At 56.7% G+C, this 49814-nt stretch carries 56 protein-coding genes and 1 pseudogene; 30 read left to right on the plus strand and 27 right to left on the minus strand.

What is annotated here, in order from left to right:
• Positions 1 to 165: 165 nt before the first annotated feature.
• The 4 genes from groL to AC1RQB_RS22400 all read right to left on the minus strand — a co-directional run bounded on the left by groL (position 166) and on the right by AC1RQB_RS22400 (position 3674).
• Positions 166 to 1809 carry a chaperonin GroEL gene (gene groL, locus AC1RQB_RS22385; RefSeq protein ID WP_008069524.1) on the minus strand — a complete coding sequence of 548 codons (1644 nt, stop codon included), beginning with the start codon at positions 1807 to 1809 and terminating at the stop codon, positions 166 to 168.
• A 49-nt stretch (positions 1810 to 1858) separates the two neighbouring features.
• Positions 1859 to 2152 carry a co-chaperone GroES gene (locus AC1RQB_RS22390; RefSeq protein ID WP_007898444.1) on the minus strand — a complete coding sequence of 98 codons (294 nt, stop codon included), beginning with the start codon at positions 2150 to 2152 and terminating at the stop codon, positions 1859 to 1861.
• Between the two features lie 247 nt (positions 2153 to 2399).
• Positions 2400 to 2876 carry an FxsA family protein gene (locus tag AC1RQB_RS22395; protein WP_063341368.1) on the minus strand — a complete coding sequence of 159 codons (477 nt, stop codon included), beginning with the start codon at positions 2874 to 2876 and terminating at the stop codon, positions 2400 to 2402.
• 66 nt (positions 2877 to 2942) lie between these two features.
• Positions 2943 to 3674 (minus strand): HugZ family pyridoxamine 5'-phosphate oxidase, encoded by a 732-nt coding sequence (locus AC1RQB_RS22400; protein ID WP_063341369.1) that lies wholly within the window; start codon positions 3672 to 3674, stop codon positions 2943 to 2945.
• 169 nt (positions 3675 to 3843) lie between these two features.
• Here AC1RQB_RS22400 and AC1RQB_RS22405 point away from each other — a divergent pair, with 169 nt between their 5' ends.
• Positions 3844 to 4602: an SDR family oxidoreductase gene (locus AC1RQB_RS22405; protein WP_063341370.1), complete on the plus strand. Its 759-nt coding sequence runs from the start codon at positions 3844 to 3846 to the stop codon at positions 4600 to 4602.
• Positions 4603 to 4732: 130 nt separating this feature from the next.
• Here the strand turns inward: AC1RQB_RS22405 and apbC are convergent, their stop codons facing one another.
• The gene (gene apbC / locus AC1RQB_RS22410; protein WP_063341371.1) at positions 4733 to 5827 is read right to left on the minus strand and encodes an iron-sulfur cluster carrier protein ApbC; all 1095 of its coding nucleotides are present in this window, start codon (positions 5825 to 5827) and stop codon (positions 4733 to 4735) included.
• Positions 5828 to 6194: 367 nt separating this feature from the next.
• Here apbC and metG point away from each other — a divergent pair, with 367 nt between their 5' ends.
• The 8 genes from metG to AC1RQB_RS22450 all read left to right on the plus strand — a co-directional run bounded on the left by metG (position 6195) and on the right by AC1RQB_RS22450 (position 13071).
• On the plus strand, positions 6195 to 8246 hold the full coding sequence (gene metG / locus AC1RQB_RS22415; RefSeq protein ID WP_063341372.1) for a methionine--tRNA ligase: 2052 nt from the start codon (positions 6195 to 6197) through the stop codon (positions 8244 to 8246).
• Positions 8247 to 8375: 129 nt separating this feature from the next.
• Positions 8376 to 8945: an Rnf-Nqr domain containing protein gene (locus AC1RQB_RS22420; RefSeq protein WP_063341373.1), complete on the plus strand. Its 570-nt coding sequence runs from the start codon at positions 8376 to 8378 to the stop codon at positions 8943 to 8945.
• Entirely contained in the window at positions 8942 to 9949 is a 1008-nt protein-coding gene (gene rsxB, locus AC1RQB_RS22425) for an electron transport complex subunit RsxB (RefSeq protein WP_063341374.1), read from the plus strand. The genes AC1RQB_RS22420 and rsxB overlap by 4 nt, the downstream gene beginning before the upstream one ends.
• Entirely contained in the window at positions 9936 to 10928 is a 993-nt protein-coding gene (locus AC1RQB_RS22430) for an RnfABCDGE type electron transport complex subunit D (protein WP_063341375.1), read from the plus strand. The genes rsxB and AC1RQB_RS22430 overlap by 14 nt, the downstream gene beginning before the upstream one ends.
• The gene (locus AC1RQB_RS22435; RefSeq protein ID WP_063341376.1) at positions 10925 to 11536 is read left to right on the plus strand and encodes an RnfABCDGE type electron transport complex subunit G; all 612 of its coding nucleotides are present in this window, start codon (positions 10925 to 10927) and stop codon (positions 11534 to 11536) included. The genes AC1RQB_RS22430 and AC1RQB_RS22435 overlap by 4 nt, the downstream gene beginning before the upstream one ends.
• A complete protein-coding gene (locus AC1RQB_RS22440; protein ID WP_063341377.1) occupies positions 11529 to 12119 on the plus strand; it encodes an Rnf-Nqr domain containing protein in 591 nt (196 codons plus the stop codon). The genes AC1RQB_RS22435 and AC1RQB_RS22440 overlap by 8 nt, the downstream gene beginning before the upstream one ends.
• A gap of 25 nt (positions 12120 to 12144) precedes the next feature.
• Complete coding sequence (gene nth, locus AC1RQB_RS22445; protein WP_007938911.1) at positions 12145 to 12783, plus strand: endonuclease III; 639 nt, start codon at positions 12145 to 12147, stop codon at positions 12781 to 12783.
• 108 nt (positions 12784 to 12891) lie between these two features.
• Positions 12892 to 13071, plus strand: a complete 180-nt coding sequence (locus AC1RQB_RS22450) for a PA3496 family putative envelope integrity protein (protein ID WP_007898493.1) — start codon at positions 12892 to 12894, stop codon at positions 13069 to 13071.
• 86 nt (positions 13072 to 13157) lie between these two features.
• Here the strand turns inward: AC1RQB_RS22450 and AC1RQB_RS22455 are convergent, their stop codons facing one another.
• A complete protein-coding gene (locus AC1RQB_RS22455; protein ID WP_008069501.1) occupies positions 13158 to 13784 on the minus strand; it encodes a response regulator transcription factor in 627 nt (208 codons plus the stop codon).
• A 548-nt stretch (positions 13785 to 14332) separates the two neighbouring features.
• On the opposite strand from AC1RQB_RS22455, the gene AC1RQB_RS22460 reads away from it, so the two are divergent.
• Positions 14333 to 14914, plus strand: coding sequence for a hypothetical protein (locus AC1RQB_RS22460; RefSeq protein WP_207267241.1), 582 nt, complete (start codon positions 14333 to 14335; stop codon positions 14912 to 14914).
• 174 nt (positions 14915 to 15088) lie between these two features.
• Here the strand turns inward: AC1RQB_RS22460 and AC1RQB_RS22465 are convergent, their stop codons facing one another.
• Together AC1RQB_RS22465 and AC1RQB_RS22470 are read right to left on the minus strand one after the other, a co-directional pair.
• The gene (locus AC1RQB_RS22465) at positions 15089 to 16306 is read right to left on the minus strand and encodes an argininosuccinate synthase (protein WP_008009296.1); all 1218 of its coding nucleotides are present in this window, start codon (positions 16304 to 16306) and stop codon (positions 15089 to 15091) included.
• A gap of 129 nt (positions 16307 to 16435) precedes the next feature.
• Complete coding sequence (locus AC1RQB_RS22470; RefSeq protein ID WP_063343886.1) at positions 16436 to 17344, minus strand: flagellar protein MotY; 909 nt, start codon at positions 17342 to 17344, stop codon at positions 16436 to 16438.
• Positions 17345 to 17501: 157 nt separating this feature from the next.
• Here AC1RQB_RS22470 and pyrC point away from each other — a divergent pair, with 157 nt between their 5' ends.
• A complete protein-coding gene (gene pyrC / locus AC1RQB_RS22475; protein ID WP_063341378.1) occupies positions 17502 to 18548 on the plus strand; it encodes a dihydroorotase in 1047 nt (348 codons plus the stop codon).
• Positions 18545 to 19222 carry a ribonuclease T gene (gene rnt, locus AC1RQB_RS22480; RefSeq protein ID WP_008069497.1) on the plus strand — a complete coding sequence of 226 codons (678 nt, stop codon included), beginning with the start codon at positions 18545 to 18547 and terminating at the stop codon, positions 19220 to 19222. The genes pyrC and rnt overlap by 4 nt, the downstream gene beginning before the upstream one ends.
• A gap of 116 nt (positions 19223 to 19338) precedes the next feature.
• Here rnt and AC1RQB_RS22485 read toward each other — a convergent pair whose 3' ends face one another.
• Positions 19339 to 19941 carry a peroxiredoxin gene (locus AC1RQB_RS22485; protein WP_007898510.1) on the minus strand — a complete coding sequence of 201 codons (603 nt, stop codon included), beginning with the start codon at positions 19939 to 19941 and terminating at the stop codon, positions 19339 to 19341.
• 325 nt (positions 19942 to 20266) lie between these two features.
• On the opposite strand from AC1RQB_RS22485, the gene AC1RQB_RS22490 reads away from it, so the two are divergent.
• Both AC1RQB_RS22490 and AC1RQB_RS22495 read left to right on the plus strand, forming a co-directional pair.
• A complete protein-coding gene (locus AC1RQB_RS22490; protein WP_063341379.1) occupies positions 20267 to 20485 on the plus strand; it encodes a bacterioferritin-associated ferredoxin in 219 nt (72 codons plus the stop codon).
• A gap of 234 nt (positions 20486 to 20719) precedes the next feature.
• Positions 20720 to 20920 carry a hypothetical protein gene (locus AC1RQB_RS22495; protein ID WP_063341380.1) on the plus strand — a complete coding sequence of 67 codons (201 nt, stop codon included), beginning with the start codon at positions 20720 to 20722 and terminating at the stop codon, positions 20918 to 20920.
• Positions 20921 to 20967: 47 nt separating this feature from the next.
• Here AC1RQB_RS22495 and AC1RQB_RS22500 read toward each other — a convergent pair whose 3' ends face one another.
• On the minus strand, positions 20968 to 21582 hold the full coding sequence (locus AC1RQB_RS22500) for a hypothetical protein (protein WP_063341381.1): 615 nt from the start codon (positions 21580 to 21582) through the stop codon (positions 20968 to 20970).
• Between the two features lie 183 nt (positions 21583 to 21765).
• Between AC1RQB_RS22500 and AC1RQB_RS22505 the strand changes: the two genes are divergently transcribed.
• From AC1RQB_RS22505 to AC1RQB_RS22525, 5 genes and pseudogenes are all read left to right on the plus strand, one after another.
• The gene (locus tag AC1RQB_RS22505; protein ID WP_063341382.1) at positions 21766 to 22194 is read left to right on the plus strand and encodes a HEPN family nuclease; all 429 of its coding nucleotides are present in this window, start codon (positions 21766 to 21768) and stop codon (positions 22192 to 22194) included.
• A gap of 93 nt (positions 22195 to 22287) precedes the next feature.
• The gene (locus AC1RQB_RS22510) at positions 22288 to 22554 is read left to right on the plus strand and encodes a hypothetical protein (protein WP_063341383.1); all 267 of its coding nucleotides are present in this window, start codon (positions 22288 to 22290) and stop codon (positions 22552 to 22554) included.
• Between the two features lie 296 nt (positions 22555 to 22850).
• Entirely contained in the window at positions 22851 to 23054 is a 204-nt protein-coding gene (locus AC1RQB_RS22515; RefSeq protein ID WP_063341385.1) for a hypothetical protein, read from the plus strand.
• A 33-nt stretch (positions 23055 to 23087) separates the two neighbouring features.
• Positions 23088 to 23298, plus strand: a pseudogene (locus AC1RQB_RS22520) (hypothetical protein).
• Between the two features lie 124 nt (positions 23299 to 23422).
• Complete coding sequence (locus AC1RQB_RS22525) at positions 23423 to 23605, plus strand: hypothetical protein (RefSeq protein ID WP_063341386.1); 183 nt, start codon at positions 23423 to 23425, stop codon at positions 23603 to 23605.
• Here the strand turns inward: AC1RQB_RS22525 and AC1RQB_RS22530 are convergent.
• The 12 genes from AC1RQB_RS22530 to AC1RQB_RS22585 form a co-directional block, all read right to left on the minus strand.
• Positions 23602 to 24258, minus strand: coding sequence for a hypothetical protein (locus tag AC1RQB_RS22530; RefSeq protein ID WP_063341387.1), 657 nt, complete (start codon positions 24256 to 24258; stop codon positions 23602 to 23604). The genes AC1RQB_RS22525 and AC1RQB_RS22530 overlap by 4 nt on opposite strands.
• 184 nt (positions 24259 to 24442) lie before the next feature.
• On the minus strand, positions 24443 to 25027 hold the full coding sequence (locus AC1RQB_RS22535; RefSeq protein ID WP_063341389.1) for a hypothetical protein: 585 nt from the start codon (positions 25025 to 25027) through the stop codon (positions 24443 to 24445).
• A complete protein-coding gene (locus AC1RQB_RS22540; RefSeq protein ID WP_063341390.1) occupies positions 25024 to 25212 on the minus strand; it encodes a hypothetical protein in 189 nt (62 codons plus the stop codon). Before AC1RQB_RS22540 ends, AC1RQB_RS22535 begins: the two co-directional genes overlap by 4 nt.
• A gap of 104 nt (positions 25213 to 25316) precedes the next feature.
• The gene (locus AC1RQB_RS22545; protein WP_063341391.1) at positions 25317 to 26273 is read right to left on the minus strand and encodes a hypothetical protein; all 957 of its coding nucleotides are present in this window, start codon (positions 26271 to 26273) and stop codon (positions 25317 to 25319) included.
• Positions 26270 to 26608 carry a hypothetical protein gene (locus tag AC1RQB_RS22550; protein ID WP_063341392.1) on the minus strand — a complete coding sequence of 113 codons (339 nt, stop codon included), beginning with the start codon at positions 26606 to 26608 and terminating at the stop codon, positions 26270 to 26272. Before AC1RQB_RS22550 ends, AC1RQB_RS22545 begins: the two co-directional genes overlap by 4 nt.
• The gene (locus AC1RQB_RS22555) at positions 26609 to 27082 is read right to left on the minus strand and encodes a hypothetical protein (RefSeq protein WP_063341393.1); all 474 of its coding nucleotides are present in this window, start codon (positions 27080 to 27082) and stop codon (positions 26609 to 26611) included. It lies immediately after the preceding gene.
• 4 nt (positions 27083 to 27086) lie between these two features.
• Entirely contained in the window at positions 27087 to 27554 is a 468-nt protein-coding gene (locus AC1RQB_RS22560) for a hypothetical protein (protein WP_063341394.1), read from the minus strand.
• Between the two features lie 88 nt (positions 27555 to 27642).
• Positions 27643 to 27993, minus strand: a complete 351-nt coding sequence (locus tag AC1RQB_RS22565; protein ID WP_063341395.1) for a hypothetical protein — start codon at positions 27991 to 27993, stop codon at positions 27643 to 27645.
• A 672-nt stretch (positions 27994 to 28665) separates the two neighbouring features.
• On the minus strand, positions 28666 to 28983 hold the full coding sequence (locus AC1RQB_RS22570; protein ID WP_131815981.1) for a hypothetical protein: 318 nt from the start codon (positions 28981 to 28983) through the stop codon (positions 28666 to 28668).
• A gap of 239 nt (positions 28984 to 29222) precedes the next feature.
• On the minus strand, positions 29223 to 30704 hold the full coding sequence (locus AC1RQB_RS22575) for an AAA family ATPase (protein WP_063341396.1): 1482 nt from the start codon (positions 30702 to 30704) through the stop codon (positions 29223 to 29225).
• A 175-nt stretch (positions 30705 to 30879) separates the two neighbouring features.
• A complete protein-coding gene (locus AC1RQB_RS22580; protein ID WP_063341397.1) occupies positions 30880 to 31068 on the minus strand; it encodes a helix-turn-helix domain-containing protein in 189 nt (62 codons plus the stop codon).
• A 274-nt stretch (positions 31069 to 31342) separates the two neighbouring features.
• Complete coding sequence (locus AC1RQB_RS22585) at positions 31343 to 32593, minus strand: tyrosine-type recombinase/integrase (protein WP_063341398.1); 1251 nt, start codon at positions 32591 to 32593, stop codon at positions 31343 to 31345.
• A gap of 316 nt (positions 32594 to 32909) precedes the next feature.
• Here AC1RQB_RS22585 and bfr point away from each other — a divergent pair, with 316 nt between their 5' ends.
• A complete protein-coding gene (gene bfr / locus AC1RQB_RS22590; RefSeq protein WP_063341399.1) occupies positions 32910 to 33383 on the plus strand; it encodes a bacterioferritin in 474 nt (157 codons plus the stop codon).
• 197 nt (positions 33384 to 33580) lie between these two features.
• Here the strand turns inward: bfr and grxD are convergent, their stop codons facing one another.
• The 3 genes from grxD to plzR form a co-directional block, all read right to left on the minus strand.
• Positions 33581 to 33922 (minus strand): Grx4 family monothiol glutaredoxin, encoded by a 342-nt coding sequence (gene grxD / locus AC1RQB_RS22595; RefSeq protein WP_007898513.1) that lies wholly within the window; start codon positions 33920 to 33922, stop codon positions 33581 to 33583.
• Between the two features lie 97 nt (positions 33923 to 34019).
• Positions 34020 to 36125, minus strand: coding sequence for a molybdopterin oxidoreductase family protein (locus AC1RQB_RS22600; protein WP_063341400.1), 2106 nt, complete (start codon positions 36123 to 36125; stop codon positions 34020 to 34022).
• 134 nt (positions 36126 to 36259) lie between these two features.
• Positions 36260 to 36550, minus strand: coding sequence for a PlzR type 4 pili assembly inhibitor (gene plzR / locus AC1RQB_RS22605; RefSeq protein ID WP_008069494.1), 291 nt, complete (start codon positions 36548 to 36550; stop codon positions 36260 to 36262).
• A 406-nt stretch (positions 36551 to 36956) separates the two neighbouring features.
• On the opposite strand from plzR, the gene argF reads away from it, so the two are divergent.
• Positions 36957 to 37877 carry an ornithine carbamoyltransferase gene (gene argF, locus AC1RQB_RS22610; RefSeq protein WP_032830187.1) on the plus strand — a complete coding sequence of 307 codons (921 nt, stop codon included), beginning with the start codon at positions 36957 to 36959 and terminating at the stop codon, positions 37875 to 37877.
• The gene (locus tag AC1RQB_RS22615) at positions 37874 to 38983 is read left to right on the plus strand and encodes an ABC transporter ATP-binding protein (RefSeq protein ID WP_008069492.1); all 1110 of its coding nucleotides are present in this window, start codon (positions 37874 to 37876) and stop codon (positions 38981 to 38983) included. Before argF ends, AC1RQB_RS22615 begins: the two co-directional genes overlap by 4 nt.
• 115 nt (positions 38984 to 39098) lie before the next feature.
• Here the strand turns inward: AC1RQB_RS22615 and AC1RQB_RS22620 are convergent, their stop codons facing one another.
• Positions 39099 to 39881 carry a PhzF family phenazine biosynthesis protein gene (locus tag AC1RQB_RS22620; protein ID WP_063341401.1) on the minus strand — a complete coding sequence of 261 codons (783 nt, stop codon included), beginning with the start codon at positions 39879 to 39881 and terminating at the stop codon, positions 39099 to 39101.
• 116 nt (positions 39882 to 39997) lie between these two features.
• Positions 39998 to 40468 (minus strand): Cys-tRNA(Pro) deacylase, encoded by a 471-nt coding sequence (gene ybaK, locus AC1RQB_RS22625; protein WP_007938929.1) that lies wholly within the window; start codon positions 40466 to 40468, stop codon positions 39998 to 40000.
• A gap of 371 nt (positions 40469 to 40839) precedes the next feature.
• On the opposite strand from ybaK, the gene AC1RQB_RS22630 reads away from it, so the two are divergent.
• The 8 genes from AC1RQB_RS22630 (at position 40840) to AC1RQB_RS22665 (ending at position 49647) form a co-directional block, all read left to right on the plus strand.
• Positions 40840 to 41691, plus strand: coding sequence for an MIP/aquaporin family protein (locus AC1RQB_RS22630; protein WP_063341402.1), 852 nt, complete (start codon positions 40840 to 40842; stop codon positions 41689 to 41691).
• 76 nt (positions 41692 to 41767) lie between these two features.
• Positions 41768 to 43273, plus strand: a complete 1506-nt coding sequence (gene glpK / locus AC1RQB_RS22635; RefSeq protein WP_008009318.1) for a glycerol kinase GlpK — start codon at positions 41768 to 41770, stop codon at positions 43271 to 43273.
• 83 nt (positions 43274 to 43356) lie between these two features.
• On the plus strand, positions 43357 to 44112 hold the full coding sequence (locus tag AC1RQB_RS22640) for a DeoR/GlpR family transcriptional regulator (protein WP_007898523.1): 756 nt from the start codon (positions 43357 to 43359) through the stop codon (positions 44110 to 44112).
• Positions 44113 to 44404: 292 nt separating this feature from the next.
• Positions 44405 to 45943: a glycerol-3-phosphate dehydrogenase gene (gene glpD, locus AC1RQB_RS22645; protein WP_008069481.1), complete on the plus strand. Its 1539-nt coding sequence runs from the start codon at positions 44405 to 44407 to the stop codon at positions 45941 to 45943.
• Positions 45944 to 46390: 447 nt separating this feature from the next.
• On the plus strand, positions 46391 to 47305 hold the full coding sequence (locus AC1RQB_RS22650) for a glutamate/aspartate ABC transporter substrate-binding protein (RefSeq protein ID WP_063341404.1): 915 nt from the start codon (positions 46391 to 46393) through the stop codon (positions 47303 to 47305).
• Between the two features lie 193 nt (positions 47306 to 47498).
• Positions 47499 to 48245, plus strand: coding sequence for an amino acid ABC transporter permease (locus tag AC1RQB_RS22655; RefSeq protein ID WP_008069477.1), 747 nt, complete (start codon positions 47499 to 47501; stop codon positions 48243 to 48245).
• The gene (locus AC1RQB_RS22660) at positions 48245 to 48916 is read left to right on the plus strand and encodes an amino acid ABC transporter permease (protein ID WP_063341405.1); all 672 of its coding nucleotides are present in this window, start codon (positions 48245 to 48247) and stop codon (positions 48914 to 48916) included. The genes AC1RQB_RS22655 and AC1RQB_RS22660 overlap by 1 nt, the downstream gene beginning before the upstream one ends.
• Positions 48913 to 49647: an amino acid ABC transporter ATP-binding protein gene (locus AC1RQB_RS22665; protein ID WP_008069475.1), complete on the plus strand. Its 735-nt coding sequence runs from the start codon at positions 48913 to 48915 to the stop codon at positions 49645 to 49647. The genes AC1RQB_RS22660 and AC1RQB_RS22665 overlap by 4 nt, the downstream gene beginning before the upstream one ends.
• Positions 49648 to 49814 lie beyond the last annotated feature (167 nt).

Consider the following 49814-nt stretch of genomic DNA (forward strand, 5'->3'; position numbering starts at 1 on the left):
CCCCCCCCCCCCCCCCCCCCCCCCCCCCCCCCCCCCCCCCCCCCCCCCCCCCCCCCCCCCCCCCCCGCTCCCACAATTGGACCGAGGTGACCCTCGAAATCAGGGCAATAAAAAACCCCGCCGGCTCAACGCAGGCGGGGTTTTTATGTACGGGGTAAGGCTGGCTTACATCATGCCGCCCATGCCGCCCATACCGCCCATGTCTGGCATGCCGCCGCCAGCTGGTGCGTCGTCCTTGATCTCAGCGATCATGGCTTCGGTGGTGATCATCAGGCTGGCAATCGACGAAGCCGCTTGCAGAGCCGAACGAGTCACTTTAGCCGGGTCCAGGATACCCATTTCGATCATGTCGCCGTATTCGCCGGTAGCAGCGTTGTAACCGAAGTTACCCGAACCCTGCTTGACCTTGTCGACGACTACGCTTGGCTCGTCGCCGGAGTTGGCAACGATCTGACGCAGTGGCGCTTCAACAGCGCGACGCAGCAACTGGATGCCAACGTTCTGGTCATCGTTGTCGCCTTTCAGCTCGGAGATAGCCTGCAGAGCGCGAACCAGTGCCACGCCGCCGCCAGGTACCACGCCTTCTTCAACGGCTGCACGGGTAGCGTGCAGGGCGTCTTCAACGCGGGCTTTCTTCTCTTTCATTTCAACTTCGGAACCGGCGCCAACCTTGATCACTGCAACGCCGCCGGACAGCTTGGCCAGACGCTCTTGCAGTTTTTCACGGTCGTAGTCGGACGAAGTATCAGCCACTTGCTGACGGATCTGCAGAACGCGGGCCTGGATGTCAGCCTCAACGCCGGCACCGTCGATCACGGTGGTGTTTTCTTTGGACAGGATCACGCGCTTGGCATTACCCAGGTGTTCCAGGGTAGTGCTTTCCAGGCTCAGGCCGATCTCTTCGGAGATAACGGTACCGCCAGTCAGAACAGCGATGTCCTGCAGCATGGCCTTGCGACGGTCGCCGAAGCCTGGAGCCTTGACGGCTGCGACTTTAACGATGCCACGCATGTTGTTCACAACCAGAGTCGCCAGGGCTTCGCCTTCAACGTCTTCGGCAACGATCAGCAGTGGACGGCCGGCTTTGGCAACGGCTTCCAGTACTGGCAGCATTTCGCGGATGTTGGAGATCTTTTTGTCGACCAGCAGGATCAGCGGACCGTCCAGCTCGGCAGTCATGGTCTCTGGCTTGTTGACGAAGTACGGGGACAGGTAGCCACGGTCGAACTGCATGCCTTCAACAACCGACAGTTCGTTTTCCAGGCCCGAGCCTTCTTCAACGGTGATCACGCCTTCTTTGCCGACTTTTTCCATGGCTTCGGCAATGATGTCGCCGATGGAGCTGTCGGAGTTGGCCGAGATGGTGCCGACCTGAGCGATGGCCTTGGTGTCAGCGCAAGGCTTGGACAGGGCTTTGAGCTCTTTGACGATAGCGATGGTCGCTTTGTCGATACCGCGCTTCAGGTCCATCGGGTTCATGCCGGCAGCGACGGCTTTCAGGCCTTCGTTGACGATCGACTGAGCCAGAACGGTAGCGGTGGTGGTGCCGTCGCCTGCGTCATCGTTGGCACGGGAGGCAACGTCTTTGACCAGCTGCGCGCCCATGTTTTCGAAGCGATCTTTCAGCTCGATTTCTTTGGCAACGGAAACGCCGTCCTTGGTGATGGTCGGAGCGCCGAAGCTCTTCTCGATGATCACGTTACGGCCTTTAGGGCCCAGGGTCGCTTTTACTGCGTCAGCCAGGACGTTGACACCGGCGAGCATTTTCTTGCGGGCGGAATCGCCGAATTTAACTTCTTTAGCAGCCATGATCGATATTCCTTAAATACTTTGTAGTAGCGGGAAAATGAGCGGGGAATCAGCCTTCGATAACGGCGAGGATTTCGCTCTCGCCAATTACCAGCAGGTCTTCGCCGTCAACTTTCACAGTGTTGCTGCCGGAGTAAGGGCCGAACACAACCTTGTCACCCACTTTCACGGCCAGCGCACGCACTTCACCGTTGTCCAGTGCTTTGCCTGGGCCTACAGCGAGGACTTCACCCTGGTTTGGCTTTTCAGCAGCCGAACCTGGCAGGACGATACCGCCAGCGGTTTTCTTTTCTTCTTCGCTGCGACGGACGACGACGCGGTCATGCAGAGGACGAAGCTTCATTGTCGATCTCTCCTAATTGTGGTTTTCATCGGCCGGTGTAGTCCCGGCGGGTTTAACAAATCCGGCGGCGCCGGGTGCGGTTCGTCAAGCGAACCGCGGAAGTCTGTCTGGCGCAATTGCCAGAAACCTTGCGGTGACCGTTACATAAGGGCGTACAAGCTTATTTCAAGGGCGGGGAGCGAAAAATTTTTATCTCAATGCCCTGAAAATGAACACGACACCCGAAGGTGCCGTGTCGATGGAAGTGTTACTTGGAATCGCGGTGTTCGAACTCGCCTTCGATCACATTCGGCTCACGACCCAGTGGCTGTCGCGGAGCAGGACCGCCCCGTGGCTGAAGGTCATCGGCGAACGCACGCTGGCGTATCGCTTGTTCCTCGGCGCGTCGGCGCATTTTATTGGCCAGCAGTCGACGGGAGATCGGTAGCAACATGATCAGGCCCAGCACGTCGGTGACGAAGCCCGGCAGAATCAACAGACCGCCCGCCAGGGCCAGCATCAGGCCTTCGAGCATGGTCTGGGCCGGCAGCTCACCGCGGTTCAGGCTTTCACGGGCGCGCAGCGCAGTAGCCAGACCGGCGATGCGCAGCACGAACACGCCGAGCATCGAGCCGAGAATGATCAGCAGCAGGGCCGGGAAAAACCCGATCGCCCCGCTGACCTTGACGAATACGAACAGCTCCAACACCGGGAACAGTACAAAGAGCAACAAAAAAGGGCGCATCAAATGGTTCCTCAACGCAAGAATGCCTTGCCAGTTTTCCTTAGATGACGTCGCCGTTTCGTGAATTCAAGCATCGGCCACTTCATTTTTCGGCCAATGCTCGGCGTGAGCCAGGAAAACCAAGGCTTCCCGGACTTGTGTCGGCGTATTACAGGGCGTTTGAAACGGTAGCCAGTAAAGTCCCTGACCAATGCGCAAGTGCATGCCTTCGGAGTCAATACCGGTCAATTGCGCCGGGGTGGTTTTCGGTAGCCCTGCCAGGTCTACGTAGTGGGCGATGGCTTTGGCGTGATCGGCATTCATGTGCTCGACCATGCTCACTTCGGCTTTGCCGGCGAACGGGTTGGCGAGGGTCAACTGATCGATCCAGTGGATCGCGCCGAAGCCACCGATGTAGCGGTGACGTACCTCGTTGAGCACCCAGAAATCGAAATCATGGGCCTTGTGATAGTTCTGCGAATCGGGGAAATAGCGGTAGTAACGCTCGGCGGCCGCCTCGATGGCAGCGGTGTCTTGCAGCTTTTCTGCCTCGGCGAGGTAAGTCAGGCGACCAACGGCTTGTACGTCTTCGGCTTCACGCTCACCCACCAGCAGCGAGCATTTCGGATCTTTCTGCAGGTTGTGAGTGTGCTGAGCGATGCGGCTTATAAGGATCAGCGGTCGGCCCTGCTCATCCAGGCAGTAGGGAACCACGGAGCCAAACGGGAAACCGGGCATCGCTTTGGAATGCGTCGAGAGCACTCCACGGTATTCCTTGAGAAGCAATTCTCGGGCATGCTTAGCCACTACAACGCTCAATTTATGACTCCTTATATAGAATCCGTCAAAAAAACGGACAGGCGCCTGGGTAAAGTTCCAGCACGCCATAGGGGCAGTTCTCATGTGCAGCCAGGCCATATCAGGCTCAGATCGAGAGGCCCTCTAGAATAGAAGGAAAACCACTCCGAACTGCTATGGGGCTATGCGAATGCAACTCACTGACAAAGTAATCATTATCACCGGCGGTTGCCAGGGTTTAGGCCGCTCCATGGCCGAGTATCTCGCAGGCAAAGGCGCGAAGCTGGCGCTGGTGGACCTGAATCAGGAAAAACTCGACGCCACCGTCGCCGCTTGCAAAGCCAAGGGTGTCGAGGCCCGCGCCTACCTGTGCAACGTCGCCGATGAAGAGCAAGTGACCCATATGGCCGCTCAGGTGGCCGACGATTTCGGCGCAATCCATGGCCTGATCAACAACGCCGGCATTCTGCGCGACGGCCTGCTGTTGAAGGTCAAGGATGGCGAAATGACCAAGATGAGCCTGGCCCAATGGCAGGCAGTCATCGACGTCAATCTGACCGGTGTGTTCCTGTGCACCCGTGAAGTCGCGGCAAAAATGATCGAGCTGCAAAACAGCGGCGCGATCATCAATATCTCGTCGATTTCGCGCGCCGGCAACGTTGGCCAGACCAACTACTCCGCTGCCAAGGCCGGTGTCGCTGCGGCGACCGTGACCTGGGCCAAGGAACTGGCACGCTACGGCATTCGCGTGGCGGGCATTGCGCCGGGTTTCATCGAAACCGAGATGACCCTGAGCATGAAACCGGAAGCGCTGGAGAAAATGACGTCCGGGATTCCACTCAAGCGCATGGGCAAACCTGAAGAGATTGCCCAGTCGGCGGCTTACATTTTCGAGAACGACTACTACACCGGTCGGATTCTGGAATTGGATGGCGGGTTACGGATCTAGGGTCAACACAAAACAAATGTGGGAGCGGGCTTGCTCGCGAAAGCGGTGGTTCAGTCAACTTATCTGTTGAATGTTATACCGTCTTCGCGAGCAAGCCCGCTCCCACAATGGATCGCATTTCTTCAGCGATTTAATCGTCGCTGACGGTAATGTTCGGCATCGCCGGCATTGCCGCTTCCTGCAACACAATCCGCGCGCCGACATGGCGGGCCAGTTCCTGGTAAACCATGGCGATCTGGCTGTCCGGCTCGGCGATCACCGTTGGCTTGCCGCCATCGGCCTGTTCGCGGATCAGCATCGACAGTGGCAACGAAGCCAACAGTTCGACACCGTACTGGTTGGCCAGCTTCACACCGCCACCCTCACCGAACAGATGCTCGGCATGCCCGCAGTTGGAGCAGATGTGCACGGCCATGTTTTCCACCACGCCCAGCACCGGGATGTTGACCTTGCGGAACATCTCCACGCCTTTGCGCGCGTCCAGCAATGCCAGATCCTGCGGGGTGGTCACGATCACCGCGCCGGCCACCGGGACTTTCTGCGCCAGGGTCAACTGGATATCGCCGGTGCCTGGCGGCATGTCGATGACCAGGTAATCCAGATCACCCCAGGCCGTTTGCGTGACCAGTTGCAACAAGGCGCCGGACACCATCGGCCCGCGCCAGACCATCGGCGTGTTGTCGTCGGTCAGGAACGCCATGGACATCACTTCGACACCATGGGACTCAATCGGAATGAACCACTTCTGATCCTTGACCTTTGGTCGGGTACCTTCAGGGATGCCGAACATGATGCCCTGGCTCGGACCGTAGATATCCGCGTCGAGAATCCCGACTTTTGCGCCTTCACGGGACAGCGCGAGGGCCAGGTTGGCAGCCGTGGTGGACTTGCCCACGCCACCCTTGCCGGACGCTACGGCCACGACGTTCTTGACGTTGGCCAACCCCGGAATCTGTGCCTGGGCCTTGTGCGCGGCAATCACACTGGTGATCTCGACGCGCGCGGTGACGACGCCGTCCAGGCCTTCGATGGCCAGTTGCAACAACTGCGCCCAGCCGCTTTTGAACAAACCGGCGGCATAGCCCAGCTCCAGCTGGACGCTGACGCGATCACCCTGGATGTCGATGCTGCGCACGCACCCGGCGCTGACCGGGTCCTGGTTCAGGTAAGGGTCGGTGTATTGGCGAAGGACGGCTTCCACCGCTGCGCGATTGACGGCGCTCATGGGCAACTCCGATAGCAAGACTGGAAAATCAGGCGGGTATCCTAACCGTTCTACATCATAGACGGCATGCCCCACGATGAATTGTGGCAAACACATCCCTGTGGCGAGGGAGCTTGCTCCCGCTCGACTGCGCAGCAGTCGTAATCCAGCTGACGCGATCCTTCTGTCGGAACCGGGTGGCAGGGGTTGGGGCGGCTTCGCCACCCAGCGGGAGCAAGCTCCCTCGCCACAAAAGCCCTCTTGCACCCAGCGAACTCATCACCACTTTTTTCAGGGCCGATGCATCCGGAAACAGGCCCGAAGGGTGAAAAATATGCGCCGGCGCTTTATAGTGGCCGACCTCCGTTTCATCAAGTAGCCGAGCCCCATGTCCGAGCCACGCAAGATCCTCGTCACCAGCGCCCTGCCCTATGCCAATGGTTCGATCCACCTCGGCCATATGCTGGAATACATCCAGACCGATATGTGGGTGCGCTTCCAGAAGCATCGCGGTAATCAATGCATTTATGTCTGCGCCGACGACGCCCACGGTTCGGCCATCATGTTGCGCGCGGAAAAGGAAGGCATCACCCCGGAACAACTGATCGCCAATGTCCAGGCTGAACACAGCGCCGACTTTGCCGAGTTCCTGGTGGACTTCGACAACTTCCACTCCACTCACGCCGAAGAAAACCGTGAGCTGTCGAGCCAGATCTACCTGAAGCTGCGCAACGCCGGGCACATCGCCACGCGCTCGATCACTCAGTACTTCGACCCGGAAAAGAAAATGTTCCTGGCCGACCGCTTCATCAAGGGCACCTGCCCGAAATGCGGCACCGAAGACCAGTACGGCGACAACTGCGAAAAATGCGGTGCGACCTACGCGCCGACCGATCTGAAGGATCCGAAGTCGGCCATCTCCGGCGCCACGCCGGTGCTCAAGGATTCCCAGCACTTCTTCTTCAAGCTGCCGGACTTCCAGGAAATGCTGCAAGCCTGGACCCGCAGTGGCACGTTGCAAGAGGCCGTGGCCAACAAGATCGCCGAGTGGCTGGATGCCGGCCTGCAACAATGGGACATTTCCCGCGACGCGCCGTACTTCGGCTTCGAGATTCCCGACGAGCCGGGCAAATATTTCTACGTGTGGCTGGATGCGCCAATCGGCTACATGGCCAGCTTCAAGAACCTCTGCGCCCGCCGTCCGGACTTGGACTTCGACGCGTTCTGGGGCAAGGATTCCACCGCCGAGCTGTACCATTTCATCGGCAAGGACATCGTCAACTTCCACGCCCTGTTCTGGCCAGCCATGCTTGAAGGCGCCGGTTTCCGCAAACCGACCGGCATCAACGTACACGGCTACCTGACCGTCAACGGCCAGAAAATGTCCAAGTCCCGCGGCACGTTCGTCAAGGCGCGGACTTACCTGGATCACCTGTCGCCGGAATACCTGCGCTACTACTACGCCGCCAAGCTGGGCCGTGGCGTCGATGACCTGGACCTGAACCTCGAAGACTTCGTGCAAAAGGTCAACTCCGACCTGGTCGGCAAAGTCGTCAACATCGCCAGCCGTTGCGCCGGTTTCATCCATAAAGGTAATGCTGGTGTACTGGTAGCCGGCAACGCCGCGCCGGAACTGACCGACGCTTTCCTGGCCGCAGCGCCAAGCATTGCCGATGCCTATGAGGCTCGCGACTTCGCACGTGCCATGCGCGAAATCATGGGCCTGGCCGACCGCGCCAACGCCTGGATCGCCGACAAGGCACCGTGGTCGCTGAACAAACAGGAAGGCAAGCAGGATGAAGTCCAGGCTATTTGCGCCTTGGGCATCAACCTGTTCCGCCAACTGGTGATTTTCCTCAAACCGGTACTGCCGCTGCTGGCCGCCGATGCCGAGGCGTTCCTGAACGTCGCCCCGCTGACCTGGAACGATCACGCGACCTTGCTCAGCAACCATCAGCTGAACGAGTTCAAACCGTTGATGACCCGCATCGACCCGGTAAAAGTACAAGCCATGACCGACGCCTCGAAAGAAGACCTGACCGCCAGCGCAACCGACACCGGCGAAGCTGCGCCCGCCGGCAACGGTGAACTGGCCAAGGATCCGCTGTCGCCAGAGATCGAGTTCGACACCTTTGCCGCTGTAGACCTGCGCGTTGCGCTGATCATCAAGGCCGAAGCCGTGGAAGGTGCCGACAAGCTGCTGCGCCTGACCCTGGACATCGGTGACGAGCAACGCAACGTGTTCTCCGGGATCAAGAGCGCTTACCCGGACCCGTCCAAGCTCAATGGTCGCCTGACCATGATGATCGCCAACCTCAAGCCCCGCAAAATGAAATTCGGGATCTCCGAAGGCATGGTGATGGCGGCAGGCCCTGGCGGTGAAGAAATCTACCTGCTGAGCCCCGACAGCGGCGCCAAGCCGGGTCAGCGTATCAAGTAAAGTTCTGCGGTAAACCGATCCCACAGTCGTGCCCGGCGCGACTGTGGGATTTTCATGTCTGGCCCACCCTCCTTCCTTGCCGGATAATGCCTAACCTTGTTAGACAGGCCTTCTTTTGCCGGCACGATCATGACCGAACTGCTTTTAACGCTTATCAGCGCTGCCCTGATCAACAACCTCGTGTTGCACTGGCCGCTGGGCGTCGATCCTGTGCTGGGCAGCGAGCGGCCGCAGGTCCATGCGCTGGGCATCGCGACGACGTGCCTGATGCTGATCGTCGGCGCACTTGGCTATGCGCTCTACCACTGGCTATTAGTGCCATTGGGGCTGACGTCGCTGCGTCTGTTCGTGTTCCTGCCGTTGAGCGTTCTGCTGATCGCCCCCCTGCTGAAGCTGCTTTCACGGTTATTGGCGAAGCTTTCATTTGATGGCCTCTGGCCCCTGATGCTGGGGAATGCCGGGGTGCTTGGGCTGACGTTGATCAACGCTCAAGAAGACAAGGGAATTTTCCACGCCATAGCCCTGAGCCTTGGCGCCGGATTGGGTTTCTGGCTGGTGCTGAGTCTGTTCAGCGACTTGCGCCAGCGCACACTCGACAACGATATCCCCCCGCCCTTTCGCGGCCTGCCGATCGAATTGATCGGCGCTGGATTGATCGCAGTGATTTTTCTCGGATTCAGCGGGCTGATCAAAACATGAGTCTGATTCAACGCATCGACGCCCTCTTGCCGCAGACTCAATGCGGCAAGTGTGGTCACCCCGGATGTAAACCCTACGCCGAAGGTATCGCCAGCGGCGAGCCGATCAACAAGTGCCCACCGGGCGGCAGCGAAACCATCGCGGCCCTGGCCGACCTGCTGAAAGTGCCGGTGCTGGAACTGGACGTCAGTCGCGGTTCGGCACCCGCGCAGATCGCTTACATCCGTGAAGCCGAATGCATCGGCTGCACCAAGTGCATCCAGGCCTGCCCGGTCGACGCCATTGTCGGCGCGGCGAAATTCATGCACACGGTCATCGTCGACGAATGCACCGGTTGCGACCTCTGCGTGGCGCCCTGCCCGGTGGATTGCATCGAGATGCATCCGTTACCGCTGGCCACGGTGCTGCCGATTGTCGGCGGGCTGGCGTTCAGCCTGGAGGAACAACAGGCTCGGGCCGCCAAGCGCAATCACGCGCGACGCCGATTCGAACAGCGCAATGCCCGTTTGCATCGCGAAGAGGAACAGAAGCTCGCCGAACGCCAGGCCCGCGCCCAACGCGCCGTGCAGCACAGCGAAGTGACGCTCGACCCGGTTCAGGCCGCACTCGAGCGCGTCCGCGCACAGAAAGCTGCCAATGCCGATGCGGCACTGAAAAAGGCCAAGGTCGATCTGGCGATGAGTCGGGCGCAGTTGAACAAGTCGCTCAAGGCCTTCGGGCATCCGCCGACCTTCGAACAGCAATCGCAACTGATCGTGCTGCAACAGCAGTTCGAAGCCGCCGAACAGGCGCTGGCGCAACTGGAAAGCAGCCCACCGCCGGTCTCTGCGCCGCCTGCCCCGGCAAAAGATGCCGAGCTGAAACGGGCGAAGATCCAGCTGGCCATGCGCCGCGCCGAACTCAAGAAAGCTCAAACAAGCGAGGCGCCGGCCGAACAGATTGAAGCGTTGCAACATGCGCTCAGCGAAGCCGAGCGTCAGGTGGATGCCTATGCCGCCCCTTGAATCGGTGGACGAACGCCTTCAGCAGGCCATGAAGCTGGTATTGCTGGCCACCGTGCCGGGGATGCTGATGTTGTTCTGGCTGTACGGTTGGGGGGTGTTGATCAACCTGATTCTGACGGCGGCAACCGCGTTGGCCGTTGAAGCGGCGGTGTTACAGCTGCGCAAACAACCTGTAAAGCCAACATTGAGCGACGGCAGTGCGCTGGTCAGTGCGACGCTGTTGGCGCTGGCCTTGCCGCCTTACTGCCCGTGGTGGCTGACGGTCAGTGCTGCGGCGTTCGGACTGTTTTTCGGCAAGCACTTGTATGGCGGCGTCGGCAAGAATCCGTTCAATCCGGCGATGCTCGGTTTCGCGCTGGTCCTGGTGATGTTTCCCCAGCCAATGACCCATTGGCCGGCGTCCCATGGCATGGATTTGTTCGGTGGGCTACAACAGGTGTTCGGCTTCAGCTTCGGCCAGACGCCCGATGCGTGGGCCCAGGCCACGGCGCTGGACAGTCTGCGAATCAACAAAAGCCTGACCATGGACGAACTGTTCGCCGGTAATCCGGCATTCGGCCTTTTTGGCGGCCGAGGCGTGGAATGGGTCAACCTGGCGTTTCTGGCGGGCGGTGCGTTTCTGCTGCAGCGGCGGGTGTTCAGCTGGCATGCCCCGGTCGGCATGCTCGCCAGCCTGTTCATCATCAGCCTGTTGTGTTGGAACGGTACGGGCTCCGACTCTCATGGCTCGCCACTCTTTCATCTGCTCACCGGCGCGAGCATGCTCGGTGCCTTCTTCATCGTGACGGAACCGATATCCGGCGCGAAAAGCCCCATGGCCCGATTACTGTTCGGCGCAGGCGTGGGATTGCTGACTTATCTGATTCGGACGTGGGGCGGGTATCCGGACGGCGTGGCCTTTGCGGTTCTGCTGATGAACCTCTGTGTACCGGCGCTGGAGCGGTTTGCGGCGTCCAGACAGGAGCAGGTTGCCCCATGAACCGAGCGACGAGCGTTGTGATCCTGGTAGTGCTGGCAGGCCTGGGGATGGGCGCGACTTACCTCGTGCAGCACACCAGCGCCGCGCGCATTGCCGCCGAACAACGCCTGATCGACAGCCGCCGGTTACTGGATCTGCTACCGCCCGACAGCTACGACAATCAGCCACTGGAACACCCTCTCGGTCTCGAAAACACTCGCTTGGCCAACAGCACACTGCTGGGTGGCTATCTGGCTTCCAAGGCCGGCCAACCGAGCGCCGTGTTGCTGCGCAGCCAGACTCTGGGCTACGCCGGCTCCATCGAATTGCTGATCGCCATCGACCGCCGAGGCAAGTTAGTGGGGGTCAAAACCCTCAAGCAATCGGAAACCCCGGGGCTGGGCGGCAAGCTCGCCGACTGGCCCAATACCTGGCTTGAGGTGTTTACTGGCAAGTCCCTAACCGACCCCGATGACAATGGCTGGGCCTTGAAAAAGGACCAAGGGCAATTCGATCAGATTGCGGGCGCGACCATCACCTCAAGAGCGGTGATCAATGCCACTCATGACGCGTTGCGCTACTTCGATGAACACCGGCAACGGCTGATCGGGAGCAGCGCTCATGAATAAGTCATCAACCTTACAGAACTCGCTGATGCTTACGCCGTTGATCGGCGTCACTGATTCATTGGTAACGGCCCTGGGCCTGTGGTTGATGTTCGCCCTGGTGCTCAGTGCTTATGGTGTGAGCATAGGCGTCTTGCGCTCGCGACTGATGCCGGCCACACATTTGCTTGCCTGCCTCCTACTGGCCGCCACGCTGACCAGTTGCGCGGAACTCGCCATGCAAGCCTGGTCGCTCCAATGGCACCAGCAGCTGGGTTTCTACGCAGGATTGATCGCCCTGCAATGCGTTGTGCTGGAACACAACGGTTTTTTCCAGAGCCCACCGCGTGATCGACTGCGTCTGTGTGGCCTGTTCGGCGCCTTGATGGTGGGCTTGGGCTTGCTGCGCGAATTCATCGGCAACGGGACACTCGGTCGCCATCTGTCCTGGATGGCAGGTGCCACGCAACCGGACTGGCAAGGCTGGACGCTGATCGCTGACGGTGGCCTGCACCTGGCCACGCTGGCCCCTGGCGGGTTTATTCTGCTAGGACTACTGATCGCCGCACATCAAGCCTGGACCCGCCGCCCGGCGGCATCACATTGACCGCCTTCGAGGAAACGCATCGCCCATGAATGCCGCAAAACGTCTTGAAATTTTCCGCAGGTTTCACGAAGACAACCCTGAACCGAAGACCGAACTGGCCTACTCCTCACCGTTCGAATTGTTGATCGCCGTGATTCTCTCGGCGCAATCGACCGATGTCGGCGTGAACAAGGCCACCGCCAAACTGTTCCCGGTGGCCAATACGCCAGCGGCGATCCATGCCCTGGGCGTCGAAGGGCTCTCGGAGTACATCAAGACGATCGGCCTGTTCAACAGCAAAGCGAAAAATGTGATCGAAACCTGTCGCTTACTGGTGGAGCGCCATGGAGGTGAAGTACCGCAGACCCGCGAGGCACTGGAGGCTTTGCCGGGCGTCGGTCGCAAGACCGCCAACGTGGTGCTCAATACCGCCTTTCGTCAGCTGACCATGGCCGTGGACACTCACATTTTCCGGGTCAGTAATCGTACCGGCATTGCTCCGGGCAAGAACGTGGTCGAGGTGGAGCAAAAACTGATGAAGTTCGTGCCCAAGGAATATCTGCTCGACGCCCATCACTGGCTGATTCTTCATGGACGCTACGTTTGCCTGGCCCGCAAGCCGCGTTGTGGCAGTTGCCGGATCGAGGATTTGTGCGAATACAAGCAAAAGACCTCGGACGATTGAGGCTCTATTAGTTTTTTTGATTGATCGATTGAAAAAATCTTTTTTACCCGCCGGGAAATTGTCGATATAAGGAGCGCCAAAGGGCAGCCTTAGCCTGGAGTTAACCTTATGAGCACTGGCAAAGAGCAATTGGACGTAGAAGACGACTTCACCCCCGTTGAGGCCGATGACGCAGAGCCGGTAGTGGAAGTGGCAAAGACCAACCTGAGCAAACGCCGCACCATCGACAACCTGCTGGAGGAGCGCCGACTGCAGAAGCAATTGGCCGATTACGATTTTGACTTATGACACTTAAAAGCCTCCCGAAACGGAGGCTTTTTACTAAGTGCCGCCCCCTGACAAACACCTGTTCATTGCGCCAAATGCTGGCAGCTTCATACCAGGCCGTTGCGCTGGGCCAATTCAATCAGGTCGACCAGTGAGCGAGCATTGAGCTTTAACAGAAGACGAGTCTTATAAGTACTAACGGTTTTATTGCTGAGGAACATTCCGTCGGCGATCTCCTTGTTTGTCTTTCCTCGGGCCAATTGTTGCAGGACCATCATCTCTCGCCCGGACAAACGATCCACCATATCAGCTTCACTGGCGTTCCCAAGACTGGAACGCACGGTATGCAGAGCCTGATTAGGAAAGTAGCTGTAGCCTGACAGCACGGCTTTTATTGCACTGAGCAACTCAGTGAGATCCTGCTGTTTGCAAACATATCCGGCGGCCCCCGATTGCATGCAACGCATGGAAAAATGCCCTGGCGCCTGGGATGTCAATATCAGTACTTTAAGAGGCATCGCCGTTGATGTCAGGCGCGCGATAACTTCCAACCCATCCAGTTTCGGTATTCCAATATCCAGTATGACAATATCCGGCATAAGATCACGGGCAAGTTGTAATGCGTCCACACCATTATCTGTTTCTGCAATGACTTCGTAGCCATGACGTTCCATTAGCATACGTACCGCAAGACGAATGACGGGGTGATCATCCACGATCAGCACTTTATTCATGGGCAAGTCCAATTTTCGCTGTTCGAATTTTTAGAGCCCGCACCATAGCCTAGTCGTTTCACCCATGGCACGCCGTCACCCTCGGCCACTCGCAGCGAGAGACATAGCCTACAAACAACACGGATTATTCCTACAAAAAATCATTGCCATACGAAGAAGCAGAGATTTTACTGACCTACTATTGTTCAGTGCTTCGGCCGTTTTTTTTGTATCGACTTACAACCAAAAAACGACAAAAAACAGTGTCGACGCATTAATCCACGATGCGCCGACTATTGAGCTACCCTTAAAAGTAACGGGTATTTTCCAGTACCTTCTTGCGCAATCTGGCTCAACAATCGAAAAAGCTCACACACCGTAACACTTGACCAATAACATAGCACCATCAAAACAATTAAACAGCCATACCCGAACCCGCAACAATACGGCTACTATAACAACCTCACCACGCTAATAAAAACAGCTCAACACAACAGCAGAACAACCTGATATTAGTTATTACAACCATAAACCAATCGAGAAAAGACAATATTCAATGAGCATACAATATGATAAAACTCAAAAAAAGAATCACCAACCCCATGACAATTATTGCCATATTTGCAGCGCTGTCTGAAACATCGGCCGCCGTATCCCTACCCTTTCTCGACAATGAGGATAGGGGACTCTATGTGTGGTTCCTGATCAGTTTTCCCTTTTATTTGCTTTTTCTTTTCTTCGTTACTCTCAACTTCAACTATCGATCGCTTTACGCGCCCTCCGATTTTGTGAAGGGAAAGCATTTCATAAAAGCCATGGAGAACGTTCATCATCCAAGTAACAGCCCATCCAGCGTAGCGCCCGAAAGCTCGACCCAGCACCATGTAAACCTGCCTGCCCCCCTAAAGGATCTGCACATCGTCGATGCACGGTGGATACACAAAAAAATGGCGTTCAGCGCCCTGATGGAGAGCATTCAGTACCCTGCGGACAATCCCGCACAAGTGATCGTATTTCTCACGTGTACCGATTCGGATAAATTGCTGAAGGCAAACACGCTCAAACATTGGAAACAAATAAAGAAACGCAACAGCGCAACGTTCTGTATTTCTTACAATTTGAGCTCACAGGGCGTGACGATTATGGGCTAGGTATTGAACTGTCGCACATCAGAAAGGCAGCCCTTGAAGCAGATCAAGGACAGGAAGCAGAAGGAACGGTCAGCGGAAACAAGAAGAAAGCGAAACGTTATATGCAGCAGCCCCTCTTCCAATTTGTGGCCTTGTCATCAACAAGGCCACAAATTCATTACCGACTCAAAGGTCTCAGAAAAGCTTCCGGCCCTTGTTCGCCGCGATACGCATGCGCAGGGCGTTGAGCTTGATGAAGCCCGCCGCATCAGCCTGGTTGTAGGCGCCGCCATCTTCCTCGAAGGTCGCGATGTTGGCGTCGAACAACGACTCGTCGGACTTGCGGCCGGTGACGATCACATTGCCCTTGTACAGTTTCAGGCGCACTACGCCGTTCACGTGGGCCTGGGAAGCATCGATCATCTGTTGCAGCATCAGACGCTCAGGGCTCCACCAGTAACCGGTGTAGATCAGGCTGGCGTATTTAGGCATCAGCTCGTCTTTGAGGTGAGCCACTTCGCGGTCCAGAGTGATCGATTCGATCGCGCGGTGAGCGCGCAGCATGATGGTGCCGCCCGGGGTCTCGTAGCAGCCGCGGGACTTCATGCCGACGTAGCGGTTTTCGACGATGTCCAGACGGCCGATACCATGTTCGCCACCGATACGGTTCAAGGTCGCCAGCACGGTGGCCGGGGTCATTTCGACGCCGTCCAGTGCGACGATGTCGCCGTTACGGTAGGTCAGTTCCAGGTACTGCGCTTTATCGGGAGCCTTCTCCGGGGAGACGGTCCAGCGCCACATGTCTTCTTCGTGCTCGGTCCAGGTGTCTTCCAGCACGCCGCCTTCATAGGAGATGTGCAGCAGGTTGGCATCCATCGAATACGGGGATTTTTTCTTGCCGTGACGCTCGATCGGGATGTTGTGCTTTTCAGCGTAATCCATCAGCTTTTCACGGGAGAGCAGGTCCCATTCGCGCCACGGAGCGATCACTTTCACGCCTGGCTTCAAAGCGTAGGCGCCCAGTTCGAAACGAACCTGGTCGTTGCCCTTGCCAGTCGCGCCGTGGGAAATGGCGTCAGCACCGGTTTCGTTGGCGATTTCGATCAAGCGCTTGGCGATCAACGGACGAGCGATGGAAGTACCCAGCAGGTACTCGCCTTCATAAACGGTGTTGGCGCGGAACATCGGGAACACGAAATCGCGCACGAATTCTTCACGCAGATCGTCGATGTAGATTTCTTTTACGCCCATGGCCTGTGCCTTGGCGCGGGCCGGTTCGACCTCTTCGCCCTGACCCAGGTCAGCGGTGAAGGTCACTACTTCACAGTTATAAGTATCCTGCAGCCACTTGAGGATCACCGAAGTGTCCAGGCCGCCGGAATACGCCAGAACGACCTTGTTTACGTCCGCCATGCCATCACTCCACGGGGTTCTACGGAAAGCCGTCAAGTCTACCGCTCATGCAGGATAATTTACAGAGGCGCGACAGCTTATGACGACGAAGCGACAGATTATGTCGAGCGAGCGACGATTTCAGCTGGTTCAGGAGGTCTTCGCGCTGCCCGCGGAAGCAGTGGCTGGAGGCGCCGGTTGCTCGGTCGGCGCTACCCTTTCAAGGCGTACGGCAACCCGGCGGTTCTTCGCTCGATTGGCGGCATTGTTGTTCGGTGCCAGAGGATAGCGCTCACCGTGAAAACGCAGGGTGATCTGCGATTCCTGGATACCATTGGCCTTGAAGAAATCCATCACGGCCAGCGCCCTGCGTCGAGATAGTTCGCGGTTGGTCAGGCGGTTGCCGCTGTTGTCGGAATGGCCATCGAGTTCAATGTGGTTGACCGTCGGATCGGCTTTCATGAATTCCAGCATGACCTGCAAATGGGCCTTGGCTTGGGCGTCAAGATCGATACCCTCCCCCGGAAAGCCGACTTCGGATTGCTTCACCTGCTCGAAATTCTGCGGCAGCAACTTGGCCACGCAACCCTGGTAGTCACTGTAGGCCTTGCTGAATTTGACCGGCAGCAGACGGACTTCAGATACCCGCCCCTCGCCCGAGGAGTGTCGAACCACCGGGCTGCGACCGTCCAGTAACCCGCTGATCAGGCGCCCGGCCTGAACTTGCGAGCTGTTGAACAGCACGTTGCCACTGCCGATTCGCACCGAGCCCAGGTTGATGTCGCCACGCCCCGGCTGCCATGGCGCAGCGGCCGCCAGCAAGGTCGCGGAACCGCCACCGATCATCGAGTTGTAGGCCTTCAAGCGAAATGTCGCCTGTTCGCCGGCACGACGCACGAACTCTCCCGAGCCGAAATCGGTGATGGGTTGAGTCAGGCGGCATTCGAACTTGTCACCTTCGACCGTCCACTCGATGCTCTCCAGACGGGTCTGGAAAGTGAGCGCCATCGCAGGAAGGCTGGCAAACACACTGAGCAAGGCTAAATAACGCTGGCGCACGGGAGGCTCCACTGGCTTGTGCAACAAAAAGACCGACACACACATTTACGGCATACCTGTTGGGTATCGGAAGGTTGCCGCAAAACTTGATAGCGAGTGCCTGCAAGAGTCTTTTCCGGTAGCATTCCCCTGAGTTCGACCCGCCTGGAATCCCCTCATGTCCGACCGCCTGACCCTGCTGCGTCCCGACGACTGGCATATTCATCTTCGCGATGGTGCTGTGTTGACCAATACCGTCGCGGATGTCGCGCGCACCTTTGGTCGCGCCATCATCATGCCCAACCTGGTACCGCCGGTGCGCAACGCGGCTGAAGCCAATGGCTATCGCCAGCGGATTCTCGCCGCGCGTCCGGCCGGCAGCCGTTTCGAACCGCTGATGGTTCTGTACCTGACCGACCGCACCCAGCCCGAAGAAATTCGTGAGGCCAAGGCCAGCGGTTTCGTTCACGCCGCCAAGTTGTACCCGGCCGGCGCGACCACCAACTCGGACTCTGGCGTCACCAGCATCGACAAGATTTTCCCTGCACTCGAGGCCATGGCCGACGTCGGGATGCCCTTGTTGGTTCACGGTGAAGTCACCCGTGGCGATGTCGACGTTTTCGATCGCGAAAAAATCTTCATCGACGAGCACATGCGTCGAGTGGTCGAGCGCTTCCCGACCCTCAAAGTGGTGTTCGAACACATCACCACCGCTGACGCCGTGCAGTTCGTCAACGAGGCTTCGGCCAACGTCGGCGCGACCATCACCGCGCATCACCTGCTGTACAACCGCAACCACATGCTGGTGGGCGGGATTCGGCCGCACTTCTATTGCCTGCCGATCCTCAAGCGCAATACTCACCAGGAAGCCCTGCTCGACGCCGCCACCAGTGGCAGCGACAAGTTCTTCCTCGGCACCGACTCGGCACCCCATGCCCAGCACGCCAAAGAAGCGGCTTGCGGCTGTGCCGGTTGCTACACCGCTTATGCCGCAATCGAGATGTATGCCGAAGCCTTTGAACAGCGCAACGCGCTGGACAAGCTCGAAGCCTTCGCCAGCCTCAACGGCCCGCGCTTCTACGGCCTGCCGGTGAACACCGATCGCATCACCCTGGTCCGCGATGAGTGGACCGCCCCAACCAGCCTGCCGTTTGGCGAGCTGACTGTAATCCCGATGCGCGCCGGTGAAAAACTGCGCTGGCGCCTGCTGGAGGAACACGCGTGAGTGAAGACCATTTCGACGACGAACAGGACGGTCAAGGCAACGGAGGTGGTCCTCGTCATCCAATGGCTGCCAGATTCCGTGGTTACCTGCCGGTTGTCGTCGACGTAGAAACCGGTGGCTTCAATTCGGCCACCGATGCCCTGCTGGAAATTGCGGCGACCACCATCGCCATGGACGAAAAGGGCTTTGTGTATCCCGATCACACCTACTTCTTCCGCGTCGAGCCATTTGAAGGCGCGAACATCGAAGCGGCCGCTCTGGAGTTCACCGGGATCAAGCTCGATCACCCGTTGCGCATGGCCGTGAGTGAAGAAGCAGCGCTGACTGATATTTTCCGCGGCATCCGCAAGGCCCTGAAAGCCAACGGCTGCAAACGGGCGATTCTGGTCGGGCACAACAGCAGCTTTGATCTGGGCTTCCTCAACGCTGCTGTCGCACGCCTGGACATGAAACGTAACCCGTTTCATCCATTTTCCAGCTTCGATACCGCGACCCTCGCAGGTCTGGCCTACGGTCAAACCGTATTGGCCAAGGCCTGTCAGGCAGCCGATATCGACTTCGACGGTCGCGAGGCTCATTCGGCTCGCTACGACACCGAGAAGACTGCCGAGCTGTTCTGCGGCATCGTCAATCGCTGGAAACAAATGGGCGGCTGGGAAGACTACAACGACTGATTCATCACTAATCTGTGGCGAGGGAGCTTGCTCCCTCGCCACAAGTGAACATGGGTTTATCCCGCCCATAAAAAAACCGGCCTTGGCAGCCGGTTTTTTTATGCCTCGAACGTGCCTTACAGCGCAGCAGCGTTCTCGGTCAGGTAAGCCGCAACACCTTCGGTGGAAGCGGTCATGCCTTTGTCGCCTTTTTTCCAGTTGGCAGGGCAAACTTCGCCGTGCTCTTCGTGGAATTGCAGAGCGTCGACCAGACGGATCAGCTCTTCGATGTTACGGCCCAGCGGCAGGTCGTTGATGATCTGCGAGCGGACAACGCCTTTGTCGTCGATCAGGAACGCGCCACGGAAAGCCACGCCGCCTTCGGACTCAACGTCGTAGGCCTTGGCGATTTCGTGCTTCAGGTCGGCCGCCATGGTGTAGCGAACTTCGCCGATGCCACCATTGTTGACCGGGGTGTTGCGCCAGGCGTTGTGGGTGAAGTGCGAGTCGATCGAAACGGCTACCACTTCCACGTTGCGTGCCTTGAAATCAGACATGCGGTTGTCCAGAGCGATCAGCTCGGACGGGCAAACGAAGGTGAAGTCCAGTGGGTAGAAGAACACCAGGCCGTATTTGCCTTTGATGGCCGAGGACAGGGTGAAGCTGTCTACGATTTCGCCATTGCCGAGTACGGCCGGTACGGTGAAGTCAGGGGCTTGTTTGCCTACGAGTACGCTCATTGGATATCTCCTGGTGTAATAACGTTGAAGAACAGGGTTCATGCCAGCCTGCCACCCTCGGGCGACAGCCCTGTGACACAAACCTGCTTCGCAAAAGGCCGACCATCATACACCGCGTTTTTCACCTGTCCTTAGCGCCTTAATGGTTTTTTTCCTGGAAGGTAAAAAGACCGCTGCTATATTTTTCTCCTGACAACGTGAGAAGAAACCGTTCGTCAGTCACATGCCCTTATGACGAAAACCTTCCAGAAACCACTTTGACAATCATTCTCGTTAACATTAAGATCCATCGCAATTGAGTCACAACCAGCGACGGTTTTCACTTATGTATGTCTGCCTCTGCACTGGCGTCACCGACGGTCAAATCCGCGATGCAATCTATGAAGGTTGCTGCAGCTATCGGGAAGTCCGTCAGGCCACCGGCGTTGCCAGCCAATGCGGTAAATGCGCCTGCCTTGCCAAGGAAGTGGTCCGTGAAACCCTGGGCAAACTGCAATCGGCCCAGGCGGCGATCTCCTACCCCGCAGAATTTACCGCCGCATAACTACCGTATTTCAAAGAACCGGACTTGATGTCCGACTATAAATAGCTAGAAACTCAAAATAATTCGATAAAAAACAAGGGCTTGCAGCGATGCAGGCCCTTGTCGTTTCTGGTCGGGGTTACTCCGGGGTGACGCTGCCGTTGGTCAGGGATGACAGCAGGTTAACCCAGCCGGAAATCACTGCCGGGCGCCCCTATACTGAGATACCGGGTCGCGCTTGGGAGCGCCGAAGCCATGGACACCGTCAGATGGCAAGTCATAAACAGCAGCACCGCAGAGCTTGAAATCAACTACGGCCAGAAATGGGCAAAGGTCAGGCTTGAAAATCTGGTATTCGATACAGAGCTAAAACCGGAGGACTTTTATAAAAAGTGTCTGGCCGAACTCTTCACCGCGATCAATGCTAAGGGCGTGCACTGGACGGACCGCCCGTAGCGAATGAAACAGTTCGTGTGCGAAGCAGGCACGGGGGGTGCATTCCATCAGGCATGGTCTTGGTGCGGAACATCCCGCGAGAGCTGGCGCAAAACCCAATCAATCTGTGGCCGGTGGAATACGATCCCTTCGTTATGCGGGAAATCGTGGGCTAGATGTGGGCTGTGATCGAAGTCCCACGTTCTGAGCGTTTCGGCACATGACACACCAAATTCCGTTATGGAGCGGAGAGAAAGCAACAAGGCTATTTCATCGCTAGTAAAACCCGTGAGCGGGAATTCACGGGCAGCATCCCGATGTATTACCCAACTGTTGGGTTGTGACAGAAACAGCCAACGGTTCCGGTCATCAGGTTCAGATCTGTCGATTACACCCGCCATATGATCGAAGGAATTCTTCACCCGAAATGCCAACCAAGCAACAGAGGCAAGCAAGTCCTCCTTTTGCTTTCGTGCCCGCATCTGCTCGTGCTGATAAGGAATCAGCCACGCAGCAATAATCGCAGCAATAGAGCCGACAGCCTGAACCCAAGCTGGGGCGTTTGCGCTGCCCCATGGCAAGTAAAGCAAGAGGCAGAGGGGTATCACCACTGCTGGCGATAAACATAGAGCCCTCACCACGCTTGCCCAAGTGAATCTGATGACGATTTCCCTTTCCAACATGCCCTGACCCCAACATTAAAAAATAAGCATGCACGATGCCGTCACGGCAGTCCAAGGGGATGGCATGAACAGCCTCTGCCACGGGTGTTGAGTCATTGTGGACAATAGGTGATGCCCTGCTACCTTTACCGCTGTCGGGCTTGCCGTTATCCATGTTCCCGCCATCGCGCCAGAGGAAGCTGTATGAGCTACTTCAATAATTTTGAACGACTTTTCATGCAGAGAAGCCTAGAGCTTGTTGACACATACCAAGGCGAGTACGAAAGCACACAGCTTCTTAATGGGCTCATCGGGCTTCTATTTTTTCCAAACGAAAGGATGCCTGATCTAATTCCTGAGAAATCTCTTCAGGACATAGAAGCCTGGGGCTTTAGCCAAGACTGCATAATCAACGCAGGAGCAAACAAAAAGCCACAAGAAATAAACCTGCGAGAGATAATAAAGCGTCTAAGAAATTCCGTCGCTCATTGCAGGGTAGAGCCTTTTCCAAATGATCACCGGCCATGCGAAGGTTTTTTTTTTGCGGATAGAAATGGCTTTGAGGCAAAGATACCAACAGATCAAATTAAAAACCTGATGAGAAAGCTACTTACTCATTTGCTGGAGAAATGACATATAACACTTGGTTAAAATCGTTCGCCACGCTCTCTGGGGCCGCGCGCAACGGGCCCTTAGCTAAACGGTTATATTTATCGGAGGCCACATATGAATGATGAAGAAATGGCAAGAGAAATCGCCAAATCAGCACAAGCCTTTTCTGAGCCAATCGATTTCGACAAGCTAATTAAAGATGGTCTTCTGATAAAGGAAGGCAGGTCATTTTATGTTCCCGATTTCAACGCTCTCCCAGAAAAAGTGTCAAAGCGCATTAAAGAAACAGCGTCAACTAAAGATGGATTGAGAGTAACCTTTCACAAAGAGTCAAAAGCGCTTAAAAAGATCGCAGAACAGTTAAGTGGTTACCTTGAGTAAAAAGCATAACAACCGGTTCAAGTCGTTCGCTTCGCTCACTCGGGACGTTAGCCAATCCGAATCAGTCCGCTGAGGTACAGGATGAAAGATATAATCCGAAGAACGCTAATCGTTTTCTGGCTGGCCGCCATCGCAACACTTTTTGTTAATATATTCGACAGAGGTTTTTTCCACTCGTACGCATGGGAGATATCCGCGTTTCTAATGGTGCCAATCTGGGCGCTCCAGTTCATATTGCTCGGTATTGCAAACCCACTTGCCCTAAAACGTAAAACTTAAAATTCAAGGAAGGATTTATGTCGAACAACTCAGAGTTTCTCGATAAAGCTAGAGATGAAGCAAATGCAGCTTCGGATGAACATTGTAAACAATGGGACTTGTTGAATGAGCTAGCGTCCCCGACTATTGAGGATCTTGACGCTTGGCTGGCTGCACGGGACGCCTTCTATAAAGCACAAGAGAAATTTGAAAGCATTGTTCGCCAAATTTGCGCTAGATAAGGCTTCCTGCACCATTCCTCAAGGACGACAGCCATGCCCGATAACTCAGACAGCAAGATCGCTACGGCGGACGCATTGACATTGCTCCTGCACAACCAGCACGCCAGCGATGGAAGAAATAACCAAGTGGCTATCTGAGAATGGCGTAGGGAGTGTTGCCGATAACGCCATGACTGCCATGGAAACGCTGGACGAAAATGCACAAGCCGTCACCGATGCCATTATGCGGCTACGCCAGTCCTAGATTGCTGGCCCGCTGGTCGGCGCTTGCCACTGGCGATGGCGGGCTACACTCACAGAGCGCCGAAACGATCAACTTGCAGGGCGCTTGAGAAGATCGCCCCCGCTCAGGGGCTAGGAGCATCGCAATGTCAGACGTTTTCGTCATCATCGACCAAGAAGCCTTGAAGGGCCTCGCCCATCCATGCCTTGATCTGCTGACCGGGCAGATCATCGAGCTGGACCTGCGCCACCAGGTTGTGCCACCGACGACTCAGATGGAATTGTTCGACGCTGACGATACAGCAGCTCGCGCTGCTGAACCCCGCTAAAGCAGCTCATCGCGTCGGCTGCGCATACGCTGGTGCAGTTCATTGACTGTGGGTTTGCGGCTTGATGCACCACGTTGGACGGTGCCGCCTTGTTCTCCAGGTGAACCAGCGTAGCTTTCAAGGCTGCCACCGTGGGTTTGTCGCACGACGGCGTTGTCGCGTCTTTGTTCAGCAGTCAAAGGCAATTCTTCAATCCAAAGGGTTTTCGCTGGATCTTCCACCGGCTCGGGTCGGAGCAATGGCTCAGGCGTCGGCTGCCAGTTGCCCAGAGCTTCCTGTGGGCTGATGTCCACCGGCTGTTCTGGCACGCGTTCGGCCACGGGTGCGAGTTCACGCTGCGCTTGGATTCCGAGGTTCAAAGCATAGGCCACGCGCATTCCGGCCTCGACAGCGGTCATGTTGTTGACGTTGATTTGGGTGTTGTAGGTACCGCTCGGCTCGTCATCCTTTTGTGGCGCTGGGAAAAGTCTACTGAGCCCTTGCCGTAAAAACTCTTCTGGTTTGTCCTGGGCAAATTTCAGCAACCAATCCCGGCCTCCTAGCCGCTGGTAACACCACATCAGATCCCCGGCCATTTTGTCCGTGAGGACTTTTCGTTCTTCGCGGTCGATGGAGCCGCGCTTGCGCCCACCAGTTTTTGGCCGCGTTGTCATTTTGGTTCGTCCAACGTAACAGTGACCGACCCCAAGGCACCGTCATCGTGGTACGTGAACTTCACAGTGGCGGGGGCGACGGGCTCCGTAGGCGGTTCCTGCTCGCGTAGCCAGAGAGTTAACGTCGTCGCCAAGGCGCGAGCCTCGGCCACAGCTTTGTCATTGCTGAAAGTGACGATTGCCATCACACACCCTCGCTCGCTATGCCAATGAGTTTCCCGGCACCATCGCGCTGCGCCAGAAAGCGCTGGCCGTTAACCACCATGGCGCGTATCAGACCGGCACCATCGCGCTCGATTGTTGCTTGCATGGGCTTGGGCTTCTGCACTGGTGTCGTTTGTACAGGTGCTGGCGCCTCGAACTGGCGCTGCATATCCATTTGTTGAGCGTGTTGCTGGCGCTGCATATCCAGCTGTTGAGCGTGTTGCTGGCGCTGCATATCCAGCTGCATGTCCAGAGCCTGTTGTTGCCGGTCCAGCTGGGCATCCAGAATCGCCTGCCGTTCCTGCAACGCGATGGCGATTCCGTCACGCACGGCTTGATTCAGCCCCCTCTCAACAGCGGGGTCCAGAGTCTCTGGCTTTGGCCTTGCAACGATCCTCTGTACCGGCGCGGGTAGCTTCGGCTGTTTCGCCAGTTCCTCCCGGACGCGCTCTTGCACCAGTCGCTCAATTGTGGCGGCCAGATCGTCGGAGGCGGGCTCTACGGGGTTCTTTTCTGGCGTGGACGAATTCATACGCCGTTGCAGCAGTTGCAGTTTTGCGCTCACAAGTCACCAACCTGTTCCAAAAGTCTGGTCAAGGTGATTTGCTGGCCACCATGTAGACCGTGCAACGCCAATAGAGCGTTGATCTTAGCCAGCAACTCTGGAGCGTCTCCTCTTAGCTCCAACCGTGCAGCGGCTTCACGAGCCGCAAGAAGAAGCGGCGCACTGCCTGAGATGTAGTCGGACATTTTATTTACCCTCTTTGGGTTTACGAACCTTCTGGCGTTTTTCGAAACGGCGTTGCTCTTTAGCGATTTGCTTGTCGATCTTTCTCACATTGGCGGGTTTCATGTTAGCCGTCCCTAAGTGTGAGCAATTGCCGATAACGGGCTTGCAGCTGGGGGTCGTTAAGATACTTCTTGCGCTCGCTTGGGATCCTCAACATGGCCTCAAACTCTGCAAGCTCCCGTGCTAGTCCCGCGCCATCTTGGGGAATGTTGTTGGCACCAATCGCCGCGTTATACAAGAAATCGATAGTTTCCGGCGTGTTCATCATGTGAACCCAGCCAGTGGAAAACTGATCGAAGTGCTCTCTTTCTTTTTCAGGAAGGTGGACTAAATAATCGTTGGCGATACGAATCACTTCTTTAACGGAATATTGCCCGTATTTTGCTGCGAGGTAATTCATTGTTTTGGCTTGGGCCTGATTGTTGATCTCCACGACACGATTGTAATCAGCCTCGGAGAGTTGGCCGAGAAGACCCTCAGCGGAATTAGGTGCGCTTCCGTGCGCTGTCGGAACGTGTTGTTGACCTAATAGCTTCTGGCTGACTTTGGCGAGCCATTGAATAGCGGTAGTGACGAAACTTTGTCTGGCTTTTTGAGTGCCGGACAGTTGAGCCACCATGTTGCCAAAGGCGTTTCCAAGCCCATCATCTTGACCATGGAGGTTGAAGTTATGGCGGCGGGTTACTTGTTGCAGCGGCTTGGTGGCATTCTCCGTAAAGAATTGAATGGTCGCGTTAATGTAGGCTGGCGGATAACCAAGAGCGCCGAGGTCATGCATGAAAGAGCCACCCAGCTGGGCTAGCAGTTGGTCAACTTGTTGCTGGGTAGTCCCTTGTGGCAAAGGACTACCGAATAGCGTCGGGCCTTGGGGCTGACGTTGGTACTCTGCAATCTCGCGATTGGTCAGTACATCCGGGTGGCCCCAGTTATCCGGTGACGGGCTTAACGGTGCCAGCGTTGGCATACCTGGGTCATAGGGTTGTAACTCACCCGCGCTGAGTGTGTCGATGTCGTTACTCATGGCTTAATCATCCGCAGGCTGCACAGACCCCAGTCGCCGGGTTGCATGGTAAATGCCACGCCCAATTTTTCCAGCAAGGGCGGCATACTACTCAGGCGCGATTGGATGGCCCTAAAAGTATCTTCGGGTAATTCACAATGGAGTTCTGCCACGTCCATGATTTTTTCAATCAGCTTTGGCTGTTCGGCGGTGTAGCCTTCTTCCGAAATTTTATAGATTGCGGCAACGATTGTTTGGGTAAGAGACATCGTTTTGTTCCTCTTGATTTGTTTTATGACGTGCGCGGCGTTGGGCAGTGACTGCACTGCTTTGATTAAAGCCGCTAACAGAGTCATTTAAAGTAAACTCGCTTTTTTCGGTGTTTGAGTTTGGGCAATCAGCTGCAAGCGCTGCCAACTTAGGGCACAGCGTGGATGCACACGCTCTCCCGGTATTGGAATCCCCACCGGATTAGTGGCTAACGTTAATTCAATCGGCGCATAGCCACCTTCCACTAAGCCACAAAAGCTGCAAGCCTCTCGGCTGTTAAGCAAACGGCGCGATGTCAGTTGCTGGGCATCATTGGCATTATCAGGCAGTGCCGTGCACACCAAGACAAATTGCCCGGTGACGTGCCGATATAAATTCGTTTCCCAATCAAGTAACAACTCGCGTTGGGCATTTGCCGTGCGCAGTACGTGGATAATGGCCGCTTTATCGGGTTTCTCACCACGCCACGCCAGTTCAACTAACCGGTCAAGCGGCATGCGAACTGCTTGCACTTGTCGAGCGAGGTTCTGGAGTTTGCGGAATATCTCGTTGTTGTCCATGAGACTATTCTTCGGCTTGGAAGGCGGGGTGACTTTTAAGTTCTTCGACGCACTTTTCTTTCGAACTTGCACCCTGCACCAACAGTACTGAATCAGATAACCGACGGGCACAATACCCGTCCAGTTGACTGTAGAAAATTTCGAAATTAACCAGTGCTTCGGAGCCGTCGGAAATGATTCCTGGCAACTTAGTATGCGAGAGCAGCAATACAGACACGAACGACTGTGAAGCCTCGGTAACCATTAGCTCGCACATACGACTTCTGTCATCCCATACAACCAAGATGCGCGCCAGCGGTGTCAGGCGCTGGGCGACATTGATCCAGAATCGGGATTCAAGGATCAGTTCAGGGTCGGTGTTACGATCAACAAAGGCGACGTGCCGCACCACCCGCGCGTCTTCGAACATCAATGAACTTGGTGGCAGTGGCGGGATAACTTTCTTGACTTCGATGTTGGTGACAGCAGACATGAGTTGGTACTCCGGTTGGTTTAATCGGAGCATATGCCTATCGGTTGTTGGCGCAATGGGAGCAGGGTATTAACGAAGTTGGTTGTGGTCACAACCACTTATGTTTACGCAATATTGCTCGAATAGTGTCCGGATGTGGCGGTTTGGTGATGTTGTAGCGGGACATGTTGTCGCGCAGGTGATGCCGGACCTTGGCTACCCGATAGCAGGGTGCGACGGCCAGGAGGGCGACACGCAGTGAATCGTTGTCCAGCGCAAGTAACACCAGCTGCTCGATGCTATCGGTGCGGCATTGGCGAGCGTGGGCGTCGTCGGGCTTGGAAGCGCGCAGGCGTTCAAGTTCATCCAGCAAGACGTTCGTACGGTGCAGCAAGTCAGGTGGCAGACGACGTGCACGGTTCTGGTCGTCGAGCCCGGTAGAGTCAATCGTGGTTTTCATAACCATTTACCCCCTTTATTGCGTTGCCTATAACCATTGAAGACTTTGTGGCCGGGTGGCTGGTAGGGCTTGAGGTCGTAAGAACGGTCCCAAAGATCGAGAATCGTCCTGATTTTTGTGATTACCATGTCGTTTACCCTTCTAAGTTGCCTCAAGCTGGCCCGCGTGGCTGCGTATGGGCTGTTTTCGCACCATGCCAATGGTCTTTTAGTGCCTACCGCCTACGGCGACCCTAGGCGCCTCACATGCGGCTTTTGACCCCTTCGGTGTACCCCATGTAACCCCAAACCCACATAACCGCTCTATCACAAGGCTTTCGTGCCTTTAAACAGCGGACTGATGGTCCGTTTCGTGGTTTTTTACCATGGGCCGTAATGGTGTTTCGTGAGCACCAGCACTGCCGCTTCGTCCTTCGTGTAAACCCTTAGCACTTCTGCCGCAAAACCATGTTGTATTCACCCAGAGTAAAAAAGCGATCCAGCACCGGGTCATAGTAAAAATCGTCTCCCACAAGCCATGCGTGAGAGACGCGCGTGTTATCTGGTCCGCGAACAATGCCGTGCACCAGCACAAGCGGTTCCACTGATTTCATTAACCTGACCCACGCCAATCTAAAACAACAACCCTCACGACGGCGTGCCTTAATCTGGAAAGACCGTTTCCACATTTCTTCTACTCTGTGTGTCCGTCATATGGGCTTTCATCAGACAGGCGCAGTAACTGCAATAACCGAACTATTAATTCAGCCGTAGTTTCATTTGGTTTTTTTAACGCCATTAATTCATCAAACAATTCCACCGGTAAAAATGCGGTAACGCGTTTAAATCCTAACTCCTTACGCTGGCGCCTAAATTGACGTTGCCGAATTGCGAGTCCCGAAACTGGTTTCTTCAACTCACACCAGCCCTGCGCCAGATAACGATCCAGATCGGCGGGACTGATAATCTCGCGACACTGGCTTGGGTGCGCCAGCTTGGTTCCTGTTTTCATTTCACCATCCCTCTAAAAAGAGCGCGTCATTTTGGCCAATTTTCACCATCCAAAAGGATTGCGCCAAAAGATTGCGCCCCTAAGGAACACTACGCTCGGCGCAATGCCTCGCTGCCGTTTGCTGTACATGATTGCGCCAGCCTTAGAATCAATTGGCGCAATGCCCTAAGAACCAGCTGAAACCCTTGAGATAGGGCCTTGCCTATTGCGCCGGTGTATTGGCGCAGTCACACACGCCTTTAAGCCATTAATTGACTTTTTGATTGCGCCCGAGATTCTTTCTCATCTAGAACCCAAACGCTGTGTTCTGGCCCGGACCTTCCTTTGGTTTTGGAACTGACGGCCTTGATCCCCTTACCATCCAGCGAAGCCAGCACGCTCTCAATGTCGCGTCTTTCGATCATCATTTTCAGGCAGTCGTCCTGCATCTGCCGCAGTGACAAACCTTCTACGTTCTCGGGTTTGCGCATGTACTGCAACAAGCGCGCTTGTGCTGCCTCTGACCCCTTGGCCTCGCTGGCACCGTCAACCAACTCATAGACAGGCCCAGGCAGGCGACGGAGATAAAACGGTGGGTGTGTTGGTAAATAGCTGGCCTTGACGTTCCACACGGCGAACACCGGCGCGTCATGGATTTTCGTGATATGTAATTTCGAATATTGGTTATCGGGCAGCTCGACCATGATCACCACCCCACGGGCTGCATCACCCAAAGAACCACCGCCCCGCAATGATTGAAGTGTTGGCGGGTATTTCGATACAGATTCTTTGGTGACATGGTGAACACCTTGCACATTGGCACCGGTGCGCTGCGCGACTTCCTTAAAGGCCAGTGCCACTTGCATCAGGTCAGAGTTCATTTCATCGCCACCGTTGAGCATGGCGACGGTTTCGACCAATAACGAGACGGCACCCTCGCTGATTTTTACAAGCGTTTCGATGGCTTCACGACTTGGCGCGCATTTGGTGAATTCTTTGATCGTCACCTGCATCCCCCCTACTTCGTCATTGCCGAAGAAAAAAAAGTTTTCCTTTATGTCCGCTTTGACTTGCGGGCGAATATCCTCGGGTATTCTTCCAAGCCACGCTTGCATGCGCGACTTGATGATTCGCCGGCTATCCTCGCAAGAGACGAAAAGGGAAATGCCTTTGATGGTATCCACCCCCCGGTATTTCAGACCCGCTGCAATACATAACCCTTGATGCAGTGCTTCTGTGCTTTTACCGACACCACCGGGGCCGGCTAATATGGTCAGGTTCCCCATAGGCCGCGACGGTCCGGCGACATGCGGCCACGGCGGGTCAACCTTGTGCATGTCGTCGTCGGTCGTCTTGCCGGCTTCGCGAGTCAGGTTTTGCCAGTTGGGCAGGTCGGGCGCGTCAGGCTCTTTTCCATTTGGTGCAATCACCTTGCGCACAATGTCAGTGACGTACTCTTGTTCGTCACGGCGCGCATAGTTACCGTGTTCGTAGTTCATCAGCCCTAGTGCAATCTCATCGGGAGTGCAGTGCAACCGCCGGTGCAGGGTCAGCGCGTAGGCATAACTGAAGTCGTCCCCGGTCGCCTTGGGGGGCATCCATGGTGTGGGTTTGCCCGCCGCCAGATTCTTGTAGTCGTCGATCTTCCAGCCCCTCGCCAGCTTGTCGGAAAATGCGGACCGATCAACACTTTCAGGGTTCAGGATCAGAACCGTGTTGGATACTTCTGTAGAGCCGTCCATATAACTCCCCGTGTTGCAAAGTAGGCAACCGAGGGTATATATTTGACCTCGGTGGCCTCATCATCACCAAACCTCTAAAGCCTTTCGGTAAGCCTTCACCGAAAGGCTTTTTTATTCCCGCTTCCTAATAGTTTCGTGTAATCACCATCAAGGGTCGGCAAGAACTTGGCCATGTTTACACCTCTTCCCGCACAGTCCGACTTTCCAGAAAGGCATCCAGATCCCGTTTCCAGTAGAAAACCTTTGAACCGACTTTTATATAAGGAATGGGATAACGTTTTTCGCAGCGCCAAACATTGAGAGTGTCGCTGGTGATGCCGAGATAAGCAGCCGATTCCTTATGTGGCAGACGTTCGTCTTGCATGGTCGAAAACCCTCTTTCACAAACCCCGTTGAACTTCAGTAGGGGTGGTGAAGCAAGGATATGCGCAATAAAACAAACCAGCAATACTGGGCAAAAGTTGTATTAGCCTTAGTTGTATTTTGGTGATACAAGAATTATTGGGCAAACTATTGAAAAGTCTGGCTTTAACCACTGGTCGGTATAGGGAGAGAAGCGCCGAGTGGTTAAATCGTTTTAATTCAATCTAAATATTGGTGGTGCTAGATATATAAAAGGCCCCGAAGGGCCTTTAGTTTTAGTTTAATTTAAATAGTGGCACCACGTTATCGGCGGCACTAGAATCAACAAAATCTCCCACCGCTTGCCAGCCTGCACGCAGTTGGGGCTCCAATCGTTTAATGTAATTTTTATCGTCCGTGTCGCCTTTTTTACCGCGATTCATAATTCTTTTGTAGGTGTTAACGCTCACCAATTCACTGGCAATGGACGCGAACACGGCGCGCAAGGTTTTAGGCGTAAACGTTAAACCAGTCGCGGCCACCAACTCATGTGCTGCGGCGTGCGCATCTACGTTGCTGATCGCAAATAACCGTTCACCCGGTGCCTTGCCCTCAGCCTGCCGCTGGACGATAGCCAAGGCCTGAGTGGAAAGCAGCAACGTGTGATCGGTACGGGTCTTGGTGTCACGCAGCAGCACCTTCCCCGCGACTAAATTGCAGTCAGTTACCGGCACCTGAAGTGGCTCGGCTGGCCGGGTGCCGGTCAACAGTAGGAACTTCAAATAGTCTCCTGCGGGTGACTGTATCGCGCTTAACTCCCGCCAGAATGGACCGAGGTTTTTCAGCAACTCGGTCACAGGAGTGTCGTCTGCGGCTCGCGTCTTGGGGATCACCACACGCCCTGCCTTGGCTGTTTCCAGACTAAACGGGCTGTCCTTGACCTTGACGCCATAAAAATTCAAAACGGCCTTTAGCACCTGCATCGCATAAGCCGCTTGGCGCTCACCGCGCTGAGCTTTATTGTCCGTATTCACTGCCTTGATGTCGTCGGCGCTGATTTCATGGATGGGTTTTTTCGCCAGCTTGCGCAGCAGTCCGCCCTTGGTGGGTTTGCCCTTCGCCGTCACCCGACTAGGTTTGACCATCGCCAGATAATCAGCCTTGGTGCGTGGCTTAAGCGGCAGCTTGTCGTCTTCACGGGTCTGTTGCTCGACGTACTCGGCCACGGCAGCAGCCAAGGTCAGGGGCTGCACCTTGCTGGCCCGCGCTTCCGCGTTGGGGTCCACACCAACAGCCATCTGGGCGATGATTTCTTTGGTTTTCTTACGGGCAACCTCCGGTGTAATGGCCGGGTATTTACCGATAGTCACTCTGGTGGGATTACCACCGGCCACGCGGGCAAACACACTGAAAGTTTTGACACCGCTGGCAGTAACCCGTAGCTGTAAGCCGGGTTGCCGTTCGTCGTAATAAACATCGCGCTTCTCGCCTTCAGGTAGCGGCAAACTGTCCAGCGCGCCCTTGGTGAAGCTGAATGTGGTGTCCATCGTCTGGCCTCCGGGGTTACGCCGGGGTGATGGTTTCGGTGTAACCCCGGTAATTTCAGTGTAACCCCATAAAGCCTAAGCACTTATCACATATAGGTTTATTAAGCTGTGGTAACCAGCGGTAAACAGTGCCCCCTCGGACTTGATGTCCGGTTTTTTTATGTCTGGAAATCAATCGCTTAGGCTCTAGACGCGGAACAAAAACATTCTTATTCCGATTAATTTTCATTTAAGTTTCAATAACTTAGGTTTGACACTCTTAATTACGCGGCTCAAACTCTGCCTTATAGACAGCTACTCAGGGCAGGACCCCATCATGAAAGGCGACGTTACAGTCATCCAGCATCTCAACAAGATCCTTGCCAATGAGCTGGTCGCGATCAACCAATACTTTTTGCATGCACGCATGTATGAAGATTGGGGCCTGAACAAGCTCGGCAAGCACGAGTACCACGAATCCATCGACGAGATGAAGCACGCCGACAAGCTGATCAAGCGCATCCTGTTCCTTGAAGGCCTGCCGAACGTCCAGGACCTGGGCAAGCTGAACATCGGCGAACACACCAAGGAAATGCTTGAGTGTGACTTGAAGATCGAGCGCGACGGCCATGCCGATCTGAAAGTCGCTATCGCTCATTGCGAAACTGTCGGCGACTTCGGTAGCCGTGAACTGCTCGAAGACATTCTTGAATCCGAAGAAGAACATATCGACTGGCTGGAAACCCAACTGGGCCTGATCGATAAAGTCGGTCTTGAGAACTATCTGCAGTCGCAGATGGGCGAAGAGTAAATGCTACGCCGCTAATCGCGATGCAATAAAAAGCCCCGCTCTCTTTTATAGAGGCGGGGCTTTTTAATGACCGAACTTCAGGCTCACCCTGGAACAAATGTGGGAGCGGGCTTGCTCGCGAAAACGGTAGGTCAGTCAACTTATCTGTTGAATGTCATACCGCCTTCGCGAGCAAGCCCGCTCCCACAAACAGCGAATCAGGCGTCGGTCTTGTTGGCCGCAGCAGCTTCAACAGCGGCTTTGATCGTCGCTTGCAACGAACCATCAGCAGCCATTTCAGTCATGATGTCGCTACCGCCGACCAGCTCACCACCGACCCACAGTTGCGGGAAGGTTGGCCAGTTGGCGTACTTTGGCAGGTTGGCGCGGATTTCCGGGTTCTGCAGGATGTCCACATAGGCAAACTTTTCGCCACAGGCCATTACAGCCTGAGCGGCTTTCGCGGAGAACCCACACTGTGGGGCATTCGGCGAGCCTTTCATGTAAAGCAGAATGGTGTTGTTGGCAATCTGCTCTTTAATCGTTTCGATGATATCCATGGAGCACCTCGGCTGAACTTTCCGACTCAGTGGTCGGCACGGTGGCGCATTGTAACGGAAACCCGAGCGCCATGCTCGGCCTCCCCGACAGTCATGTTCATGCCGCCGCCACGGTCACCGGCACGCCGTTCAACGCCGCATTACCCGACAACTCATCGAGCTGACATTCGTCAGTCAGGTCATTGGCGCTGGAGCCGGGTTGAGCGCTGGCAATCGTCATCTGCACACCCGGTCGCGCATGACCCCAACCGTGAGGAAGGCTGACCACACCTTTCATCATATCCAGGCTGGCGACCACTTCAACCTCGATCACCCCGACCCGCGAACTGACGCGCACTCGCTGCCCATCGTGGAGCCCGCGGCTGGCCAGGTCATCCGGGTTCATCAGCAGTTGATGGCGCGGTTTGCCCTTCACCAGACGGTGATAGTTGTGCATCCATGAGTTGTTGCTGCGCACATGGCGGCGACCGATCATCAGCAGCTCATCGGCAGCCGGTGCTTGTAGCGCCGCGAAGCGCGCCAGGTCGGCAAGGATCTCGACAGGCGCTGCCTGGACTCGCTGATTGGCGGTCTTCAGGCGTGGCGCCAGGTTGGGTTTGAGCGCGCCCAGATCGATACCGTGAGGATGATCGAACAGGGTCGCCAATGACAGTTTGTGTTCCGTTGCGTCGCCATACAGGCCCATCCGCAGCCCGCGGTCGATCATCTGCGCCGGCGCGATGGTCGGTTTAAGTTCCTTGCCGGTCCTGGCCGCAAAGGCTTTGGCCAGCCCCACGAAAATTTCCCAGTCATGCAGCGCGCCTTCGGGCTTGGCGAGGATCGCCCGGTTGAAGCGGGTGACGTTGCGCACCGCGAACATGTTGAACGTGGTGTCGTAGTGATCGTTTTCCAGCGCCGAAGTCGACGGCAGGATCAGGTCGGCATAACGCGTGGTTTCATTGATGTACAGGTCAACGCTGACCATGAACTCCAATCCGTCCAGCGCCTGCTCCAGTTGCCGGCCATTGGGCGTGGACAGCACCGGATTACCCGCCACGGTGATCAGCGCGCGGACCTGCCCTTCCCCTTCGGTGAGCATCTCTTCGGCCAGCGCCGATACCGGCAGCTCTCCCGCGTATTCCGGACGCCCGGACACGCGGCTCTGCCACCGGTTGAAATGACCGCCCGAGGTCGATGCCACCAGATCCACCGCAGGCTCGGTGCACAACGCACCGCCCACCCGGTCGAGGTTGCCGGTGACCAGATTGATCAGTTGCACCAGCCAATGGCACAGGGTGCCGAAAGCCTGGGTCGAAACCCCCATGCGCCCGTAGCAGACCGCTGTCGGCGCTGCCGCGAAGTCCCGTGCCAGTTGGCGGATCTGCTCGGCGGGCACCGCGCACAGCGGGCTCATGGCCTCGGCGGTGAACCCTGCGATCGCTTCACGCACCTCATCCAGGCCATCGACCGGCAAATGACTGTCGCGGGTCAGACTTTCAGCGAACAAGGTATTGAGCAGCCCGAACAACAGAGCCGCATCACCACCGGGACGCACGAACAGATGCTGATCAGCCATCGCCGCCGTCTCGCTGCGACGCGGATCAACCACCACCACTTTGCCGCCCCGGGCCTGAATCGCCTTGAGGCGCTTCTCCACATCCGGCACGGTCATGATGCTGCCGTTGGAGGCCAGTGGATTGCCGCCCAGGATCAGCATGAAATCGGTGTGATCGATGTCCGGGATCGGCAGCAACAAGCCGTGGCCATACATCAAATGACTGGTGAGGTGATGGGGCAACTGATCGACCGACGTCGCGGAAAACCGGTTGCGGGTTCTCAGCAGGCCGAGGAAATAATTGCTGTGGGTCATCAACCCGTAGTTGTGCACGCTGGGATTGCCCTGATAGACCGCCACCGCGTTCTGCCCGTGACGCTCCTGGATCGCCGCCAGGCGTTCGGCTACAAGGCTGAAAGCGTCTTCCCACTCCATAGGCTGCCATTCGCTGCCTGTTCGCCGCATCGGCTGACGCAGGCGATCCGGATCGTTCTGAATGTCTTGCAGGGCAACTGCTTTGGGGCAGATGTGCCCACGGCTGAAAGTGTCCTGTGGATCACCCTTGATCGAGGTGATCTGTACGCCGCCTTCGACCTCGGTGGTTTCGATGGTCAGGCCGCAGATGGCTTCACACAGGTGGCACGCACGGTGATGGAGAGTCTTGGTCATGGCCAGTCTCTGTTTTGTTCTGGGCGGGCAAGATCGGCCGCGGGAACAAAACTATGGCGCGCGACTCACCCCTTGGCCAGCGACGTTCGTCTTGTGAATCGGCGGCCATCAGGCCAGCCAATGGCAGCAAGGGATCAGTTCGACGGCAGACTCGGCGGCGCCTGCAACTGGATCTCCTCGATGGTTTCGATCTGCTCATGGGCAACATGCACGCCGGTGAGCTCGCCGATCAGTCGCCAATGTTCGTCGAGCCCGGCGCTGATGGTGGCCATGCGGTCAATCATGCGCCGGCCAGCCGCTTTCGTGACTTCGTCTTCACTGCGCAACAACTCGAAAGACATCGAGGTCATGGAAGCGGTGAGGTGAGTCAGAGAGCGGGCCGTAAGCCCGAGTAATTCCATTAACAGCTGTTCTTTCGATTCCATTCCAGATGGCTTCCTGCGTCGCTCGTGCCTTAGTTATAACGCAGCACTTTGCTTTAGCAAATGTTTCGGACAAGACACATTGCCCGCCAAAGGTCCGAATGACAGGTCAAAAACCGACCGCCAGCGTGTCGCCCGCGTCCTGTTTGATTGCCAAGTCCGGCGAGCGCGGTGTACAAATGGTTAGCTGCTGTCAGGAAACAGGCTTCAAAAGCGCTACTGCGGTCACCCGTAGCCCCTCTGAAATCCCCTAAACACCGTAGCCCATTGGAAAAACGCGACATTTAATGTCAATATCGCGCCTCCCCCTATTTCGTCGCCCCGTGCGGCTTACGCCGCAGGTCTCGCCCGTTTTTCAGTTAAACAAGGCTTTGAGTATCTGCGGTCTGTTGCAAAAAGGTAGTCAATGATGAGCGCAAGGCACTTTCTCTCCCTGATGGATTGCACGCCCGAAGAGCTGGTCAGCGTGATCCGTCGAGGCGTTGAGCTCAAGGACCTGCGTAACCGCGGCGTACTGTTCGAGCCTTTGAAAAACCGCGTCCTGGGGATGATTTTCGAGAAGTCCTCGACCCGCACACGCATCTCGTTCGAAGCCGGCATGATCCAGCTCGGCGGCCAGGCGATCTTCCTGTCGCCACGCGACACCCAATTGGGTCGAGGCGAGCCGATCGGCGACTGCGCCATCGTCATGTCGAGCATGCTCGATGCGGTGATGATCCGTACCTTTGCCCACAGTACCCTGACCGAATTCGCCGCCAATTCCCGCGTGCCGGTGATCAATGGCCTGTCCGATGACCTGCACCCCTGCCAATTGCTGGCCGACATGCAAACCTTCCTCGAACACCGTGGTTCGATTCAAGGCAAGACCGTGGCCTGGATCGGCGATGGCAACAACATGTGCAACAGCTATATAGAAGCGGCGATCCAGTTCGACTTCCAGTTGCGCATAGCCTGCCCGGAAGGTTACGAACCCAACCCTGAGTTCGTGGCTAAAGCCGGCGATCGGGTGACCATCGTCCGCGACCCGCAGGAAGCCGTGCGCGGTGCGCACCTGGTGAGCACCGACGTCTGGACCTCCATGGGCCAGGAAGAGGAAACCGCCAAGCGCCTGAAGTTGTTCGCACCGTTCCAGGTCAACCGTGCCCTGCTCGACCTGGCCGCGCCGGACGTGCTGTTCATGCATTGCCTGCCGGCCCACCGTGGCGAGGAAATCAGCCTCGACCTGCTCGACGACTCGCGCTCGGTGGCCTGGGATCAAGCCGAAAACCGTCTTCACGCACAAAAGGCCTTGCTCGAATTCCTCGTCCCGCCTTCGTACCACCACGCATGAGCCAGACCTTACTGCTGAACCTGCGCAATCTGGCCTGCGGTTACCAAAACCAGCGGGTCGTGCAGAACCTCAACCTGCATTTGAATGCTGGGGATATCGGTTGCCTGCTGGGGTCTTCGGGCTGCGGCAAAACCACCACCCTGCGGGCGATTGCCGGTTTTGAACCGGTGCATGAAGGTGAAATCCAGTTGGCGGGCGAGACCATCTCCAGCGCCGGCTTCACCCTTGCCCCGGAGAAGCGCCGGATCGGCATGGTGTTTCAGGATTACGCACTGTTTCCGCATTTGAGTGTGGCCGAGAACATCGCTTTCGGGATCCGCAAGCACCCGCAAAAGGATCGCATCACCGAAGAGCTGCTCGAACTGGTCAACCTGAAAAACCTCGGCAAGCGCTTCCCCCATGAACTGTCCGGTGGCCAGCAGCAACGTGTCGCCCTCGCCCGCGCCCTGGCGCCGGAACCGCAACTGCTGTTGCTCGACGAACCGTTCTCTAACCTGGACGGCGAATTGCGACGCAAGCTCAGTCATGAAGTACGCGCCATTCTCAAGGCGCGCGGCACCAGTGCAATCCTGGTGACCCACGATCAGGAAGAAGCCTTCGCGGTCAGTGACCACGTGGGCGTTTTCAAGGAAGGTCGCCTGGAGCAGTGGGACACGCCCTACAACCTCTATCACGAACCCCTGACACCATTCGTGGCCAGTTTCATTGGCCAGGGTTACTTCATTCGCGGCCAGTTAAGCAGCCCGGAATCGGTGCAGACCGAGTTGGGTGAATTACGCGGCAACCGTGCCTACACCTGGCCGATCGGATGCGCCGTGGACGTGTTGTTGCGTCCGGACGATATCGTCTATGCGCCGGACAGCCCACTGAGGGCGCAGATTGTTGGCAAGAGCTTCCAAGGGGCATCGACTCTGTACCGCTTGCAGTTGTCTACGGGCGCGCAACTGGAGTCGATTTTCCCGAGTCATGCCGATCATCTGGTCGGTGCTGAAGTAGGCATTCGGGTGGCGGCTGAACACTTGGTGCTGTTCCAGGCCTCCGGCAGCACGGCGGCGCAGATTCCGGTAATCGAATCCGGTGTTCGGCGGTACAGCACCGCCAGCTGAACAACGCGAACACATGTGGGAGCGGGCTTGCTCGCGAAGGGGCCATAACATTCAACATCATTGTTGACTGTTACACCGCTTTCGCGAGCAAGCCCGCTCCCACATTGGATTTTGGTTAACCCAACATTAGTGTTCCGCTCGCAACCAGCGTTGCATTACCGCCAATACTCACTCGATCCCCTTCCAACTGGCAGAACAACTCCCCGCCTCGCGCCGAACACTGATAAGCCGTCAGATTCGACTTGTTCAAGCGTTCCGACCAATACGGAATCAGGCTGCAATGGGTCGACCCGGTCACCGGGTCTTCGTTGATACCGATTGCTGGCGCAAAGTACCGCGATACAAAATCATGCGTGTTGCCCTTGGCCGTCACAATGGCGCCTGGCCACGGCAGTTTTGCCAGCGCAACCATGTCCGGCTGACAATCGAGCACGGCTTGCTCGGACTCCAGTACCACGAACAATTCTTTGGAACCCAACACATCGACTGCTTTCACACCCAAGGCGTGCTCGACATCCAGGGTCACGCCCACTTCTGTCGGCACGATGGCCGGGAAATCCAGCCACAAGCGCGCGCCCTCACGGCTGACACTCAGCGGGCCGGACTTGCAGATGAAGTCCAGTCGCTCGACCGGTTCCTTATAGATTTCGAACAGAACATAGGCGCTGGCCAGGGTCGCATGGCCGCATAACGGGACTTCGGTGGTGGGAGTAAACCAGCGGATGTGCCAGACAGGACCCTCACGCACCAGAAACGCGGTTTCGGCGAGGTTGTGTTCGGCAGCGATTTTTTGCATCAACTCATCGTCGAGCCAGGTATCGAGCCGGTACACCATCGCCGGGTTGCCACTGAACGGCCGATCACTGAACGCGTCCACCTGATGAAACTCTAGCTGCATGCCACTTCTCCCTTTTTCAGGTCGACGAGCATGGAGCCACGAAGAACCCTTCACCAGTGACAGAGCGAATCAATTTTCACCATACAGCGCCGGGCTGAACGCCCAAGGCCTTCTGCTCAGGCGCGACCGATATCGGCGAACTTCGCCTGGGTGTGTTCGGCCAATACGGCGGGCGCCAGTTCCACTTCCAGTCCACGCCGTCCGGCGCTGACGAAGATGCTGGAAAATGGCTGAGCCGAATGATCGATAAAGGTACGCAGGCGCTTCTTCTGCCCGAGCGGACTGATGCCGCCTAACAGATAACCTGTCGACCGCTGTGCAGCCGCGGGATCGGCCATTTCGACTTTCTTCACACCAGCGGCCTGCGCCAGCGCCTTCAAGTCCAGACTTCCGACGACCGGCACCACCGCCACCAACAATTCCCCCTTTTCGCTGGCCGCCAGCAATGTCTTGAACACCTGCGCCGGGTCCAACCCCAGTTTTTCCGCGGCCTCCAGACCATAGGACGCTGCCTTCGGATCATGTTCGTAACTGTGCACGCGATGTTCGGCACGAACTTTTTTCAACAAATCCAATGCGGGTGTCATGGCAACTCCAGACTTGGCGGCAGAAGAAAAAATACTGCGCAGGATTCTAGGTCATTGATCGATAAAAGGCTCTATTACAACGCTATTTCAAAAGCCTGGCCGGGCGTCTGTGCCGTTCGTCCACGGTCGGCCTGCCTGATGAACGATGCGGTCATTCACGTGACTAATAGTTGAAATGTGACCAACAGTTCACTTTCGACCTTTGACAGCAGCGTTTCTTGTCTATATTTTTTCGAATCTGAATACTGTACGAATGTCTCACCGCAGCACCCAGCAGTAAGCCGAGCACAGGATGGGGATCCTGCCTCGGTGAAAATCGCGCTTTGACCTTGATGAAAAAGCGCCAGACAACAACAAAAAAGAGGTTTTCAATGACAACTGCTTTACAACAACCGTCGCTCTCGAGCCAATGCATGGCCGAGTTTCTGGGTACTGCACTGCTCATCTTTTTCGGTACCGGCTGCGTTGCCGCGCTCAAGGTGGCGGGTGCCAGCTTCGGGCTGTGGGAAATCAGCATCATCTGGGGGGGTGGCGTCAGCATGGCGATCTACCTCACCGCCGGCGTTTCCGGTGCGCACCTCAATCCTGCGGTGAGTATCGCGCTGAGCATTTTCGCTGACTTCGAAAAGCGCAAACTGCCTTTCTATATCTTCTCCCAGGTGGCCGGTGCCTTCTGCGGGGCCTTGTTGGTTTACACGCTGTACAGCAACCTTTTCTTCGATTTCGAACAAACTCACCAAATGGTTCGTGGCACCCAGGCCAGCCTTGAATTGGCTTCGGTGTTCTCCACTTTCCCAAATCCTGCCCTGACCACTGCCCAGGCCTTTTTGGTTGAAGTGATCATCACCGCCATATTGATGGGCGTGATCATGTCGTTGACCGATGACAACAACGGTCTGCCCAAAGGGCCGCTGGCGCCGTTGCTGATCGGCCTGCTGATTGCCGTGATTGGTAGCTCGATGGGCCCGCTGACCGGTTTCGCGATGAACCCGGCCCGAGACTTCGGTCCTAAACTGATGACTTTCTTCGCCGGCTGGGGTGAAATTTCCTTAACTGGCGGGCGCGATATCCCGTACTTCCTGATCCCGATTTTTGCACCGATTGTCGGTGCCTGCCTCGGTGCTGCAGCTTATCGCGGGCTGATTGCCCGTCATCTGCCCAGCGCCATACCTGCTACAAAGGATGCAGTACCGGCCATTGACGGCAAACCAAGAACGTCTTGAAACCGTTGGCGCGTGATCCTGCCCATGTGGTCCCGCGCCTGACCTCACTTCCTAATTTTCGTCCAAGGCAATCGACATGACCGACATACAGAATAAGAACTACATCATTGCCCTCGATCAGGGTACGACCAGCTCCCGCGCGATCATTTTCGACCGTGACGCGAACGTGGTCTGCACCGCCCAGCGCGAATTCGCGCAGCATTACCCGCAAGCCGGTTGGGTCGAACATGACCCGATGGAAATTTTCGCCACCCAGAGCGCCGTGATGGTCGAGGCCCTGGCTCAAGCCGGCCTGCATCACGATCAGGTCGCAGCCATCGGCATCACCAACCAGCGCGAAACCACCGTGGTCTGGGACAAGACCACCGGCCGCCCGATCTACAACGCGATCGTCTGGCAGTGCCGGCGCAGCACCGAAATCTGCCAACAGCTCAAGCGCGATGGCCACGAGCAATACATCAGCGACACCACTGGGCTGGTCACCGACCCGTACTTCTCTGGCACCAAGCTCAAGTGGATCCTCGACAACGTCGAAGGCAGCCGTGAACGTGCGCGCAAGGGTGAACTGCTGTTCGGCACCGTCGACAGCTGGCTGATCTGGAAATTTACCGGCGGTAAAGTACACGTCACCGACTACACCAACGCCTCGCGCACCATGCTCTTCAACATCCACACGCTGGAGTGGGACGCGAAGATGCTGGAGGTCCTCGACATCCCGCGCGAGATGCTGCCGGAAGTTAAATCCTCGTCCGAGATCTACGGCCACACCAAAAGTGGCATCGCCATTGGCGGTATCGCCGGCGACCAGCAGGCGGCCCTCTTCGGCCAGATGTGCGTCGAGCCAGGCCAGGCGAAAAATACCTATGGCACCGGTTGCTTCCTGCTGATGAACACCGGCGACAAAGCCGTGAAATCCAAACACGGCATGCTCACCACCATCGCTTGCGGCCCGCGTGGCGAAGTGGCCTACGCCCTGGAAGGCGCGGTGTTCAACGGTGGCTCCACCGTGCAGTGGCTGCGTGACGAGTTGAAAATCATCAACGACGCCCACGACACCGAATACTTTGCCAACAAGGTCAAGGACAGCAACGGTGTGTATCTGGTGCCAGCCTTCACCGGCCTGGGTGCTCCCTACTGGGACCCGTATGCCCGTGGCGCATTGTTCGGCCTGACTCGCGGCGTACGCGTGGATCACATCATTCGTGCCGCGCTGGAGTCGATTGCCTACCAGACCCGCGACGTCCTGGACGCCATGCAGCAGGATTCCGGCGAACGCCTCAAGTCCCTGCGCGTGGACGGCGGCGCAGTCGCGAACAACTTCCTGATGCAATTCCAGGCCGACATCCTCGGCACTCAGGTCGAGCGTCCGCAAATGCGCGAAACCACAGCGTTGGGCGCGGCTTACCTGGCGGGCCTGGCGTGTGGCTTCTGGGGCAGCCTGGACGAGTTGCGCGGCAAGGCAGTGATCGAGCGCGAGTTCGAACCGACGCTGGACGAAACCGCGAAGGAAAAACTCTACGCCGGCTGGAAAAAAGCCGTCAGCCGCACTCGTGATTGGGAACCGCATGAGGGTGCTGAATAAGCCAAGGTCGGGTTCTAACTGGTAGGGAGCAGATTCCTGCGGCATCATGGGCAAATTTTGCACGGCAGCCCAAAGGAAGCCCCATGAATCTGCCTCCCCGTCAGCAGCAAATCCTCGAACTGGTCCGCGAGCGCGGCTATGTCAGCATCGAGGAAATGGCCCAGCTGTTCGTCGTTACACCGCAAACCATCCGCCGCGATATCAATCAACTGGCGGAAGTCAATCTGTTGCGTCGCTACCACGGCGGCGCAGCCTACGACTCCAGCGTCGAAAACACTGCCTACGCCATGCGCGCCGACCAGATGCGCGATGAAAAGCAGCGTATCGGCGAAGCCATTGCCGCTCAGATTCCCGATCACGCCTCGCTGTTCATCAATATCGGCACCACCACCGAATCCATCGCTCGGGCGCTGCTCAACCACAACCACCTGAAGATCATCACCAACAACCTGCATGTGGCCTCGATGCTCAGCGCCAAGGACGATTTCGACGTGCTGCTGACCGGTGGCAACGTGCGGCGTGACGGTGGCGTAGTGGGTCAGGCGAGTGTCGACTTCATTAACCAGTTCAAGGTCGACTTCGCCTTGGTCGGCATCAGCGGCATCGATGAAGATGGCAGCTTGCTGGATTTCGATTATCAGGAAGTGCGGGTGTCCCAGGCGATCATCGCCAACGCCCGGCAGGTAATCCTCGCGGCGGACTCCAGCAAATTCGGGCGCAATGCCATGATTCGCCTGGGGCCGATAAGCCTGATCGATTGCCTGGTCACCGATCAGCAGCCTTCGCCAGCCTTGGCGCAGCTGTTGAGCCAGCACAAGATTCGGTTGGAAGTGGTTTAACCCCCCCACATTTTCGTCGTCTGTACCGACGCCATCGCGGGCAAGCCCGCTCCCACAGGGTCTGCATATAACCTGTGGGAGCGGGCTTGCCCGCGATGGCGACAGGCCACACAACACACCTCTTGCGCCCAATCGCGCGTCTAAATGTTCGTAAATTTTCCTTTAACCGCCCTTCGATCAGTATTTTCAATCGAAGTTGACTGGCTGTGCGCGTCTTTATGGGCTAGTATTTTCGTAAATGAACATTAATGTTCGAATTCAAATATAGAAAATCAAAGCCCGAGGCCAGCCGATGCCCACTTCTACCTTGCCTACGCCCCCTCTCGCCGAGGTTTACGATATCGCCGTCATCGGTGGTGGGATCAATGGCGTGGGGATCGCAGCGGATGCCGCCGGTCGCGGTCTTTCGGTGTTCCTTTGCGAAAAGGATGACCTGGCCAGCCACACTTCGTCCGCCAGCAGCAAGCTGATCCACGGCGGCCTGCGCTACCTCGAACATTACGAATTTCGCTTGGTGCGCGAAGCCCTCGCCGAGCGCGAAGTGCTGCTGGCCAAGGCGCCGCACATCGTCAAGCAGATGCGTTTCGTGCTGCCGCACCGCCCGCACCTGCGTCCGGCCTGGATGATCCGCGCCGGCCTGTTCCTTTATGACAACCTGGGCAAACGGGAAAAACTCGAAGGTTCGAAAAGCCTGAAGTTCGGCCCGGACAGTGCACTGAAAAGCGAAATCACCAAAGGCTTCGAATATTCCGATTGCTGGGTCGATGACGCACGCCTGGTCGTACTAAACGCCATGGCCGCCCGCGAGAAAGGCGCTCACGTTCACACCCAGACCCGCTGCGTCAGTGCTCGTCGCACCAAAGGTCTGTGGCATCTGAACCTGGAACGCGCCGATGGCAGCCTGTTTTCGATCCGCGCCAAAGCGCTGGTGAATGCAGCCGGCCCGTGGGTCGCCAAGTTCATCCGTGATGACCTGAAGATGGAATCGCCGTACGGCATCCGTCTGATCCAGGGCAGCCACCTGATCGTGCCGAAACTGTATGAAGGCGAACACGCGCACATTCTGCAAAACGAAGATCAGCGCATCGTGTTCACCATTCCGTACCTGAACCACTTCACCCTGATCGGCACTACCGACCGCGAGTACACCGGTGACCCGGCCGCAGTTGCAATCACCGAAGGCGAAACCGATTACCTGCTCAAAGTGGTCAACGCCCACTTCAAGAAGCAAATCAGTCGCGACGATATCCTGCACAGCTATTCCGGTGTTCGCCCGCTGTGCAACGACGAATCCGACAACCCGTCGGCCGTCACCCGCGATTACACATTGGCGTTGTCGGGCAGTGCCGAAGAAGCGCCGCTGCTGTCGGTGTTCGGCGGCAAACTGACGACTTACCGCAAACTGGCGGAATCGGCGCTGGCGCAACTGGCCCCGTACTTCGCGCACATCAAGCCGAGCTGGACTGCCAGCGCCACCCTGCCCGGCGGCGAAGACATGACCACCCCGCAGGCCTTGAGCTCGCGCATCCGCGACAAGTTCGACTGGGTGCCCACCGAAATCGCCCGACGCTGGGCCACCACGTATGGCAGCCGCACCTGGCGCATGCTCGAAGGTGTGGAAAGCCTTAATGATCTGGGCGAACACATCGGCGGCGGTCTCTACACTCGCGAAGTTGATTACCTGTGCAGCGAAGAATGGGCGACCACCGCCCACGACATTCTGTGGCGCCGCACAAAGCTTGGGCTGTTCACTACCCCGGCGGAACAGCAAAAGCTCGAAGATTACCTGAACAAGGTCGAACAGAACCGCAGCAAGATCGAAGCGGCCTGATCGGGAATCCGGTTAAAACCAAGCCCCTGAATCTCATGATTCAGGGGCTTTTTGCATTCCGAATACACCTCGCCCCCTGTGGGAGCCGGGCTTGCCCGCGATGACGCCAGCACAGGCAATAATAATGTCGACCGACATACCGCTTTCGCGGGCAAGCCCGCTCCCACAGGGTTTGAGTAAAAGCCAAGATTCCATTCGGTTTTCCGAACGCGACTTGCCAGTCGATTCGGTAAACCGGATCGCCCAATAGAAAATTCAACGCCATAAATATTTAATAGCCTTATAAATCAATAACTTGATCTATATCGCCTGGCCTGGCACGAGTCATGCTCTACACTCTTGGACGAATGTTCGTTGCGCCACCCCTTCAGGAGCCGGCAAGCATTCGAAGCACCAAAAAGGGCCGATGAACTGGCTCCATATAAAAACAATGTCGAGGAAAATTTGATGCGCATCGTTCCCCATATCCTGGGCGCAGCCATTGCTGCCGCTCTGATTAGCACTCCAGTTTTCGCCGCCGAACTCACCGGCACACTGAAGAAGATCAAAGAGTCCGGCACCATCACCCTCGGGCATCGTGACGCTTCCATTCCGTTTTCCTACATCGCGGACGCTTCCGGCAAACCGGTTGGCTACTCCCACGATATCCAGCTGAAAATCGTCGAAGCCATCAAGAAAGACCTGGACATGCCCAACCTCCAGGTCAAATACAACCTGGTGACCTCCCAAACCCGTATCCCGCTGGTGCAGAACGGCACCGTGGACGTCGAGTGCGGCTCCACCACCAACAACGTCGAACGTCAGCAGCAAGTTGACTTCTCCGTCGGCATCTTCGAAATCGGCACCAAGCTGCTGTCCAAGAAAGATTCCGCATACAAAGACTTCGCCGACCTCAAAGGCAAGAACGTCGTGACCACCGCCGGCACCACGTCCGAGCGCATCCTCAAGTCGATGAACGCCGACAAGCAGATGGGCATGAACGTGATCTCCGCCAAAGACCATGGCGAGTCCTTCCAGATGCTGGAAACCGGCCGTGCCGTGGCTTTCATGATGGACGACGCCTTGCTGGCCGGTGAAATGGCCAAGGCCAAGAAGCCGACCGACTGGGCCGTGACCGGGACTGCGCAGTCCAATGAGATTTACGGCTGCATGGTTCGCAAAGGCGACGCGCCGTTCAAGAAAGCTGTCGACGACGCCATCATCGCGACCTACAAGTCCGGCGAGATCAACAAGATCTACGAAAAATGGTTCATGCAGCCAATTCCGCCAAAAGGCCTGAACCTGATGTTCCCGATGAGCGAAGAGCTCAAGGCCCTGATCGCCAATCCGACCGACAAAGCGGCTGACGAAAAGAAATCCTGATTTCTGACTAACCTTATCCCCTGAGAGAGCCTTTGCCCTTTCAGGGGTTGTCACTCCCTGCTGGCATTTTCTGGAAACACTCGAACCGGTGGCTGTCGAGCCGCTCGTGTGTGCCTGATCTTCAAGATCGGGCGGGAACGGAGCTTCCCCAGGCGGGCATTTGTACATCGAACGAATCCGAGGGGAGACCCTAATGAATTACAACTGGGACTGGGGCGTGTTCTTCAAGTCCACCGGCGTGGGCAGCGAGATTTATTTCGACTGGTACCTCTCCGGTTTGGGCTGGACCATCGCCATTGCTGTCGCAGCCTGGATCATCGCGCTGCTGCTGGGCTCGATTCTGGGCGTCATGCGCACGGTACCGAATCGCATCGTATCGGGCATCGCGACCTGCTACGTCGAACTCTTCCGTAACGTGCCGCTGCTGGTTCAGCTGTTCATCTGGTACTTCCTGGTGCCCGACCTGCTGCCTGCGGACATCCAGGAGTGGTACAAGCAGGATCTCAACCCCACCACTTCGGCGTTCCTCAGCGTCGTCGTGTGCCTTGGCCTGTTCACCACCGCTCGCGTTTGCGAACAAGTGCGCACCGGTATCCAGGCGCTGCCCCGCGGCCAGGAAGCCGCCGCTCGCGCCATGGGTTTCAAGCTGCCGCAGATCTACTGGAACGTGCTGCTGCCCCAGGCTTACCGCATCATCATTCCGCCGCTTACCTCGGAATTTTTGAACGTATTCAAGAACTCCTCCGTGGCATCGCTGATCGGCCTGATGGAACTGCTCGCGCAGACCAAACAGACCGCCGAGTTCTCCGCCAACCTGTTCGAAGCCTTCACCCTGGCAACGCTGATCTACTTCACGCTGAACATGAGCCTGATGCTGCTGATGCGTTCGGTCGAGAAGAAAGTCGCCGTACCGGGCCTGATTTCCGTAGGGGGTAAATGATGGAATTCGACTTCTCGGGCATCATTCCGTCCCTTCCGGGTTTGTGGAACGGCATGATCATGACCCTCAAGCTGATGGCGCTGGGCGTGATCGGCGGGATCATCCTCGGCACGATCCTGGCGCTGATGCGCCTGTCCCACAACAAACTGCTGTCGAACATCGCCGGCGCCTACGTTAACTACTTCCGCTCGATCCCGTTGCTGCTGGTCATCACCTGGTTCTACCTGGCGGTGCCGTTTGTATTACGCTGGATTACCGGCGAAGACACCCCGATCGGCGCGTTCGCCTCGTGCATCGTGGCCTTCATGATGTTCGAAGCCGCGTATTTCTGCGAAATCGTCCGGGCTGGCGTGCAGTCGATCCCCAAGGGCCAGATGGGCGCTGCCCAGGCGTTGGGCATGGAATACGGCCAGATGATGCGACTGATCATCCTGCCGCAAGCGTTTCGCAAGATGACCCCGTTGCTGCTGCAACAGAGCATCATCCTGTTCCAGGACACCTCGCTGGTTTACGCGGTGGGCCTGGTGGACTTCCTCAATGCCTCCCGTGCCAGTGGCGACATCATCGGTCGCTCCAATGAGTTCCTGATCTTCGCAGGTCTCACGTACTTCACAATCAGCTTTGCCGCCTCGCTGCTGGTCAAGCGTCTGCAAAAAAGGTTTGCCGTATGATCTCTATCAAGAATGTCAACAAGTGGTATGGCGACTTCCAGGTACTGACTGACTGCAGCACCGAGGTCAAAAAAGGCGAAGTGATTGTGGTGTGCGGGCCGTCCGGCTCCGGCAAATCCACCCTGATCAAATGCGTCAACGCCCTGGAACCGTTCCAGAAAGGCGACGTGATCGTCGATGGCACATCCATCGCCGACCCGAAGACCAACCTGCCCAAACTGCGTTCGCGCGTGGGCATGGTGTTCCAGCATTTCGAACTGTTCCCGCACCTGAGCATCATGGACAACCTGACCATCGCACAGGTCAAGGTGTTGGGTCGCAGCAAGGAAGAGGCATCCAAGAAAGCCCTGCAACTGCTCGAACGCGTCGGCCTCTCCGCCCATGCCAAAAAGCATCCGGGCCAACTCTCCGGTGGTCAGCAACAGCGTGTGGCGATTGCCCGTGCGCTGGCGATGGACCCGATCGTCATGCTGTTCGACGAACCGACCTCGGCGCTGGACCCGGAAATGGTCAACGAAGTACTCGACGTGATGGTGCAACTGGCCCACGAAGGCATGACCATGATGTGCGTGACCCATGAAATGGGCTTTGCGCGCAAAGTGGCCGACCGGGTGATCTTCATGGACCAGGGCAAGATCATCGAAGACTGCAAGAAAGAAGAGTTCTTCGGCGACATCACCGCCCGCTCCGACCGCGCGCAGCATTTCCTCGAGAAGATTCTGCAGCACTAAGAAAGGCACCGCTCCCCAACTGATGGGGGAGCGGACTTGTGTGGGCGTGAACCGCTTTTCGTAGGAGCCAGGCTTGCCGGCGAAAGCGCACTTAAGGACGCCTTCGCCGGCAAGCCTGGCTCCTACAAGTCTCGGCCGAATCGGCGGGTTTTTTTTAGCCAAATTTC

The sequence above is a fragment of the Pseudomonas sp. GW822-FHT02E03 genome (assembly GCF_058802325.1).

What these genes read in the sequence shown, in the direction of transcription:
- groL (WP_008069524.1), bottom strand. Translation starts at nt 1,809, where the DNA reads ATGGCTGCTAAAGAAGTTAAATTCGGCGATTCCGCCCGCAAGAAAATG.
- AC1RQB_RS22390 (WP_007898444.1), bottom strand. Translation starts at nt 2,152, where the DNA reads ATGAAGCTTCGTCCTCTGCATGACCGCGTCGTCGTCCGTCGCAGCGAA.
- AC1RQB_RS22395 (WP_063341368.1), bottom strand. Translation starts at nt 2,876, where the DNA reads ATGCGCCCTTTTTTGTTGCTCTTTGTACTGTTCCCGGTGTTGGAGCTG.
- AC1RQB_RS22405 (WP_063341370.1), top strand. Translation starts at nt 3,844, where the DNA reads ATGCAACTCACTGACAAAGTAATCATTATCACCGGCGGTTGCCAGGGT.
- apbC (WP_063341371.1), bottom strand. Translation starts at nt 5,827, where the DNA reads ATGAGCGCCGTCAATCGCGCAGCGGTGGAAGCCGTCCTTCGCCAATAC.
- metG (WP_063341372.1), top strand. Translation starts at nt 6,195, where the DNA reads ATGTCCGAGCCACGCAAGATCCTCGTCACCAGCGCCCTGCCCTATGCC.
- AC1RQB_RS22420 (WP_063341373.1), top strand. Translation starts at nt 8,376, where the DNA reads ATGACCGAACTGCTTTTAACGCTTATCAGCGCTGCCCTGATCAACAAC.
- rsxB (WP_063341374.1), top strand. Translation starts at nt 8,942, where the DNA reads ATGAGTCTGATTCAACGCATCGACGCCCTCTTGCCGCAGACTCAATGC.
- AC1RQB_RS22430 (WP_063341375.1), top strand. Translation starts at nt 9,936, where the DNA reads ATGCCGCCCCTTGAATCGGTGGACGAACGCCTTCAGCAGGCCATGAAG.
- AC1RQB_RS22435 (WP_063341376.1), top strand. Translation starts at nt 10,925, where the DNA reads ATGAACCGAGCGACGAGCGTTGTGATCCTGGTAGTGCTGGCAGGCCTG.
- AC1RQB_RS22440 (WP_063341377.1), top strand. Translation starts at nt 11,529, where the DNA reads ATGAATAAGTCATCAACCTTACAGAACTCGCTGATGCTTACGCCGTTG.
- nth (WP_007938911.1), top strand. Translation starts at nt 12,145, where the DNA reads ATGAATGCCGCAAAACGTCTTGAAATTTTCCGCAGGTTTCACGAAGAC.
- AC1RQB_RS22450 (WP_007898493.1), top strand. Translation starts at nt 12,892, where the DNA reads ATGAGCACTGGCAAAGAGCAATTGGACGTAGAAGACGACTTCACCCCC.
- AC1RQB_RS22455 (WP_008069501.1), bottom strand. Translation starts at nt 13,784, where the DNA reads ATGAATAAAGTGCTGATCGTGGATGATCACCCCGTCATTCGTCTTGCG.
- AC1RQB_RS22460 (WP_207267241.1), top strand. Translation starts at nt 14,333, where the DNA reads ATGATAAAACTCAAAAAAAGAATCACCAACCCCATGACAATTATTGCC.
- AC1RQB_RS22465 (WP_008009296.1), bottom strand. Translation starts at nt 16,306, where the DNA reads ATGGCGGACGTAAACAAGGTCGTTCTGGCGTATTCCGGCGGCCTGGAC.
- pyrC (WP_063341378.1), top strand. Translation starts at nt 17,502, where the DNA reads ATGTCCGACCGCCTGACCCTGCTGCGTCCCGACGACTGGCATATTCAT.
- AC1RQB_RS22485 (WP_007898510.1), bottom strand. Translation starts at nt 19,941, where the DNA reads ATGAGCGTACTCGTAGGCAAACAAGCCCCTGACTTCACCGTACCGGCC.
- AC1RQB_RS22490 (WP_063341379.1), top strand. Translation starts at nt 20,267, where the DNA reads ATGTATGTCTGCCTCTGCACTGGCGTCACCGACGGTCAAATCCGCGAT.
- AC1RQB_RS22495 (WP_063341380.1), top strand. Translation starts at nt 20,720, where the DNA reads ATGGACACCGTCAGATGGCAAGTCATAAACAGCAGCACCGCAGAGCTT.
- AC1RQB_RS22500 (WP_063341381.1), bottom strand. Translation starts at nt 21,582, where the DNA reads ATGTTGGAAAGGGAAATCGTCATCAGATTCACTTGGGCAAGCGTGGTG.
- AC1RQB_RS22505 (WP_063341382.1), top strand. Translation starts at nt 21,766, where the DNA reads ATGAGCTACTTCAATAATTTTGAACGACTTTTCATGCAGAGAAGCCTA.
- AC1RQB_RS22510 (WP_063341383.1), top strand. Translation starts at nt 22,288, where the DNA reads ATGAATGATGAAGAAATGGCAAGAGAAATCGCCAAATCAGCACAAGCC.
- AC1RQB_RS22515 (WP_063341385.1), top strand. Translation starts at nt 22,851, where the DNA reads ATGTCGAACAACTCAGAGTTTCTCGATAAAGCTAGAGATGAAGCAAAT.
- AC1RQB_RS22525 (WP_063341386.1), top strand. Translation starts at nt 23,423, where the DNA reads ATGTCAGACGTTTTCGTCATCATCGACCAAGAAGCCTTGAAGGGCCTC.
- AC1RQB_RS22530 (WP_063341387.1), bottom strand. Translation starts at nt 24,258, where the DNA reads ATGACAACGCGGCCAAAAACTGGTGGGCGCAAGCGCGGCTCCATCGAC.
- AC1RQB_RS22540 (WP_063341390.1), bottom strand. Translation starts at nt 25,212, where the DNA reads ATGTCCGACTACATCTCAGGCAGTGCGCCGCTTCTTCTTGCGGCTCGT.
- AC1RQB_RS22545 (WP_063341391.1), bottom strand. Translation starts at nt 26,273, where the DNA reads ATGAGTAACGACATCGACACACTCAGCGCGGGTGAGTTACAACCCTAT.
- AC1RQB_RS22550 (WP_063341392.1), bottom strand. Translation starts at nt 26,608, where the DNA reads ATGACTCTGTTAGCGGCTTTAATCAAAGCAGTGCAGTCACTGCCCAAC.
- AC1RQB_RS22555 (WP_063341393.1), bottom strand. Translation starts at nt 27,082, where the DNA reads ATGGACAACAACGAGATATTCCGCAAACTCCAGAACCTCGCTCGACAA.
- AC1RQB_RS22560 (WP_063341394.1), bottom strand. Translation starts at nt 27,554, where the DNA reads ATGTCTGCTGTCACCAACATCGAAGTCAAGAAAGTTATCCCGCCACTG.
- AC1RQB_RS22565 (WP_063341395.1), bottom strand. Translation starts at nt 27,993, where the DNA reads ATGAAAACCACGATTGACTCTACCGGGCTCGACGACCAGAACCGTGCA.
- AC1RQB_RS22570 (WP_131815981.1), bottom strand. Translation starts at nt 28,983, where the DNA reads ATGAAAACAGGAACCAAGCTGGCGCACCCAAGCCAGTGTCGCGAGATT.
- AC1RQB_RS22575 (WP_063341396.1), bottom strand. Translation starts at nt 30,704, where the DNA reads ATGGACGGCTCTACAGAAGTATCCAACACGGTTCTGATCCTGAACCCT.
- AC1RQB_RS22580 (WP_063341397.1), bottom strand. Translation starts at nt 31,068, where the DNA reads ATGCAAGACGAACGTCTGCCACATAAGGAATCGGCTGCTTATCTCGGC.
- AC1RQB_RS22585 (WP_063341398.1), bottom strand. Translation starts at nt 32,593, where the DNA reads ATGGACACCACATTCAGCTTCACCAAGGGCGCGCTGGACAGTTTGCCG.
- bfr (WP_063341399.1), top strand. Translation starts at nt 32,910, where the DNA reads ATGAAAGGCGACGTTACAGTCATCCAGCATCTCAACAAGATCCTTGCC.
- grxD (WP_007898513.1), bottom strand. Translation starts at nt 33,922, where the DNA reads ATGGATATCATCGAAACGATTAAAGAGCAGATTGCCAACAACACCATT.
- AC1RQB_RS22600 (WP_063341400.1), bottom strand. Translation starts at nt 36,125, where the DNA reads ATGACCAAGACTCTCCATCACCGTGCGTGCCACCTGTGTGAAGCCATC.
- plzR (WP_008069494.1), bottom strand. Translation starts at nt 36,550, where the DNA reads ATGGAATCGAAAGAACAGCTGTTAATGGAATTACTCGGGCTTACGGCC.
- argF (WP_032830187.1), top strand. Translation starts at nt 36,957, where the DNA reads ATGAGCGCAAGGCACTTTCTCTCCCTGATGGATTGCACGCCCGAAGAG.
- AC1RQB_RS22615 (WP_008069492.1), top strand. Translation starts at nt 37,874, where the DNA reads ATGAGCCAGACCTTACTGCTGAACCTGCGCAATCTGGCCTGCGGTTAC.
- AC1RQB_RS22620 (WP_063341401.1), bottom strand. Translation starts at nt 39,881, where the DNA reads ATGCAGCTAGAGTTTCATCAGGTGGACGCGTTCAGTGATCGGCCGTTC.
- ybaK (WP_007938929.1), bottom strand. Translation starts at nt 40,468, where the DNA reads ATGACACCCGCATTGGATTTGTTGAAAAAAGTTCGTGCCGAACATCGC.
- AC1RQB_RS22630 (WP_063341402.1), top strand. Translation starts at nt 40,840, where the DNA reads ATGACAACTGCTTTACAACAACCGTCGCTCTCGAGCCAATGCATGGCC.
- glpK (WP_008009318.1), top strand. Translation starts at nt 41,768, where the DNA reads ATGACCGACATACAGAATAAGAACTACATCATTGCCCTCGATCAGGGT.
- AC1RQB_RS22640 (WP_007898523.1), top strand. Translation starts at nt 43,357, where the DNA reads ATGAATCTGCCTCCCCGTCAGCAGCAAATCCTCGAACTGGTCCGCGAG.
- glpD (WP_008069481.1), top strand. Translation starts at nt 44,405, where the DNA reads ATGCCCACTTCTACCTTGCCTACGCCCCCTCTCGCCGAGGTTTACGAT.
- AC1RQB_RS22650 (WP_063341404.1), top strand. Translation starts at nt 46,391, where the DNA reads ATGCGCATCGTTCCCCATATCCTGGGCGCAGCCATTGCTGCCGCTCTG.
- AC1RQB_RS22655 (WP_008069477.1), top strand. Translation starts at nt 47,499, where the DNA reads ATGAATTACAACTGGGACTGGGGCGTGTTCTTCAAGTCCACCGGCGTG.
- AC1RQB_RS22660 (WP_063341405.1), top strand. Translation starts at nt 48,245, where the DNA reads ATGGAATTCGACTTCTCGGGCATCATTCCGTCCCTTCCGGGTTTGTGG.
- AC1RQB_RS22665 (WP_008069475.1), top strand. Translation starts at nt 48,913, where the DNA reads ATGATCTCTATCAAGAATGTCAACAAGTGGTATGGCGACTTCCAGGTA.